The organism is Megasphaera sp. An286 (genome assembly GCF_002163455.1).
GTDB classification, from domain to species: Bacteria; Bacillota; Negativicutes; order Veillonellales; family Megasphaeraceae; genus Megasphaera; species Megasphaera stantonii.
Genome location: NZ_NFIY01000009.1, coordinates 1 through 57,671 on the forward strand (window position 1 = coordinate 1; position 57,671 = coordinate 57,671).

The following is a 57,671-nucleotide window of genomic DNA, read 5'->3' on the forward strand; positions in this document are numbered from 1 at the left end:
ATACTTTCGTAATAGCAGCCGTCAACGTCGTTTTGCCATGGTCAACGTGACCAATCGTGCCGATGTTAACATGGGGTTTGGTTCTTTCGTAATGTTCTTTTGCCATTTTACTGATTTCCTCCTTTAGGAAAAAATTTACCATCTATATTGTATTCTATCACACAATACTCATTTTTGCTCTGTTTTCAGGAAAAAATAGTATTGCATATAGAAATAACCTCGTAAAACGAGGTTATAAATGTGGTGGCGGCTCGGAGATTCGAACTCTGGACACTGCGGGTATGAACCGCATGCTCTAGCCAACTGAGCTAAGCCGCCATGTTTGGAGCTATTGACCGGGATTGAACCGGTGACCTTATCCTTACCAAGGATACGCTCTACCGACTGAGCTACAACAGCTTACACCGTTCAAAGCATATATACAGTTTTTCTTTACTGCCTTGCAGTAAAAATTTGGTAGCGGGGGCAGGACTTGAACCTACGACCTTCGGGTTATGAGCCCGACGAGCTACCAACTGCTCCACCCCGCGATGATATGGTGGTGGGGGAAGGATTCGAACCTTCGAAGGCAGTCGCCGGCAGATTTACAGTCTGCTCCCTTTAGCCACTCGGGAACCCCACCATACCTGGAGCCGACAATAGGACTTGAACCTACAACCTACTGATTACAAGTCAGTTGCTCTGCCAATTGAGCTATGTCGGCGTATCCTGTCTCACAGAACGTAATTAATTATACTTGATAATCTCGATTCTGTCAAGACATTTTTCAGAAGTTTTTTTACTCTCTTCAAAAGCATTTCTTTTAAAGAAGTCTTTAAAACTGCTGACTTAGATAGTATACTATACTCTATAGAAAAAAGCAAGAGATAAATTCAAATTTTTTGGAGGATACTTCTATATGATAGACAGCACAGATATGAAACGGTTTGCCGCTGCCCTCGGCCTGGACTGCGCCGGCGTCGCCCCAGCCGATTTGCCCCGGCCGCCCTATGCCGAAGAACCGCCGTGCCCGCTGGCCGCCGGCGTAGGAGACGAACGATACGAGCCGCGCCGCATTCTCCCGTCGTGCCGTTCCGTCATCGTCGTCTTAGTTCCGTATTACACGGCCCAGACAGAACAGGCCAATCTATCCCTCTATTGCCGGAGCGCAGACTATCACGCCGTCGTCCGCGCGTATTTAGAGCAAATCGCCGCGTATCTGCAGCGGCAATATCCCGGCAGCGAGCAGCGCTGTGTCGTCGATACGTCCCCGCTGTCGGACCGCTGGCTGGCCTATCAGGCCGGCCTGGGCTTTTTCGGAGACAATCGCTGCCTCATCAACGATACGTACGGCTCCTACGTCTTTATCGGCAGCGTCCTCACGTCCCTGCCCTTCACGCCGGACCAGCCCCTGCAACAGGAATGCTCCCACTGCGGCGCCTGTCAGTCAGCCTGTCCGGGACAATGTTTTTCCGGCGGCGCTTACGATTACAGCTGCTGCAAATCGTATATTACGCAAAAAAAAGGCAGCCTTACGCTGCCAGAAATACAATGTATGGAAAAAACGCCGCTCATCTTCGGCTGCGACGTATGTCAGGAATCGTGTCCGCACAACAGCGTCGTCAAGGCGACGCCTCTTCCGGAATTTTACCAAGACCGCCTGCCGCGGCTTTCCCCTTCAGACATCGAATCGCTGTCGAATAAACAGTTTCAGCAGGCTTTCGGCGACCGGGCTTTTGCCTGGCGCGGCAAAAAAGTGCTGCTCCGCAATCTGGAATACGCGGCTAAGCAGGACGCCGCATCAACTAAAAATCGAAACGACGGCAAAGACGACGTATAACAAGACGAAGGCAGCCAAGACGGCCACGGCGGCCAGGGGCAGCAGCAGGACGGCAATACTTCGTCCCGTTCCCATGGCGTACGTTTCTTTGACGGCCCATACGTCCAATACCAAAGCCCAGACGCCTGCCGCCAGCGACACGGCCTGCACCAGCAGTTCCGGCGCGACGAATACGAAGCTGCCGGCTAAGGTCGCCAGGTTGAGGGGGATTTCCGTGAAGCAGAAGGCCGCCGCCAGGCTTTTCATAGACCCGTTTCGCCCGAGAAGGCGGGCGGCTCCATGATACAGCAAGATGCGCGCGGCAAAACAGAAGGCCGCTCCGCCGTACATAGCTATGGCCGTCCATACTGCCGTATCCTGCCACTGCACCCATACGGACACGACAGAAAGCATCACCGAAAGGGACCAGATGACGATTCCTTCGCGAAGGCGCTGCTCCGGCACGATGACAGCCAGCGTTTCTTTAGGCGATACGACGATACCGTAGGCCAGTGCTAAGGCTTCTTCAATGTAATATCTCATTGCTGCCGTCCTCCTTTCCATATCATGAGGGGGAAGGGAATCCTCTGCCCGGCTTCATACAGCCCTTCAGCCAGAGAAGGCGCCGCTATCCGGCCGGACAGCAGCTGATCCCAGGAGAAGGCGTCGTCGTACGTCACCGTCGCCACCTTGTCCGGATCGGCGTGAATCAGCGTCCCAGCATAGCCCAAGGCATCGTAGTAATTCCCCAGCTCGTCGACGAGGCCCGCCTCCTTCGCCTGCACGCCTGTAAACACCCGGCCGTCGGCCAGGGAGCGGACCTTCTCGCCGTCCATATGGCGCTGCTCGGCCACGACGGCGACAAACTGCTCGTACATATCGTCGACCATATTCTGGGTCAGCCGCCGTTCCTCTTCGGTCATCGGGCGGAAGGGCGAGAAAATATCCTTATGGGGCCCCGATTTGATTTTTTCTTCTCGTACGCCCAGCTTTTCGCTCAGGCCCTGCACATCATAATACGACATATACACGCCAATGCTTCCCGTAATCGTCGAAGGATTGGCGTATATTTTATCTCCATAGGCCGCCAGCCAGTACGCCCCCGACGCAGCCGTATCGCCCATGGATACGACGACGGGCTTACCCGAATCCTTCAGCTTCTGCAGCTCTGCCGCCGCTTCCTGCGTCGCCGCCGCGCTGCCGCCGGGGCTGTTGACGCGCAGCAGCACAGCTTGTACGCTGTCGTCCTGCCTGGCCTTGCGGAACTGGCGCATCAGCGCGCCTGACGTCGTCGAAGACGGGCTTCCCCACGCCATGTCGGCGTCATCGCCGCCGACAATCGGGCCATTGACGCGGATAACCGCTACGCGCGGCTCCTGATACAGCATCCGCACGCTGTCCGAGCGGGACAGGGATCCGGCTGCGGCAACGGCAATAAACAGCACTGCCGCAACGACGCCGGCAATGCGGATCTTTTTCTGCTTTTCCATAGGGCCTCCTCTATACAAAAATAAGGGACGCAAGAGCGGCGGCTCTCTATCCCTTACGCATTACAAACGGTCTTCATGGGTCGTATCCAAATTCAAGAATAAGGTATACTCGCCCTTGAAGTACAGCTTTACAGAACCGACGGGGCCGTTGCGGTGCTTGGCCAGTATGATTTCCGTAATATGCTGGTTTTCCGTTTCCTTATCATAATAATCTTCGCGATATAAGAACGACACGATATCGGCGTCCTGTTCCAGCGCGCCCGATTCGCGCAGGTCGCTCAGCATAGGCCGCTTATCCTGCCGGCTTTCTACGCTTCGGCTGAGCTGCGACAGGGCGATGAGGGGCACTTTAAGCTCCCGGGCCAGGGCCTTCAGCGAACGGGAAATTTCGGAGATTTCCTGCTGTCGGCTTTCGGAGTTGCGCCCCTGCATGAGCTGCAGGTAGTCGACGATGATCAGGTCCAGGCCGTGTTCCGCCTTGAGACGGCGAGCCTTGGAGCGCATCTCCGTCACGGAAATGCCCGGCGTGTCGTCGATATAAATGGGCGCCTGATACAATTTATCGCAGGCGTCGGTCAGCTTCGTCCACTCGTCGTCGCTGTTGAGCTGGCCTGTGCGCAGCTTCTGCGAATCGATGTGGGCGATCTGGCACAGCAGACGCTGTACGAGCTGTTCCTGAGACATTTCCAGGGAAAAGAAGGCCACGGTCTTATGCTGCTTTACGCCTACGTTCTGCGCGATATTCAAAGTAAAGGCCGTCTTCCCCATGCTCGGACGAGCCGCGACGAGGATTAAGTCCGACGGCTGCAGCCCCGACGTTAGGCGGTCTAAATCGCGAAATCCCGTAGGCAGGCCCGTAATACCCGCCTTATTTTCGTACAGCTTGGTGATCTTGTCCAGCGTTTCTTCGACGACGACGCCGACAGGCGCGAAGTCTCCCCGCCGCTTGCTCTCGGAAATCTGTAAGATACGCCGTTCGGCGTCGTCCAGCAAATCCTCCGGCTCTTTCTCGCCGTCGTAAGCCTCCGAGGTCAATTCGGTGCACGTCGTAATGATATTGCGGGCCAAGGCCTTTTCCGCCACGATATTGGCGTGATATTCGATATTCGCGGCCGTCGCGACCAAATTCGGCAGGCTGAGGATGTACTCCAGGCCGCCGACGTCGTCGAGCTTCTTCATGCGCCGCAGCTCTTCCGGCAGGGTGATGACGTCGACTTCCTTGTTGTCATGGTGCAGGTGCTCCATGGCTTCGAAAATCGTCCGATGCACTTCCCTGTAAAAATCGCCGGGCCGCAGCTTTTCCATGGCGGCTACGACGGCGTTATGCTCCAGCATCATCGCGCCGAGCACGGCCTGCTCCGCTTCTACGTTCTGCGGCGGAATCCGCTGCTCCATAGTATATGCACACTCCTACTTTACAAACATAACATCCAATACGTCCTGAATCGTTTCAGCGCAGCGTATATCCAAATCCAGATGGTGTTCCGGAATATCCTGCCCATTGTCCTTAGGAATGACGATGGCCTTCATGCCGGCCTGGCAGGCGCCGTAGGCCTTTTCAAATACGCCGCCGACGGGCTTTACCTGTCCCCGCACGGAAATTTCGCCCGTAACGGCCACATCCTGTCGGATCGGCGTCTGCGTAATAGCCGAGATGAGGGCCGTCGTAATCGCGCAGCCTGCCGACGGGCCGTCGATGTTCCCGCCGCCGACAAAATTGATATTGACGTCGTAATCGGACAGTTCCTTGCCCGTCACGCTGCGCACTACGGCGGCGGCGTTGAACATGGAGTCCTTGGCCATTGAGCCGGCCGTATCGTTGAAGCGGTAATAGCCCTTGCCGGCTTCGCGGGCGGGAAAGGCGACGGCTTCGATTTCAATCGCCGAGCCTAAATATCCCGAAACTCCGAGGCCGAATATTTTCCCCACAGCCGGCACGTCGCTCGCCTTTTCCATGGCGTACGGCGTGAGGCGGCTGATCTGGGACACGCGGTGAATGTGATCCTTCGTGATGACGACGCCGTCCTTGCGGCCGGCCCGATATACGGCCAAGCCGTAAGCGTCGGCCAGAATATTGACGGCTTTGCGCCCTTCGATCGTAAAGGTGCTGATAAGGGCCGCCGCGCCGTCTTCCAAGACTGCGCCCAGCTCCTTTGCCGCGTTTTCTACGATAGTCTGTATATCCGACGGCACGAGGGGCTCGAAAAAGATTTCGGCGCAGCGCGAGCGAATCGCCGGATTGATTTCCCAGGGGCTCCGCGTCGTCGCCCCGATGAGGATAAAATCGGCCGGCGCGCCTTCGGCAAACAGTTTCTTAATATACTTAGGCACGTTCGGGTCTTCTTCGTCGTAATAGGCCGACTCGAACTTCACCCGTTTATCTTCCAATACCTTCAGCAGCTTGTTCAGCAGCATAGGGTCCATTTCGCCGATTTCGTCGATGAACAGGATGCCGCCGTGGGCCTCCGTCACCAGTCCCGGCTTGGGTTCGGGAATCCCCGTGTCGGCCAAATCGCGGCGCGCGCCCTGATAAATGGGATCGTGGACCGAGCCGATGAGGGGATTGGTCATATCGCGCGAATCCCAGCGCAGCGTCGTCCCGTCCGTTTCGACAAAGGGCGCGTCCGGTCCGAAGGGCGTAAAAGGAAGGCCTTTCGCCTCCTGCAGGACGATGCGGGCCGCCGTCGTCTTGCCTACGCCGGGCGGTCCGTACAGCAAAAGATGCTGCGGGTACACGGAAGCCAGCTTGCTCTGCATCGCTTCCACGGCCCGTTCCTGGCCGACGACGGCGCTGAGCTTTTTCGGACGGACTTGCTCCATAATCGATTCGGACAGCTGTATCGTATCGAGCTTCTGCAGTTCAGCCAGCTTGCGCTTCGTCTGCGGCGTCTCTACATCGTGCAGTTCTTCCTTGATAATCTGCATCTTGATTTCCTGCACGTATTCCTGCTGCTTTTCTTCCATCCGCTGGGAAATCTTCTTTTCCAGCCGCTCTTCCACAGCCTGGCGGGCCAGCATTTCAGCCAGTACGATTTCCAGCTCGTTCAATACGTCGATGACCTCGTCGTCCTTCGGGATGCGGTCGTACGACGCGTTTTCATATACGAGGCGCTGCAGGCCGACCAGCCGCTGCCGTGGGTCTTCCGAATGAACATAGGACAGGGCGGCGTATTTACTGGCCCTGAGCACCATCTTTTCCGCCCCTATAAGACCAGTAAAAGCGCCGTAAAGCACGTTAACCTGACGGCGGAGCTCTTCCTCCGCCGTCGGTTCCAGATACTTATGGCGCTGTAACAGTTTATCAAGCAATTCTTTCATAGTATCCCCTTACAGTTTGCCGCAGCTTATCCTTCTACGACATGAACCTTGATGACGCTCGTAATGGTCGGATGCACGCGGATGACGACGTCGTACGTTCCCAGCGATTTAATGGGTTCCTTGATTTCGACTTTCTTCTTGTCGATGTCGATGTCGTACTGGGCCTTCGCCGCTTCGCTGATATTTTTGCCCGTAATCGCTCCGAATACCTTTCCGCCTTCGCCGACCTTTACGGGAATCGTCAGCTCTACCTTCTTCAGCTGGCTGGCCAGGACGACGGCTTCGTCGGACGCTACCTGGGCCTTATGCTTAGCCGCAGCCTGCTTCTGCTTCGCGTCGTTGATGTTTTCCGACGTGCCCGGAGCAGCTAATTTGCGGGGCAGCAGGAAATTGCGGCCGTAGCCTTCCGATACTTCTATGATTTCACCTTTTTTACCCAATTTTTTTACGTCTTGCAATAATATTACTTTCATTCTTTTTCAGTCTCCTTATTTTTATTGATTACGTCCCGCAGGGCCGTCATGACGTCCTGCTGCGCTTCTTCTACAGTACGCTCTTTGAGCTGCGCGCCGGCGACGGTGCGATGGCCGCCGCCGCCTAAGGCTTCCATGACGAGCTGTACGTTAATATCTCCCTTGGAGCGGGCGCTGACGCCGATATTGCCGTCAGGAAGCTCGCAGAACGTAAAGCTGGCGTTTACGTTGTCTATATTGATAAGCATATCGGCGATTTGCGCCGCTACAATGGTCGTGTTCTTTGTCCCCTTCGGGCAGGAAGCCATGGCCACGCCGTCTACGATGCGCGCCTCCGATAAGATGGCCGCCTTTTCCCGGACTGTCGTAAAGTCGGAGCTGAACAACTCCCGCACAATTTCCGGGTCGGCGCCGCTGCGGCGCAGGTAGGCTGCGGCGTCAAAGGTACGGACGCCGGTCTGGACGGCGAAGTTTTTCGTATCGACGATAATGCCGGCATACAGGGCCGTCGCTTCGATTTTTTCCAGCTCTACGTCTTCCTGATAATACTGGAGCAGTTCCGTGACGAGCTCGCTCGTCGAAGAGCTGGACGGCTCCGTATACGTCAGGAGGGGCTTCTTGATAAAGTCGGAGCTGCGGCGGTGATGGTCGATGACGACGCGCCGTTCCGTCTGTTCGATCAAGGCCGGCGCGACGGTCATGTCCGTCCGATGGGTATCGACGATAAACAGCAGCGTCTGGCTGTTGCACAGCTCTTCCGCCGTTTCCGCCGAAATGAGCAAGTCCTTAAAGGCCGGCACGTTGAGTATCTGCGTTTCCAGGCGTCGGATGGCGTCGGTCTGCTTGCTGATGACGATGTGGACGGGCTTGCCGATGATGCGGGCCATGTGAGCCACGCCGACGGCAGCTCCGATGCTGTCGTAATCTTCCCGTTCATGCCCCATGACCAGGACGAGATCGCTCGTGTCGATGAGTTCGCGTATCGCCTGGGCGACGACGCGGGCCCGGACGCGGGTATTCTTTTCGACAGACCGGGTCTTGCCGCCGTAAAAATGAGGCGAGCCGTCTTCTTCATATACGACGACCTGGTCGCCGCCCCGTCCCAAGGCCAGATCCAGCCCGGCCTGGGCCTTGTCGGCCAGCTCGTTGAAGTTGACCATGCCCTGGGTCACGACATCCTTCGGGCAAGCCGCCACGCCCATGCTGAGCGTAACGGGAATGCGGTTGACCGTATGGATCATGCGGATTTTTTCGAGAAAGGAAAAATTATCCTTCTTCAGTTCGTCGAGGGCCTCGCGGCTCAGGCAGGCGAAGTACTTTTCGTTGCCGTACGAACGGACGAAAGCTCCCAGCGACGTCAATTCGTCGATCAGGCAGTTGTTGACATTCGTCCACAGCGTCGTCTGCTGGACCGACGTCATGCCCTTGGCGACTTCTTCCATGTTGTCAATTTCAATATCGCACAGTACCGGCACGGAGGCAATACAGTTCATCTTCTGCGTTTCCGTGTCCGTAATATCTTCAAAATACAAGATGAGGTAGTTGTCGTCTTCCGCCGCTTCCGTCTGCAAATACTTGTAGACGACGCGGTAATACCGCTTATCGATATGTTCGAAAAAGTATCCGAATTTCCCCCAAAATTTATCGATATTTAAATTGGGCATAATATGATCCAGCTTCTGGTCGTTGTCGATATCGCCGATCCAGTCGCGGAACACGCTGTTAGCCCAGCACAGGCTGGACTGCATATCGACGATGGCTATGCCGATGGGCAGGTTCTGCACGGCGTAGGTCGACGCCTGGTCGACGCTTTGGGAAACGGCGTCGAAAAACTGACTGATTTCCCGATTGCGCTCGTTCGTATTTTTCCGCGTCAGCACGTAGGCCCCGATGATCAGTATCAGCGCCAGCAGCGCTATGACCCAATTATATACGGCGATAATAATCAGCAGCAAGACCGTAATGAGGAAAAAGGGCTCCTCGTTTCGTCTTGACAGCATTTCCTTCAGCATATGACTTCCCCCTGGGCATCACATCGTATTGCGTTTCTTGCGATAATTCAAAAGCATGTCCATCAATCCGGCGGCAAAGGCCGCATAGGAAAACACGGGCATGACAAAAAACAAAATGATAATGAGCACCTGCAACCCCGTGCTGATATGAAACCGGCGGTCGAGGAAATAAAACAGGAAGGCCAGGCCCTGAATGCATATAAAGAAAAAGGCGACTTGATTCAAGTTGACGCCGATGATGCTGAGCCACTCGATATCCCGCGTCGTCCCCCAATATTTCATGACCAATGCCAATACATATAAGTATATCACACCACGCGAAATTTCCCAATAACGAATCGGCAAAAAGGGCTTGATGGAAAAGCCTAAGCGAACGAGCACCAGCTGGGAAATTTTGACGTTAATATAGGCGATAACCGCCATGGCCAGGCATAAAAACATGGGAAGCATAGACGGCAGAAGACGCCGCACTTCTTCCAGCTGCGTCCGCGCCTCGGCCAGCTGGATATCGGACATACCGCTGGTTTTATACTGGGCGATCGTATCGGCGACGACCGTATCGAAGGCGCTGTAAATCGCCGCCAGCAAATTGATGTCGAGAACAATATACATAAGTGCGAGAAGAACGCCTGTGGCGGCAATGAGGGCCGCCGCTACGCAGGCCAGCATCTTGGCCGGCGCCCATTCATAGCGGAATCCGGCGCCGATAGCCAGGCCGACAGAGGCAAAGGTAATGAGCTGGGCAACTGCCGTCAGGGGATCGATGAAAATTCCCATGAGGATACCTACGACGACACCGAGCAGCAGCGCCTGGCGCATGCCGTATTTCATATAGATAATCGTCATGGGAATAGGCATGATAAAGTACCCCACAAAGGAAAAGAAGGGCATAAAGGTGCTGAGAAGGGCCAGGATAAGCATGACGGCGGCAAAACAGCCGGCAGTCGTGAGAGGCGTAATGCGCTTTTGTTCCACTGAATCATCTCCTTTCAAGAAAGGCATCTCTACCTGCATAGTAAACAGCGGAGGCGCGCTGGCCTCCGCTGTCTCCGCAGTATTGCATTATACTTCCATAATAATCGGCAAAATCATAGGCCGGCGTTTCGTCTTTTCATACAAGTACCGGCTCAGCGTATCGCGAACCTGCGACTTAATGACCGCCCATTCGCGGATGTTGCCGGCTTCGCACCGTTCGAGGACGGCGGCGACGCGGTCGTGAGCTTCGCTGATCAGCTCTTCCGAATCGCGGACGTAGACAAAGCCTCTCGATACGATATCCGGTCCGGCCAAGGCGTGGCTCGTCCCCTTCGCCAAGGTCATGACGACGATGACGACGCCTTCCATAGCTAATTGCTGGCGGTCGCGGATGACGATGTTGCCGACATCGCCGACGCCGAGGCCGTCGACAAATACGCGGCCGGCGTTGACCCGGCCGGCTTTACTGCCGGAACGGTTGGAAAATTCGAAAATCTGCCCGTTGTCGCCAATGAGGACATGATCTTTTTCGACGCCCATCTGCACCGCCAAATCGCCGTGCTGCTTCAGCATGCGGTATTCGCCGTGAACGGGAATAAAATACTTCGGCCGGATCAAATCCAGCATGAGCTTCAATTCTTCCTGGCTGGCATGGCCCGACACGTGAATCTTCTTATCCCGGCCGGCAACGACGTTGGCGCCCAGCTTCATGAGGTTGTCAATGGTCCGGCTTACTCCCATTTCGTTGCCCGGAATCGGCGTCGCCGAAATGATGACCGTATCGCCCGGCATGATGCTGACGCTGCGGTGATTGTTGGAGGCCATGCGGGATAAGCCGGCCATGGGCTCGCCCTGGCTGCCCGTCGTCAGGATCAGGACCTGGTCGTCGGGATAACGTCCCAATTCGTCGGGCTCGATGAGCACGCCGTCGGGCACGTTCAGATACCCCAATTCAATGGCAATCTGCACGTTGTTGACCATGCTGCGGCCCAATACGGTCACCTTGCGCTTAAACTGCACGGCCGTATTGATCGCCTGCTGAATACGGGAAATATTCGAAGCGAAGGTCGCCAAAATAATGCGTCCCGTCGCAGCCCGGAAGGCCTTGCGGAAGGCGTGGCCTACGGTCGTTTCCGATTCGGTGTAGCCCGGCCGTTCTGCGTTCGTGCTGTCCGACATGAGCAGCAGTACGCCGCGGCGGCCCAGGTCGGCAAACTTGTGGATGTCCATAGGCTGGCCATCCACCGGAGTCAGGTCGATCTTAAAGTCGCCCGTATGGACGATCGTGCCTACAGGCGTCTTAAAATACAGGGCGCTGGCATCGGGAATAGAGTGATTGGTTCGGATAAAGCCCACTTTCATGCAGCCGATCTGTACTTCGTCGCCGTGCTGCACCTCGTTCAATTTGTAATTCGTAATGTGATTTTCCTTCAATTTGCCTTCAATGAGGCCGCATACTAATTTCGTCGCGTAAACGGGAACATTTACTTCATTGAGCAAATATGCCAAACTGCCGATATGGTCTTCGTGACCATGCGTAATGACGACGGCCCTCACCTTGTCCCTGTTTTCAATCAAATAGCTCATGTCAGGGATGACGAGGTCAATGCCAAACATATCGTCGTCAGGGAAAGACAGTCCGGCGTCAATCACGATGATGTCGTTTCCGTATTGGATTACGGTCATATTCTTGCCGATTTCGCCCAAGCCGCCCAATGGAATGACCATCAGCTTTTCTTTCTTAGCCAATTTTTTTACCTCCTGTACTATGAAATTTTATCCGTTCTAACTGTGTATATTGGATTGCCCGTCGGCCTGTGCCGACCTATTCTCCCGTGCAGGCAATCGATGCCAACTGTCTTATCAAAGATGCTTGCGTTCAGATATAACGAACAATAATGGACTTACCCTTCTATCATATTTTCCGTTATTTCTCTTCCTATGTCAATAATATGACTGTAAAATTCTACAATTTAAGGAAAAATTTAGAGTGCCGCAGCCGCCGGTTCATATATCTGCCCCTTTGCTGCCGTGCATCTGCGCAGTTTTCATAAAAAACAGCAGGACCGCAGCGACGATACCGCATACGGTCCTGGTGCCAAAACATATGTAGATGTCTTCTTGCCGCCCTTAGGCCGCTTCTGCTGCAGCGCCGTCTTTATCGGCTTCCGCCGCGTCGTCGGAACCCGGAATCGTTCCCGGAACGGCCGCTTCTTTGACTTCTTTCGGAGCCGTCAAATCGGCGTCTTTCGGAAGGGGCGCGCAGTCGATGGTCATGGAAATTTCGCTGTACTTGATAAACTGTTCCATGACGGCTTTGTTCGCGTCGGACGCGTCGCTTTCAGCCAATACTTCCTGCGCAACGGCGCGCATCTGCGGCGTCAAAGGCATCGTCACCTTGGAAATCCGCTTGGTCTTCGGATCGACGGTTACATTGACAGTTACGTCGCCCGTTTTCTGCAGGGCCTGGAGAACCTTTGCAAAGCCTTCGGCCTGTTCTTTCTTATAGCCGTCGGCAGCCCATTTTTCCTTATCGCCTTCGCGGTACAGCCGGCTTGCGTCATATACGACATCGTACGAATTCTTGCCGGCTGCCGTTACGGATTTCACGCCGGCCAGGACGTTGTGGTCGCCATGGAAGCGCTTGGAAATGGGATCGGCGCTCTTTAATTTGCGGGTTGCCTTTTTCCACGCGTTGTCGTCCTTCGAATCTTCATAGTAGATGTGCAGTACGTCGCCGTCCTGTTCCACATAACTGTGGACGGTCTTCGTGTTGTTCAGGACCTTCGCTACAGCTTCGCTCTTCATCTGGAAGGGTTCAGCCTGCATATCGATGGTGTTGGTCAGGGACACATTGCCCAAAAAAGGCATTTCCATATTGACCTGCAGGACGTATTCGCCTGTCGGTTCAGCCATCATATTGCGGGCCGCTTCTTCGTATACCTGCGACGGAGACGCCGCGAATGCCGCGCCGCTGGCCATAGCCAGGGCCGCGACCGTACAAAGAGCCTTTTTTACACGCATTCTTAAATTCATATTTCATTCCTCCTTGCGCAATAATAACTATTCCCGGAAAAGCCGAGGGACTGCCGGGGAATAACCTGAACACAGAAGCTACATGCCCGCCTTGCGGTACAGGCTGTAGAAATGATGGATAGGCCCGTGGCCTTTTCCAATCGGTTCGGCGTGGCTGATACCGTCGAAGACGTACTGCTTGGCTGCGGCGACAGCGTCGGCAAGATGCATGCCGTTCGCCAGATTGGAAGCGATAGCGCTAGACAAGGAGCAGCCCGTGCCGTGGGTGCTCGTGCTTTCGACGCGGCGGCCTTTGAAATAATGGAAGCCTTCGCCGTCGTATAAGATGTCCGTCGCATCTTCTACGCGGTGGCCGCCTTTGACCAGCACGGCCTTCGCGCCTAAGGCTGCAATGTCTTTGGCCGCCTGCTCCATAGACGAAAAATCAGCAATATGACGTCCCGTCAGCACTTCCGCTTCGGGAATATTCGGCGTCAGTACGTCTGCCAGGGGAATCAACTCCTCCTTCAGCGTCTGTTCTGCTTCTTCGGCCAGTAGCCGATGGCCGCTCGTCGCCACCATGACCGGGTCGACAACGACGAAGGGAGGCTTGTACTGGCGCAGCTTGCCGGCGATAATGCGTATCGTCTCGGGAACGCTGACCATACCGATTTTCACGGCGTCTACCTCTATATCTTCAAATACGGCGTCGATCTGCGATGCGATCATCTCCGGCGTCACGTCCATATATCCCCGCACGCCCTGCGTGTTCTGCGATACGACAGCCGTTATGACGTTCATGGCATAACAACCATGGGCGCAAAAGGTCTTGCAGTCCGCCGCCGCTCCGGCCCCGCCGGACGGGTCCGTCCCGGCAATCGATACTACGTGTTTCATAGGCTATACCTCCTAATTACTATCTATTATTTCTTTATCAGCTTTGCTGCCTTCGGGCTCATATACAGGAGCAGCGACGCCGTGCCCCCGTTGCTGTCAAAGGGATCATAATCAAACAAGGCCATGCTGCCCGTTTTGAACTGTATATCCAGACCGGTCCATGCCTTAGTCCATTGCTCTAAATAGGGCGAATGGCCGACAATGCACACGACATCCCCGTCGCTCCCGCACAGAATATCCTTATAGACGGCGTCCAGATCACCGGCTGCAATGGCCGGATGGGTATGAAAGGCAGTATAGGGAATGCGCGTATCAAAAAACGCCGCCGTTTGACACGTGCGGATATACGGGCTGGCCCACAGGACGGTAGTCCCTTCGGGCCACCACAGCCGGGCGGCGTCGAGCATTGCCGCAGCCTGCTTCTTGCCCTTTTCAATCAGTTCCCGCTTTTTATCGTCCATTCCGTCATGGTACGGCTCGGCTTTGCCATGACGCATCAAACAAACATACATGATTCGTCAATTCTCCTTTGCTCCCGCGTATTTCACTGTACATTGTTTTACGCGGCTTCTTTGAGCTCCTGCGGCTCGCCTAATTTTTATTTATTATACCATAATTCAGCACGCATATATATTGCCCTGACAAAATTGTTAAAAAGCTGTAAAAATTGGCGCCGCCTACATTTCGGCAGCGCCAATAGATGAGCTAGTTCTGTTGTTCTTTCAGCTTTTGTTTCTCTTTATACCGTTTCGTCCATTTCCAGCGATTGTGAAGCCAGAACCATTCGTCGGGATACTTGCGGATATGTGCTTCCAGACGATCGTTCAGCTGCTGCGTAACGTCATATACGATCCGCTTCTTTTCTTCCTTCGACAACGGCGTGTCGGACGTATAAGGCCGAATCGGCGGCAGCGCTTCTACGACGTAATGATAAGGTCTGTCTTCGTGAATGAAAATAGACAATATCGGATAGTTTTGTATGCCGGCCAGCTTCGCCGGGCCGTCGGCCGTCAGTGTATCCCGGCCGAACAGCTTGACCATGATGCCGGCATATCCCGGGTCCTGGTCCATGAGCAGGCCGATATAATGGCCCTTGGCCAAAAAACGTACCATGTCGCGGATGCCCGTCTTATACGTAACGTGCTGCTTCATCATCGCCCGGTATTCGTTGATAAACGTATCCGAGCCCTTATTGTCCTGCTGCTGCGCCACCGATATGAGAGGATAGCCGCTCATCGCCAAATACGCGCCGAGAAGCTCCCAGTTCCCTGCATGGGAAGCCATAAAAATCGCGCCCTCACCGCTCGCCTTGAGCTCGTCGAGATATTCTTTGCCATGAAACACGATTTTTTTATCGAGAATCTCTTTGTCATACACAGGATAGGACAGCACCTCGATGATCATACGGCCGAAGCGCGTCGTACTGGCTTTGGCGATCGCCATCGCTTCGCCGGCATCTGCCGTAAGGCCGCATTCAAGGATTTGATCCCGCGCCAAGATTTTGCGCTTCTTCGGCACAAAGGTCCAGAAAAAGGCGCCGAAAAACGCCCCCAAACCGCGGCGCATGAAAAAAGGAATATGGCAAATCAGAAAGCTGAGACATTTCATGAATGTATACATAGGCAGCCTCTTACATTCCCGCCTTTTTTTCTAATTCGGCAATTTTCTTTTCCAGAGCCTTGATCGTCTTGGCCATTTCAGGCAGACGTTTGATGTAAGCCTGCGTACGGCTCCATTCGATGTGCGGACGGACGGGGAATCCGGCGTAAACCTTATTGCCTTCCATATTTCCTGTAATCCCTGATTTTCCGGCAAATACAGCATTGTCGCCAATCGTAACGTGCCCCGTGCAGCCCGTTTGCCCGGCAAAAATAACGTGGTGGCCGACCTTCGTGCTGCCGGCAATCCCCGTCTGAGCGATAATAAAGCAATCTTCGCCGATTTCTACGTTATGGCCCAGGTGGACGAGGTTGTCGATTTTAGTTCCCGCCGCTACCTTTGTCGAACCAAGCGTCGCGTTGTCAATACACGTGCAGGCGCCGATTTCGACGTCGTCTCCGATTTCGACGTTGCCGATTTGGGGAATGCGCGTATGCTTGCCGTCTTTCGTAGCAAAGCCGAATCCTTCGCCGCCGATGACGGCGTGGGCCCGGATAACGTCGCGTTCTCCCAGAACGCAGTTTTCATGGATAACGGCGCCGGGGAAAATCGTCGTACCGTTACCAATGGAAACGTTGTCGCCAATGAACACGTAGGGATAGATGATGCAGTCTTCGCCGATCTTGACGTTCTTTCCGATAACGGCGTACGCCATAATGGCGGCATTTGCCCCTACAGACGCGCTTTCATCGACAATCGCCGTAGGATGGACGCCCGATTGTACAGACTGGCGAGGATGAAACAGCACAAGGAGCTTGGAAAAAGCCAAGCGAGGATTTTCTACGATCACCAGGGTATTGTCGCCGGCAGGCACTTCTTTTTCAACCATAACGGCGCCGGCGTGGACCTGAGGAAGATATTCCGTATAGGGGTCGACGGCGAAGGTAATATCCTGCTTCCCCGCTTCCGCCAACCCTTTAATATCCGAAATCACGGCGCTGCCGTCGCCAATCACAGTTCCGCCCAAAAATTCTGCTAATTCTTGCACTGTTTTTTCCACAATGTACACTCCTTTTTACTGCAGCTTTGCAATTAACTCATCGGTCACGTCGATGCCGCCGTTAGGCACGGCTTCTTTTACCATGACGATGCCCACTTCTTTTTCTTTAGCTATTTCGCCCAAGTTCGTCTGAATATCCGACATAAACTGCCGCTGCATGCTGGCGGCAAAAATATTCAATTCCTGCTGCGACTGCTGCTGTTTCTTTTGGAAGTCTTCAGCCGACATCGTGCTCTGCGCCTTCTGCAATTCCTCCGTTACGGACTTTTGCTTTTCTTCCGTTTTTTCTTTATATTTCTGTACGAGCGGCGCTTCCTTCCGCACCCGTTCCAAGTCGACGACGCCGACCCGGTCTTCGCCGCCGCATCCGGCAAGCATGCCGACGCACAGGGTTAACAGCGCGGCAGCCGTCAGCCGCTTCCACATTGTTTTCATCGTACAAATCCTCCTACTATCAGCCTAATCTGGCAATAATATCGTCGGTAACATCCCGCGCCGTTCCCACGCCGGCATATTCGCAGAAAATCATCTCTATGCCCTGCTCGTGCGCGACGTCGGCGGCTCTTGTCCTGATATCTGCCAGGATGGCCTCTTTGACATCTTTCATTTTCTTTTCTTTAGCCTGCAGTTTCTCTTTCCACTGCCGGTTCCACTCTTCCGGCTCCGGCCGGTCCTGCAGCGCGCTCAGCTGTGACTGGAAGGCGCTGCGGCTGTCGTCGCGGCGTTTTTCCAAATCGCCTTTTACGGTCTTGGCGTATTCTTCCAACTCTTTCTGCGCCTTTTCCCGATACGGAGCCATTTCCTTATCGATTTCCGCCGCCGTTTCGCCGCTGATTACTACGCTAGGTTCCGCCGATTTCAGCAGCTGCGCCAGCTCCGCTTCAGCGGCCTGCCGTTCTTCCTGGCTCAAGACCAGATTTTGCAACTTCAGCTGCAAATTGACGATTTTTAGCGAATCGGCATTCGAAATCATAGGCTGTGATTTCCTCTTTTCCTGCAGTATCCGGTCGTACTGCTGCTTCAGTCCGTTATTTAACTCCTGTTCCTTCAGCAGCACCTTGGCCTGCAGCTCCTGATTCAGCGCCGCCGTCCCGGCAGCATCCACAGCAGCAAACTGCTGCGACGCAATGCCTTCTGCCGCGGCCTTATGGGAGTAGTTCCACTGCTCAAACTGATATTGGGCAACCATGGCGTTGTATTCCAGCTCCAGCCGATGATATTCGCTGTATCTGGGATGACTCATAACCACGTGCTCCAGGTCGACATAGGCATACGACGGCCCTATCTCCGATACCTGATTTCGTTGTTCCATCGCACGCCAGCCTACGACTATGCAGGCGGCTATGACGACGGCGCCGATAACTGCCGCATATATCCGCTTCATGAGATCTCCTTATTTGGACTGAGAATCGTTCAGCTGCTTCGCTACTTGATCGGTAATGTCCGTACCGCCGTACAGGACGACGCGCTTATCTACGACGAGGCTGAGGCCCTTCGTGCTGGCAACGGAGCCGATAGCCGTATCGACTTTATCCTTCATGCCCTTGAAGATTTCTTCCTGCTTCTGGTTCATTTCTTCCTGCATTTTCTGGAACAGCGCCTGTTTTTGTTCGTCCGTCATGTTCGCAGACTGTTCGTCAAACTGTTTCTGCATGTCTTCGCCGGCCTGCTGAAGCTGTTTCTGTGCCTCTACGGCGTCCTGATTATCCGGCGTGATGACCTTGCTCATATCGACGACGCCGATATTGCTCGACGGCGCAGCGTTGACGGGATTGCCCATCTGCATGACGGCTAAGCCGGCAATACTGAGAACGAAGACGACGGCAATTACGCCGGAAAAAATTTTAATATTTCGTTTTTTACCCATTTCTGACATCATAACGGCATGTACTCCTTTATGTTTACAAATATCCGATGACCCTGAGCCAATTGTCATGGTCGGATATGATATATTCTAACCCGATGTATTCGTGGACGCGGTAGGTCAGGCCGATTTCGTCCTCATGATTTGTCAAATCCCTGTCGAAGCGAAGCATCCATTTTTTGCCCAGGTACTGGCGCACCCATACGTGGCTGCTGTCGTCGTCCGTCTCGTACTGATAACCTAGACGGGTATATTTCCCCCAGCGGTAAAAGTAGCCGGGAATGATATTCCAATCGACGGAGCTGGGCATGAATTCCACCTGCGTATACACCTCGTGATGGCCGCCGATTTTGCGGCCTAAATGGGCTTTTAAAACCGTGTCGTCGCCGCTGTTGTCATCGCGGCCGACGTCGACGTAGGCCCCGGCCTGAATATCGTAAAAATCAGTTCGGGAACGCAGCTGGATCTTTATATTTTCGCCGACTTCCACGACAGGGTCAACTTTCAGCTTGTACTTGCGGATAACCCATTGGCTGTCTACGCTCCGGCGCAGGTCAGCCTGTATATCTCGTTCATGGCGGTGAACAAACGCCACGGGCAGGCCTTCCAGCCCAGCGTAGCGTTCTTCTATGTTCTTGCGGGCGCTGAGGAAAATCACTCTCGGCAGATGTTCCGCCTCAATCGCTACGTCCACATTGCGCACTACAGGCAGCTTCGGCAGCAAGTAAATTTCTACCTCTGCCCTGCGCCCCGGCGTAATGGCGATATGGGGATAAAATTCCGGCAGCTGGCTTTCCAGTTCGCTTTCCATCACCGCTTTTATCGTACCGTCCGCCCAGTCCAGGGCGTCGACAGGCAGGCCGACGAGGAGATTTTCTACGATAGACGAAGCATTGCGCAAATCGCCGTCGGCCAGGCGTCGGCCCATATCGGGAAGGGCGCCGTAATCCACATGCATGGCGACGGATTGAATCGTCTCTCCCCACGGACGGATCTGCACGGCCAACGTCGTGTCCTCGCCCGGCTGAATCTGAATCGATTCCACAGTGTAGCCAATTAGGACCCGATTGACGATATCGTTAATAATCCGGTTATATTCCTCGCCGTTTGCCAGCACCTCGCCGCTGTCATGGGTCAGCAGCACGTGGTTTCCCACGGTTTGAATGCTGGCCGCTATGCGCTTTTGCACCAAGGGCGGCATCTTCTCCTGCACGGAAGAGACGCTGACGCTGACATGAGCGATGGGAGCCGCCCATGCGCTGCCAACGCTGCAGCAGGCGCATACGACTGCTCCCAAGCCCGCTCGAAGTATAGTCGATTTCATTGGTCCGACAGCATTAGAACTTGCCGCCGAAGCTGAAGTGGAACTTGCCGCCTTCATCACCTACACCGTAGTCAAGGCGAATAGGCCCGATAGGTGTCGTAACGCGGAATCCCAGACCGCCAGCTACGTGCAGCTCGTCGTTATCATGGTACCAAGGCACTTTATCCGTGCCGCCCCAGGCGTTACCGGCATCGACGAAGAATACGCCCTGTACTTTTTTAGCGATGGGATAGCGGTATTCGATGGTACCCAAGTACATCTTGTCGCCGCGGAATTCGTCGTCTTCAAAACCGCGAAGGTTATCGGCGCCGCCCAGCGTGAACAGGTCGTTGTACGGCATGTCGCCGTCGGCAATGCCGCCCATGAGGCGAACGGCGATGACGTGGGCATGGCCGACCTTGTAATACAGACGATTTTCGACGATGAACTTAAAGTAGTCGAAATCGCCGCCTAAGCCGTTGCCGGCCCAGACACCCGTAAAGGACAAGCGTTTGCCCCGCGTCGGGTCGAAGACGTTGTCGCGGTTGTCGAATACATGGGACCAGCGCAGGCTGTTCGTGCGTCCGAAGTTATCGTCTAAATATCCGTTGGTTTTGAAGTTTAGATCATCTCCATTGACGATCCCATAGTCTTGGCGATAGTCATACCCGCTGTTATAATCTTTATATTTTGTTTCCTTGGTTTCCAACGTAACGAAATCGCTGACGTATTCGCTGCGGACGCGGCCATAGGTGATATTGAAGCCCCGGGTCTGGCGGTCGTAATCGGCCACGGAATCGCCGTCTTCATCATAGTCTTCATAATCATTTTCGCGGTCAAATAAGCTGAAGCCGATGGAATCGCCATGATCGTTAAGCCACGGATGGGTATAGGAGAAAATATAGTTTTTATTGGAATGGGTTTCGCCGCCGAATTCCCACTGGATGCTGACCTTATCGCCCGTACCGCGCAGGTTCGTTTCGCTCAGGCCGAGAATCCCGACCAGGCCGTCCGAATCGGAATAGCCGGCACCAATCGTAACGGTCCCTGTTTTTTGTTCTACGACGTCGATTTCAACAATGACGTCCTGAGCATTTTTCTGGCCCGGCAGGAGGCGAACGTTTACGTCTTCAAAGTATCCCGTGTTGTAGACGCGCTGAATGCTTCGGCTGGCGACTTCACGATTAAATACGTCGCCTTTCTTAAAACGCAGTTCGCGAAGGATTACCTTGTCTCGCGTCTTCGTATTGCCGCGCAGCGCAATGTCTTCTACATGGACTTCAGATATGCCGATATGGAGAATTCCTTCTTCGTCGAGGCTGACTTCCGACACGCGGTTCAGCATGTAGCCGGCATTATTGTACGTCGTATTGATGGCGGCAATGTCGCGGCTGACAATCGACGTATTGAGCACCGAGCCCGGCGTAATCGTAATGAGCTTTTTGATATCGCCGTCCGAAAGGGACTTATTCCCTGTAATCTCTATGCCGTTGACGACAGGGTTCATCTGAACGGTGTAGTTCAGCTGAACCCCTTCGGGTACGTTGGTAAAGGACGGTTTAACCGTAGAAAAGATGCCCGTCGAGCCGATGACGTTCAAGTCATGGCGGATATAGGCCATATTGACGGCGTCGCCGACGCGCATAGCCAATCGCGGAAGGATGTTTTCCTCGATTTTTTCATCCGGTACCGGGCTGACCGTAACAGACGTAGCCGTCTTGTTGAGGTACGGCGCGACGTCGCTGTCCGATACAAGGCTGCCGTAGGGCAGGTTGACCCCGCCTTCCGGCGGAATGACAGCCATAGGATAGTTGGGAACGCTGGAATCTACGACGAAGTCGCCGATTCTAGCCGGGAACTGTACCGGCGTGCCCGGCAGTTTGGGAGCAGGCGCAGCCGGAGCTGCTGCAGGCTGCGATGCAGCGTCAGATGCTGCAGCCGGAGCCGTTTCAGCAGAAGCCGCTGTTTCCGCGGCCTGAGGCGCAGCTTCATATCCAGTACCTGGAACAGCAACAGGAGCAGCGCTTTCCTGGGAAGAAGCTTCGGCGGCCTTATGAATTTCTTCCGGCGTCTTGCCTTCAGCAATTGCTGCCAGCTCTTCCTCCGTTTCATACCCAGTCAGCCCCGATTGGGCCGCCGCCATCGTATCCTGCGTCGCCTTATCGGCCCGCGCCGTTATCGTCGCATTGACGGCCATCTTTTCAGTGCCCGACATTCCTGCGGCCGAAACGACATCGGCGGCAACGACGTCCTTACCTACTGGTTCATATCCCGTCGCACCGGCAGCCGGAGCCGGCTGCGCCGCCGTTTCGTCGCTTGCCCATACCGGGCAGGTCATCATTGCGCTGGTCATCATCAAGACAAGAAGCTTCTTCTTCCGCGTATTCATACAAAACCTCCATTTATTTATTCTTTACGTCCGTACCGCGCAGGCTATGGCGCGCATCTCGTACGGCCTGCTGTATCTGCGCGTCTGTCAGCACCTCTTTCGGCGCCGGCGCGCTGCGTTGAATCGGCGCGGCAGCTTCTGATGCCGAAGCAGGCGCCGCTGCGTCATCGCGTTGTTCCTGCGAGGCTGTCGGCCTCGCCGCGGCAGCAGACTCTGCATGAACCTGCTGCCCTGCATATGGTTCAGGCTGCGCCGACGCCTTGGCCGGTGCAGCCGGCAATTTCTCAGGAGACTGCTGTACTGCCGGTGCGGCATCCCGTACCGGCAGCGCCGTCGCGGGACTTTCCCTGGTCGCGGCATACCACAATCCGGCGGCCATGACGGCAATCCCCATGGCCGCTGCGACGCGAAGTTTAGCGCGCACCTTCAGGCCATGGCGTTTCCGCAGATTTTTCATCTCGGCTTCTGCCAGCATGAGATTCAGTTCTCCCTGGATTTCAGACTGGCGGTCAAAGGACTGCTCCGCTTTTTCCAGCCACATCTTGGCCGACCGGACATGTTCAGCTATATTATTGCCTGATTTTCCCATATACTGCTGACTCCTTTCTGAACATACCTATAGTATCCTGACATACTGCCTCGTTTGTAACAGAAAAAAATCAGCGAAATTCCTATATTACATGAAAAATACTCCATAAACCTTTAGTTTTCTGCGAAAAACACCTCGGTTACTTTTTTTTGCAGTCGTGAATAAACTGACTGAGCATGCCTCGGACGCGGCGAATCCCTCGTTTCTGCAAGCGGTAGACATAGGGCAGGCTCACGTCCATGTCGCGGGCCAGATATTTCTGCTGCTTATCCTGCAAATACACGCCCTCAAGGACAGTCTGCTCCTTCTGCGGCAGACGCTGCAGCGTCTTGGCTACGTGTTCAAACAGCAATCGTCGCCCCGTCTGCTCTGCAATATCTACGTCTTCGTCAGGAAGCATTTCCCGCAGCGTCAATCCGTTTTCATCAGGCTCGTCGATGGACAAGGACGCCATGCTGCCTTCCTTATTCAGGTAGTCAACGATTTCTCCCCGAATGCGGTGTACGGCAAACAAAGGAAAAGCCACATTGCGCCGGTAGTCAAAGTGCTCGACGGCTTCTATGAGGCCGACCGTCCCTTCCTGTACGGCGTCGGGCAGCAAATCCGCCCGGATGTGCCAGCGCATCGCCTCTTTGAATACGAGAGGCTGATATTGCTCGATGAGCTTTCTGCGGCTGGCCATATCGCCGTCGTCCTTGTACGCCTTCCATAAGGCCCGCTCTTCCTCCGGCGTCAAGAGGGAAATGCGCTTTAATTCTTCTAAATATCGTTCCAGCACGCTGTCCCCTCCTGTTCCTAATAGAATGAATAGCGGTACATGCCGCCGACAAAACTGTCGTCGTCGGACGTCCAGGCGTTGACGCTGAACCGGCTGCCCAAATCATACTGGGCGCCGAAACGGTTGTCGTCGTGATTTAACCCGAAAGCCGCCGTAAGCATGAAGTTATCAAACAGATATTTGCCCATTTCGATGTTGTAATAGTTGTTGCTTACATCGCTGTGCTTGTCGCTGAAATCCAAAGACCCGTTGGTAACGGTCAGCATGTCCAGATACAGCGCCTTTTCCAGCTCCTGCGTAATACCCAGGCTGTTCAGGGTCATGCGGATACCCGAACCGACGAGGGTACTCATGTCCTCGCTGTTCAGGGAGCTCTGCTGCTTACTGCTGCTGTTGCGCAGCGTAATCAAGGAAATGATCTGCTGCTTCGTAAGCGGCGGGTCCGACCGCAGCACCAGGTCCATATTTTCTACAGGACCTCGGAGCGTCAGCAAGACGCCGTACTGGCCGACGCGCGTGTTCCCTTCGATGTCGACAGACGGCAGGAACGAGCCGAACTGATTGAAGTCAGCCCGGGCTTTGGACAGGCGGAACGTCGTATTTAAATAATAGACCGTCCCGCGCGACGCTTCGAACCGGCCCGACGGCACAGGCCACGTCGTCGACCCTCTGAAACGAGCAGAGCCATGTACCATTAAATCATATAATGCCGGATTATACAACCTCACTTTTTCCCCTAAGTTTACAGAAACGTCCAATTCCAGCTCTGGAGCGCTGGAACTATCGGAAAAGCTCAGGGGTATATCCAGCGTCGTGTTCGCTATATCGATAGAACCGCTCAGCTTAGGACCTCGCTGACCTTCGCCTAAGGTAAAGGTTCCGTTCAGCGGCCCCTTAAAATAATCGCAGTCCAAGGCCAGTTGATTCAAAAACAGATTGCCTTCATACTTTGTCAACTGCCAGCCGTCCCAGGCGGCCTGCCCTTGGACGAAAACACTGCCCGGATCTTTGGCTCCTTTTTTGTCCATCGTCGCCGAGGCGGTTACAGAGACGTTCTGGCCGCCAAATACGATATTGCCCGTAATGTGTTCCAGCGGATAGGCGACATCGCTGAACTGGATGGAACCGTCCTGCACGCTCACGCTGCCGTGTATCTGAGGCTCTGCCAGCGTGCCTCCCAGCTGCAGAGACCCTTCGACGCCGCCCTGCGCCGATTCGACGGCAGGCGTTAGGACTGCTAAAATATCCAGCCCCGTGTTGTCGAGCTTGAGCGTCACGTCCATCGGCTCGGCGCCCCGCCCGCCGTGAAGCGCGCTGACAGGTATGTCGCCGTAGGCCGCGACTTTATAGGGATCGCGGGCTAAATAGGCCTGATCGATATGTATATTTCCATCGCGGATGTTCAATAAGGCAAAGCCGTTGGTGAAGGATACGCCGTTAATAGCGCCGCCGTTCAGCTGCGCCGACACGTCGGCTTCCAAATCGTCGCCCGTGCCGCCCAGGGCCGCGGCAAAATCAATGGGCGTATCGACGGCTACGTCAGTCTGTCCCAAAATATCCAGCAAGATGCGGGACGGGAAATTGCGGGCCGCCACCTGCATATCGACGGGGCCGTGGAAGGCATAGGTCCCCTTCGCAGCCAACAGGCTGTCGCCAGTCTTCAGGGCCAGCTTATTAACCTGTACCGTTCCCTTTTCCAGGCGAATATCTATATCCGCCGGCTCGACAGCTTGTCCGGCCAGCGATGCGTCCGTAATCTGCCCTGTAATAGACGCTTTCGGATCAGACGACGTGCCTTCCAAATCAATTTGGCCGTTTATATGGCCTTCTACCTTCTGTACAGGCACGGCGGCCAGCTTCAGGATGCTGGCGATGTCGCCGTTGCGAACGCCGGCCTGTCCGCGCATCCAGCCGTCTTCCGTGCGGTACAGCAGGTTCGCATCGTACGAGCCGCCGCTTTGGTCAAAGTGCAGGTCCGTCAGGCGCACCAGCTTGTCATAATACGCAAAATCACCGCGTACGTTCGTCAGCTCCATGCCGTTGATCGTAATCGTATCGGCCCGCAGAGAGCCCCCGGCCGTCGGGTTGTCCGGCGTGCCGCCAATATGGGCGCTGACGTTGAACACGCCGCTCCGCGGCAGGCGGCTGCGCGGCATCATGCGGGAAATATCCAGTTCCTTTCCTTCAATATCCAGGTTCAAGGACTGGCCGACAGAGCCCTGTACGGATACAGACGCGTTGTACGACGAAATATCGCCGTTCGAAATATAAAGGACGCCCTGATCCAGGCGATAGTCGGCGCTGATATTTTTATATAAGTACCCAGCGTAAGAACCGCTGGTCAAGTGGAAGGTTCCCTCTGCGACCGGGTCGTCTATGGTTCCGCGAATCGACACGGTATTATCCGCCCAGCCCGTCATGGGCAAATCGCCCTGCCCAATCGCCGGCAGGAGTTTTTCCAGGCGCATGTGCTCCGTAGTCATCGTCCCGCTGACGGCTCGCGTATCTAAATCTACCGTTCCCGACAGTGTATGAACGCCGTCTTTATATCGCCAGTATGCAGCGGGGATTTCAATTTGACGGCCGACACCGCGAAGGGTTCCGTCGATAGAATCAAAGGCCAAGTGCTGAATCGAGCCGTTCCGCCCGCTGACAGACAGTTCCCACTGCAGGTCGGGGCCGTATACATGGCCTGCCGCCGACACAGAGCCGCTCATAGGCACGGAAGCGGCAGAACCCAGCACGTCGAGGGACACGTTTTCTGCCGTAAAGGCAATGTTCGGCGCGCCCGTATACATATCATAGGTGCCGCCGCCCCGAATCGTGCCGCCGCCGACAGCCATGTCCAAATTCGACAGGGTAATAACTCCGTCGGTGTAGGAAAAATCGGCAGAACTGCGATCTGATTCTATGCCGTCGTATGAAAGGCCGTAGGCTTCCGCCCGGCCCAAAGCCTGTACCGTACCGCTCTGGAGATTGCCGGCCGCCTGGACTTCTGCCGAAACAGCCCCCAATACGGAAACGGGGACCGCAGGAATCTGCGACAAGTCGACAGACGCAGCCTTCGCCTCGGCGGTGAAATCGCCCGTATCGGCATGATAAGCGCCGCGGCCCGTAATCTCGCCTCCGGCGGCATGGGCTTTTAGATTTTCGATCTGCGCCACGTGGTCTGCGTAGGAAATATCCGCCACGCCGTCGTCGAGAAGCCAGCCGTCGTAAGCGACGTTCGAAGCGGTGAGCTTGCCCTTGCCGCTTACGTCGTCGGCCGTCCCCCACAGGGTTCCCTTAAATCCGACTGTACCGGAAACGGGAGCCGGTATAAATTCAGAAAAAGCGTCCAGCGCCGCACCCGGCACGTCGACGTCTATATTGAATACAGGAGACGCGCCGTTGGTCTTCACAATGCCGTCGGCCTGAAATTCCTGGCCGTTGATCGTCCCCGATACACCTTTCAGCAGTACATCGTCCGTCCCCAGGGAAACATGGCCCGTAAGCCCGTCTACGCTGAGGCCGTACGCTGCGGCTGCGCCGTCTGCAATGTCGGCCTGCCCCGATACGAAGAGGCCGTCTTTGCCGTCGGCTACCCGCGCTTTTACATTCTCGGCAGCGCCGCCGAGAATCGTCACGTCTACGTCCTTTGGAATAAAGGGAGCGGCATACGACGCGTCGATGCGTTCGGCCTGTATCGTCATATCATATTGCCGCGCCGACGTATACGTTCCCGAAAGAATCAGGTCGTAGCCGTCCAGCGAGGCATCGGCTGTCAAGGCGATGGCCTTGGGGTATTCGGCAAAGGACACGGAGCCATCTACGTCTTCCAAAGCCACCGTCCTGCCGCTTCCATCAGGCAGCAGCACGCGCACGACGCCGTCGCTCAGGCGCACGACGCCGTAAAAATCTGCGCCCCTTTCCGTATCACTCGGTTTAATAAGGGCAGCAACATTCCACGAGCCGTCTTCATTTTCCCAGAGATGCACTACGGGCTTGTCGACGGCTACTGTATCCAGCGACGCCAATACGTTCCCATCCCATAGAGAAGGCAGTATTTTGACGGGATTGACATACACGTCGATATCTTCGCTTTCCAGCACGATCCGCCCCTTCGCGTCGCGGATAACCGGACGGGATATGGTCACCTTCCCCGTCAGGGAAATATCCATCGACGCGAAGGATAAGGTTCCGTTTAGCTTGCTATTTGCTGTTGTCGTTACGATTTCGCTCAGCTGCTGCGTTAAAGCCGGTTTTTCCATCCAAAAAGCCGCCGTGGCCGACAGAAAAAAGGCCGACGCAGCGCAGCCGGCTATCCATTTTTTCTTCACGCCGAGTCTCCCGCATGTACATATAAAAAACAAAAGTGTATGAATCTCTTTTTATTCTACCTAGGCCGGTACATAAAATCAAGAAATATATGGCGTCCTTCAAAAATTGTTTAAAACTTGTGACACGCCGTCTGTATTGCAAAGAAGGTCATAAGCCGCCGTCCCGATGGACAGCGCTTATGACCTTGCAATACGCCTGTATATAATTTATTCCGTCATGGACGGGATGACGACGCCGGACCGAACGTCTACGCCCATCGCCTGTTCCAGCTGGGCAATGCCGACGTTATAGTCGTACAGCGCCTGAATGTAGTTCGTCTGCGCCTGATTCAGGTTTAACTGCGCGTCGAGAACGTCCAGGTTGATGCCGACGCCGGCCTGATAGCGGACGCGGGCAATCTTGAAGCTTTCTTCGGCTTCAGCGACGGCAGACTGGCTGGCTTCTACGCGCTGCGCGGCGCTGCGGATGTTCAGGTAAGCCTGCTTAACGGCCAGCTGAACGGCTTCGCGGGTCTGCTGTTCCGTTTCACGGGCAGCCAGCAGGGCCTGCTTGGCTTGTTTAACGCGGGCGTTCGTCGCGCCGCCGTCAAAGAAGCTGAACGTAATGCCGCCCGTTACGCGCCATGCACTGTTGCCCGAGCCGGGGAAATCTTCGTCGCTCCAGTCGTTGCCGGCTCCGATAGATACGCTTGGCATATTGCCGGCGTTGGCGATGCCGATATTTTCTTCAGCCTGACGGACGCTCAGCGCAGCCTGCAGGACTTCCGGCCGGTATTTCATAGCGTAGTCCAAGGCTTCCTGAAGGGAAATATCGTACGATTCGAAGGGGAGATGATGGTCTACGAGCTCCAGCTTCGTCTGCAGCGGCAAGCCGAGGATGTTGTTCAGGTTCGCTTCGGCAACGGCCACGTTGTTGTCTGCCGTGACGGCGTTCGTCTTGGCGTCGGCCAGGGAGACGTTCGACGTGAGGACGTCGAGCTTGGCGACGGTGCCGACATTGTACTGGGCCGTGACGTTATCGACGTGGCCCTGCATATTCGTGACCGCTTCATGGTATACGTCGCGCAGCTCTTCATATGCCAGCAGGCCGAAATAGCCCTGAACGGCTGAAAGCTTTGTCGCCTGTTCTACCCGCAGGATTTCTTCCTGGGCGCTGGTCTTGCCCAGCTTAGCCACGGCAATCTGTCCTTCTACGCGGCCGCCCGTATAGAGGGGAATATTGACGCTCAGGCCGTGACCGAAGGAGTTGGTAATGCTGTCCCGGTTATTCATGCCGGAGCTGCCGCTGTTTTCACGGCGCGACGCGTCGAAGGTGTAGCTGAACTGAGGCATTTTGCCGGCCCGCGCTTCATCGATGTAGTATTCGGCGCTCTTCAGGTCATAATGGGCGACCTTGATATCGCGGTTATAATCCAAGGCCATCTGCACAGTCTTGGGCAGCGTCAGCTCGACGGCCTGATCCGGAGCTACCCGGCCGATGACGATAACCGGGTCCTGCTCTTTTTTAGCGGCGCGCTTCTGCGCTTTCTTTTCCGATTCCGCTGCGATCTGGCGGGCTAATTCTTCCCGCAGAGCCGGCGTCACGTCGACAGGACGCACTTTCGCGACGCTTACCGGCGCTTTCGGCGCCGCTTCAGCCGATGCCTGGGCAGTGTCTTCCGCAAAGGCCGACGCGCCTCCCAAAGTCGTTACCATCATGGCGATGATTATCTTTCTGTACAAATTCTTATTCATCTTGGGTACCCCCGTCAATTATTTTCTATCCTTTATCATAAAACTGGAAATATGCTAAAAAGCATAGTTGATGCCGTAATAATTGCCGCCGTCGCTCCTGTCCATGGGACGGGTAAACTGGCCGAATAAATAAATATCCGGCAAGATGCGGTACTGGGCCTTCACGCGGTACCGCCAGTCGTTGGGGTCGTACCCCTCCAGGCTCAGGCGGAACGGCCCGTCGGCGAATAAATCGACGCCGACGCCCAAATCGCCGTTGATCAGGCCGAAGCGGCTGTCAAACCAGGAACTGCGGCGTCCAAACTGCAAGTTGAGATTCGTACCGTTGCCAATACTTTCAGCTCCGACCAAAGCGAAGGAATTGTTCCGGTACACCCTAAAATTTGCATGGGCCCCGCTTTCACTTTGCGTATCATTATACAGGAAGCCCGCTTCTCCTTCAAACTTCACGTCGCCGCTGCCGCCGAGGATATTGTTGACCTTCGTCGTGATCTCAGCCGTATTGTGCAGCGTCGTCTGAATGTCTGCCTGGCTCTGCGGATTGGTCGTCATCGTTTCCATAGAGCGGGCAATTGTATCGAAGCGTTCCGTAATATTTTTCATATTGGCGGCCATTTCCCGGACGTTGGCCGACGTGGCCCCGTCGCCGTCCAGCTGCTGCAGCGACGCGTTCATCTGCGCCGTCATCGCCGCCATATTGGCCGTAATCTGCTGAATATTCGCGGCGTTGGCCTCCATCATGGCGCTGGTCTGTCCCGTAATGGCTTCTACATTTTGAATAGAGCCGCGCATCGCCGCCTGGGTCTTGGCGTCGCCGAGGATAGCGTTGATATTTTTTATCATATCATTGGCACCGTTGATCAGCGTGCTGGCGCTGTTCATCATGTCGTCCATGGTTTTGCCCTGATTGCTGTTCAAGGTATCGCCGTCGGCCAGGATATTGTTTTTATCATTGCCCGGCGTAATCGCTACGATTTTTTCGCCCAGCAGGCCGTCCGTCGTAATCGCCACCCGCGAATCCTTGGGAATTTCCGTCCCTTCGTCAATCCGCAGCACGATATCCACGCCGTTCCGAAGGGGCGTGACCTTTTCTACCTTGCCGACATGGACGCCTACGTAGCGTACGGAATTCCCCTGCTGCAAGCCGTTGGCGTCATGAAATACGGTGTGAACCTCGAAGCCGGGATTGCCGAATATCTCGGCGTGGGCCAAGGTGATGATGACATATGTAAATACCAGGACGCCGACAATGGTTACGAGGCCGACCTTGGCTTCCGCACTCCATCTCATAGCATCGTCTCCCTTTCCTCGGGCAGCTCGCCGCCGTAAATAAACTGCAGTACTTCCCGATCTTCTGTATGTTTAAATTCTTCCTTCGGCGCGATCAGCCTGAACCTGCCGCCCTGCAGGAAGGCTATCCTGTCTGCGGCATAAAAGGCCGACCGCATATCGTGGGTAACGAGAATCGACGTGGCTTTCAAATGCCGCTGCATGCCGACAATAAGGCGGTTAATATCCATGCTCCGCAGCGGGTCGAGCCCGGCCGTCGGTTCGTCGTATAAAATAGTCTTCGGGTCCAGGGCGATTGCCCGGGCCAGGCTGACGCGCTTTTTCATGCCGCCGGACAAATCGTTGGGCATCATGTCCTCAATGCCCTCCAATCCGACGAGGCTGAGCTTTTCCCTGACGATTGCCTGTATTTCCTCCTCGCTGCAGCGCGTACGCTGCCGCGGGCCGAAAGCCACGTTCTCCCCTACGGTCATAGAGTCGAACAACGCCGAGTATTGAAACACCATGCCCATATTCCGGCGCATTTCATTGAGCTGCTCTTCGTCGTACGGCGTAATGTCCGCGCCGTCCACAAAAATGCGGCCCCTTGTCGGCTTCTGCAGGCCGATGATCAGCCGCAGGATCGTACTTTTCCCCGAACCGCTGGCCCCTAAAATGGCCAGCGTCTCCCCGTCGCAGATGTCGAGGTCGACGCCGTCCAGGACAACCTGGCTTCCATAGGCTACGGTTACATCGCGCAAACTAATCATAGGCTCTCCTAATACAAAATGACAGACAATAGGTAATTGCATATAAAGATAAAAATAATGGACGTGACGACAGACTTAGTCGTCGCCTGGCCTACGCCCTCTGCGCCGCTCTTGGCGTGCATGCCTTCATAGCAGGCAATCAGGGCGATAATGCCGCCGAAAAACATGGCCTTGATCAGGCCGTATACGATGTCTCCTACCTCGGTAAACAGCTCGACGGAATTCATATACGTAAAATGAGTCAGGCCGGCGCCAAAGGTCGCTACGGCGTAGCCTCCGGCCGTACCGATGACATACCCGTAAAACGACAGGATCGGCACCATGATGACGCAGGCGACGAAACGGGGTACGACGAGGTAGGCAATCGGATTGACGGCCATGCAGCGCAGGGCGTCGATTTGCTCCGTAACCTTCATCGTGCCCAATTCGGCCGTCATGGCCGCACCTACGCGACCGGCGACGACGACGCCGGTCAGAATCGGCCCCAGCTCGCGGCCCATGGCGATAGACATGACGCCGCCCAAGGTAGACTGGGCGCCGTACCGCAGCAGGATATCCACGATCTGCAGGGTCATAACCATGCCGGCAAAGAGAAGGGTCAGGCTGACGATGGGCAGGGAATTGACCCCCAGATGAGCCATCTGCGCGACCGTCAGGCCGCGCTGAATTTTGGGAAGCTGTCTCAGGGTTTGGATGAATAAAATAGCTAGAACGCCGACCTGTTCAAAGATATGAAGGGTAAAGCGCCCTACTCTCTCCAATGCCTCCTGCACCGACAACCACTCCTCTCCGGCTTTGATTTCTCCGTCTATTTTACTATACCATCAATAATGGGCCGCTGTAAAACGAGAAACGAGAATTGTTAAAAAATTGTTAGAAAACTGAAAAAACCTTTTGAGTTTTCTTATAAATAAGATAATAGCATTTTATCCTGCAAATGGCAAGAAAAAAGATGGCTCCGTCCCGTCCCGCCAAAAACAGATGTGGTATAATACATACAGACAAGTATAGTTATATTTCTATTAAAAGGAGCGATACGCATGAACGAAACGATACAAACCTTAATTTCCCGCCGCAGCATCCGCAAATACAAAGCGGAACAAATTCCCGAAAGCGACTTGCAGCAAATCCTGGAAGCAGGCATGTACGCCGCCAGCGGCATGGGCATCCAGCCCGTCACGATGGTCGTCGTGCAGGACAAGGAGACGATTGCTAAATTAACCGCCATGAACGCTAAGATTATGGGAACGGACAGCGATCCCATGTACGGCGCGCCAACCATTGTCGTCGTGTTGGCCGACATGGAAAAATCGGCCAACGCCTGGTCCGACGGCTGCCTGGTCATGGGCAACCTCATGAACGCCGCCGCTTCCTTAGGCATTGGCTCGTGCTGGATCAACCGGGCCAAGGAAGAATTTGAATCGGCCGAAGGCAAAGCGCTGCTCCGCCAGTGGAACCTGCCGGAACACCTCGTAGGCGTCGGCCACTGCATCCTCGGCTACGCCGACGGCCCCGTGCCGGCAGCAAAACCGCGCAAGGCCGACTTCGTAACTTACGTCCGCTAATTTCATACCGTCAAAAAAACTGCAGCAATGCCCTGCCGGCACTGCTGCAGTTTTTATATTTCATCATATAGGAAGCGCGCCAAATACGACATATCGTAAATAGCCTGGGCTTCATGGACTATCCCGTCGGCCATGAGACAGCACACGTAGGGCCGGCCCTGTTTCCAGACGATGCCGCAGTCGTGATATATGCCGTCCAGCTCGCCCGTCTTATGTTCTACCGCCACGGTATTGGGAATTTGCGCCGGCAAAATGCAGTTATCCTCCTGCTGGGCCAGGATAGCCCGCATCGCCTCGTCGCGCCGCCCGTCGACGCAGGTCCCGGAGGCCAGGCGCAGAAACAAGCGCCCCATATCGCCGGGAGACGTCACGTTTTCTTTCCCCTGGCGGGCCGCCTCGAAATCCATCATCTTGCGCCGCAGCAGTGTATGCTCCATGCCCTGCCGCCGAATTTCCTCGTTAATGGCGTCGAAGCCCAGCACATCGATGAGCATATTCGTACACGTGTTGTCGCTTTCGACGATCATGTGAAACACCAGCGTACGAAGAGATACTTCCGTCCCCTCCGGCAGGCCGTAAAACGAACCGCCTTCGACGCCGCCGTAAACGGGATAAGTTGTATCAAAGGACAACTGTCCCTCTTTTTCCTGACGGAAGACGCAGGCCATGATGGGTACCTTGATCAAGCTGGCCGACGGCATGACCCGGTCGCGATAGAAAAAGTCGTCGCCGCCATCCAGAGGGCGGCAGTACACGGACACGGCGGCCTTGTCCTGCCAATGCGTTTCTATATAGTTCTCCAGCCGTTCTTTGCATAAGGCCACATCTACTCCTCCTTCGCCGTCTTTATCGTTTTTTCTCCGCTAGGCGCAAGGCCGCGGCATTCCGGGCAATACCCGTACCATTCCAAATTGTGCCCGACAATATCGAACTGGGTCTTCTCGGCTAATTCCGCTTCAAATCCCGCCAGGGGACAGTGGTCGATTTCCACGATGCGGCGGCATTTCAGGCAAATCAAGCGGTGCCGATGGCCCATTGCCCGCAGGGAAAAGCCGTATTTCCGAGAATCAGGCAGATAATGCTTTTCCGTCAGCTCCTTGGCCGTAAACATTTCCAGTATGCGGTACACCGTGGAAAAGTTGATGCCCTGTCCTTGGCCGATGAGCTCCTGATAAATATCTTCCGCCGTCAATACGCCGCCGTGCCGGTACAGCGCATCCAGGACCAGCTTGCGGGTCCTGGTGCTCTTTAATCCGCAGCGGTGGAGGCATTCTTCACGGGCCTCGTTATGTATTATGTCGTCCATAGCTGTACCTCCTTACGGCCGCCGGGCCTGCGCCGTTTCTTTATATGCAATGACGGCCAGCAGCATGAGAACGGAAACAATCGCCGTCACGCCGCCTGGCGCGGCGTCGATTCCGTAGGCGATGCCCAGGCCCAGAATAATATCTAAAAAGCTGAACAGGACGGACCATACCATAGTCCGGCGAAATCCCTTCCGCAGCTGCAGCGCCGTAGCTACCGGCAATGCAATGAGCGAACTGATGACCAGGATGCCGACGATGCGGATGGACACGGAAATCGTCGCCGCGACGAGGACGGCAAAGACGTAGTTGATCAGACGGCTTTTTACGCCGGCGATTTTCGCCCCGTCTTCGTCAAAGGTCAGCATGACCAGCTGGGGGTACAGCTTGATAATCGTCAAAATCGACACGATGCTGAGCAGCAGGACTGACCATACGTCTTCCCGCGTCACCGTCAGGATGCTGCCGAATAAAAAGGATTCCACGTTGGTATGCACCATGCCGGAGCTGATAATCGTAATGGCAATGCCGACGGATAAGGACAGGATAATCACCAGTATCAGCTCGGCGTACTGACGGAACCGCTGGCGCAGCACTTCGATGAGAATGCCGAAGACCGACGTAAGGCCGAAGGCGCTGAGGATGGGATTGGCGTCCAGCAAAAGGCCGATGGCTACACCGGCCAGGGACGCATGGGATAAGGCGTCGCCGATCATGGAATAGCGGCGCAGCACGAGGAATATGCCGATGAGAGGGCATACGATGGAAATCAGCACGGCCACGATAAAGGCGTTCTGCATAAAAGCGTACTCAAACATTGCCGTCCCTCCCCATGTTGTCCGATACGTATTCGCGGATATAGTCTTCCGGCGAGCAGAAATGGCCGCCGCCGTTGACGACGTGAAACATCTTCGTCGAATTCTTAGCGGCGAACTTCAGGTTATGCTCTACCGTCAGGACCGTTACGCCCCGGTCCTGATTCAAATGGCGGATAAAGGGATACAGCTCCATCTGGCTCTTGACGTCGATGCCCGTCGACGGCTCGTCAAAAATGAGCAGATCAGGCTCGCCCATGAGGGCCCGGGCAATGAGCACCTTCTGGCATTGGCCGCCTGACAAGTTGCCTATGAGCTGGTCCTTTAACTCATATACGTTCATTTGCTCCAGCGAGCGTCGGATAATATCCTTATCCTTATATCCCAATATTCTGCGCTGGCAGTTCAGCACCTCGTAGACTGTAATGGGAAACTGGCTGTTCAGCGTTTCAAACCGCTGGGGCACGTAGGCGCAGCGGCGGAAGGTATTGGAAATCGTGCCGCGGCTCGGCGACAGCAGCCCCAATATCAACTTGATGAGGGTGCTCTTGCCGCTGCCGTTTTCCCCGACGACGGAAATATAATCGCCGTCCTGCACGGTCATCGTAACGTCCTGCAGTAAATAGGGCCCGTGCTCATAGGCAAAGGACACCTTTTCTAATGAAATCATAGCAGCTCCTTCTTATCATATAAAATACCTGCTCTATTATATAGTCGTGAAAAGGAAAATGCAAGGCATTTGCATTTATTGACAAGGGACGACGGTTAGTGCTATGATACAGTTTATACTATACGTATATATTCCTATTTCAGAGGAGGATATGTTATGAAATCATGGCTTACAGCCTGTATCACAATGATAGCAGCGGCCGTGCTCCTTGCGGGCTGCGGCGCCCAATCCGACGGCTCCGTCCAGTCCGACGGCAAACTGAAGGTCGTCGCCTCTTTCAACGCGATGAAAGAATTTACCCAGGCCGTCGGCAAGGATAAGGTCGACGTCGTCACCTTGATTCCCGACGGCACGGAGCCCCACGATTTTCAGCCGACGACGAAAAATCTAAAGGAATTGAGCCATGCCCGTTTATTCGTGTACAACGGCCTGGGCATGGAGCCTTGGGCGGATAAAACGCTGGAAGTCGTAGACAATAAAAACCTCGTCGCCGTCGACGCTTCGAAAGGCGTCCAGGTAATCGCCAATACAGACAAACACGATATACACGAACACGGCCGCGACGACCCCCACTGCTGGCTCAGCCTGCAGGCTGCTCAGACGGAAGTGCAGAACATCGCCGCCGCCCTGGCTGAAGCCGACCCGGCCAACGCCGAATTTTACCGTGAAAACGCCGTCGCTTACAACGAACAGCTCCAGCAGGTGCTGGCGGAATATCAGGAAAAATTCCAATCCGTCCCGAACCGGCAGTTCGTCACAGGCCACGCCGCCTTCGCCTACTTGTGCCGCGATTTCGGCCTGACGCAGCGCAGCGTCGAGTCGGTCTTTGCCAGCGGCGAGCCGAGCCCTCAGCAGCTGGCCAGCCTGGCCGATTTCTGCAAGCAGCATAAGGTGAAGACGATTTTCTCCGAAACCATGGTCAGCCCCAAGATTTCGGAAACCCTGGCCAAGGAAGTAGGCGCGTCGGTTAAAACGATCCACACCATCGAAAGCGCCGAAGGAAAGGCAACCTATATAGACCGCATGCGCGACAATATCGAACAGATTTACCAAAGTTTGAAATAGAAGACGCGCCGGCAGACAGAAAAACGACTGTCCGCCGGCGCGTTTTATTATTTGGCGCTAGGCTTCATCCATCGGCGCCGCTGCGCTTCAATGAGGGCCCAAACGGCGTCGACATCGTCGATAGCGGCGTATTCATATTCCCGTTCCTGTATGAGTTCATTAAAAAAAGCAAAATGAAAATCATGCCAATCCACAGGCCTCTTATCGAAAAGAATCGTCCCCGACCCGTCGCCATTCTCCCTCTGCTCCAAATACCGCAGGGTGTGATAAAACCGGCAGACCAGGCGGCTGCGGTACACCGTAAGAATCCGCTCGCTCGTCAGCACGTAGGCAATCTGCCGCCGCTGCCAGCGGCGATGGACAAAGCGGCCGACGCTGCAATACGCTCCTGCTGCTATAAAAGGCAGGCCGAATAAGGGCGCGACGAGACCCCACAGGCCCGGAACAGACAAGGCTGCGCCTTCCCAACCTAGGGCAAACAGAAAAAGCAATAGCCCTATAGGAACCTTCAGTATATCCGATGGTTTAACCAGGTTGCGCCACGAGCAGCCCGGCTTGCCCTGCCACAAAATCCGTTCCCCTTCGTACAGCGAAATCGCCGTTCCTTTCTCCATCGCCGTCACCTCTTTATCTTCGCTGCGCCCGGCAGCTTTATCCTGCCGGAACCAGCATACAATCAGCTGCACAAAATCCCTGTAAAGGAATTTACTTTACAGGGATTTTTCATATGCAGGTTATTTAATTATACCATAGGACCTGCCGCAGGGAAACTCGCGAAGCCTATCGTCAATGCTGAGCCGGTACGGCCTTCGTCTTGCCGTCCTGTACGGCAGCCGGTTCGACGCCTTCCATCTGGATGGCGTTGCTGCGCGTCACGGCGCTGATGCCGACGAAGAGAACGCCGCAGACAATCCATTCGGCATAAATGACATGCGGCAGAACGCGGACGGCCGGTACGAACATCCAGGCTACGAGAACGACGACCGAAGCCAGAATCGTATAGAAGGCGGCTGCGCGGGAGCAGTATTTCGGCGCATACATCGTCATGAGAACGATGACGCTGAACGCCGTCATGAGGCTGAGGCCGGCCATGAGCGTGGAGATGATGCCGCTGATGGTCAAGGCAAAGCTCAGCGTAAGCAGGCCGAGGAGGAATACGGAAATACGGGTGACGTTGAGGTACTTGCTGTCGGACATATTCGGGTCGACGAAGCGTTTGTGAATGTCATGGGAATACAGCGTCGCCGAGCTGAGCAGGAGATTGCAGGCGCAGCTGACGTCGGCTGCCCAAAGAGCCGCCAAGGTAATGCCGGCCAGCCACGGGTCGAGGGACATGATGACCTGGGGCAATGCAGCCGTAGCCGAAATGTTGGGATATAATTCCGAAGCGATGACGCCGAGGAGGGCGCTGACGAAACCGATCGGCAACATGAGCAGGCCGCCGATGATGAAGCCTTTGCGGGCCGTGTGCACGTCTTTTGCACCAAGGGAAATCTGGATGATGCTCTGAAGGGACAGGTTGACCGTAATGAGGACGATAATCCACGTAACGATGGTCATGGGTCCTACGCCGTCGATGAAATCGAGGCCGTGAGGCATGGGCAGGTTCATCTGGATTTGATCCATGCCGCCGGCCATGCGCACTGCCAGTACGACGGCCATGAGGATGCCGGCGTATTTCAGGGACACGTTCATGAGGTTCGTAATGCTGGCCGACCACATGCCGCCGATCAGGGTTACACCGATGAAGACGACAGCGCTCATGAGCATCCCTGTCGTCGGCGTGAAGATTTCCGGCATAAGGGCGGCGAGAATCATGCCGCCGGCAACGTACTGCATGCTCATGACGACGAGCTGTACGATGATCTGGCAAATGATGCCGATAATCATGCTCTTCTTATCGTAATACCGTTCCAGCATTTCGGGAATCGTCGTGATGTTGAGGCTGCGGTATTTTTTAGCGACGGTCATGCCCATGACGATCGCGCCGATGCCCCAGGCCGTCGTGTACCAGCCGGCGGAAAGACCGGCTTTATAGGCCTGTTCGGCAACGCCGATAGTCGACGCGCCGCCGACGGCCAGGCCGACGATAGAAACCATGATAAGCGGCGTCGTGAGCTGACGGCCGGCCAGGATATAGTTTTCCGCCTTCCCGGCAGCGCGGTGCTTCGTGTACCAGCTGATTAAGAAAATCGTACAAATGTACAAACCTACGACAATAACTGAACTGTTCATTTGGGTTGCCTCCTAATGGATGATATGAAGAAATATAATAGCTAGATTCCCGTTTGATATAAAAAAATCGCCCCTCCATGAGGGACGATGAACTCGCGGTACCACCCTGCTTACCTGCATTCCAGAATACAAAAAGGGTGATACCCAAGGGACGAACATCTCCGCGGTACCACCCTAATAATCTCGAATCAGATCAACTCATAGCAATGTAACGGTCGCCATACCGGATCGGCCTACTGATTTCTGTTCAGCCTCACAGTTCAGGAAAGAACTTCACGCTGCATCACCTGCCGGTTTACACCGCCCACCGGCTCTCTGCGAGGGTATTTGCAGCCCTACTTTTTTCCGTCTATACCTTTATCGGGAACTTATATTGTGTCGTGATTTCATTATACGAAAAATAAGAGAATTGTCAATATGCTTTTCTGTAATTTTTCTTATCTCTCAAACGTTAAAGGTTTTACTTTGCATGAGCAGAAGACCGGGCGGAAAATACGCGCCGCCGGCCATACCAATAAATGGCCGCTGCCGCCGGCAGCGACGCCAGGAGGACAGGATAAAAGAAGGAAATCGGCAGCGCACCGAACAGCAGGCCGCCGAACAAGGGCCCTAAGGCCATGCCTAAATCGATGCCGATATAATAGGTGCTGTTCGCCAAACCCCGCTTCCCTCCGACGGCCACGACGATAGCCAAGGCCTGGCACACGGAACACATTACGCCGTAGCTGCCGGCCATGAGCACCGCCGCCGCGATCATTTCCCAAAAGCTGTCCATGACAGCCAGCAGGAGGATGCTGCCCGCCGTGCAGAGGCAGGCCATAATGAAGAAAAACTGAAAGGATAAGCGGTCGAACAGGTCGCGCATCGCCGTCCGCAGCAGCAATAGGGCTACGGCATAGGCCGGAAAAAACATGCCGGCCGAAAAGGGCAGCCCCTTCGCCTGCACGTACTGTACCAGAAAGGACTGGGTAGCGCAGTACGGAATGGTAAATACCATGATGAGGAACGATACGGGCAGGACGCCTGTATCGACAAACTGATCGGGCAGGAAGCCCTTGCCGGCCGACGGCAACGGTTCGTTTTTATACGATACGAACTGGATAAGGACGATGATCGCTGCGGCAAAGGCCGTGGCGACGCAGAACGCCGCCCGGTAACCGAGATGATGATAGCAGTAAATCCCAATGGCCGGCGCCAGGGCCATGGCCAGGGCGTTCATCGTGCCGTACACGCCCATGCCGGCGCCCATATGCTCTTTCGGCAGCAGCAGGGAAAACCATGTCGACAGGCTGATAGAGCACAGGGCAAAGCCAAAGCCGTTGATAACGCGGGCCGCCATGACGACCTGCGGGCTCCAGGCGAAGACGTATCCGAGACAGGACGCAATCAGGCACACTGCGCCGATACAGGATAATACGTATTTTCTCACCCTGTCGGAAAAAGCCCCCACAAAGGGCCGGCAGCACAGGGAGCAAAGATTCATCAGGCCGCCGATAAGGCCCATCAGAGCCGCGCTCGCCCCCAACGAGCCGGAAAATCCGGTAATGATCGGCGTAACTGCCATGGGGCTGGAAAAATAAAAGAATCCTGCCGCCAACAAAAGAACTTGGTCTCTCCGCTTTCCATCACGCATATGATCTTTCACTCTTTTCTCCGTCCGCATGCTGCTGTCCATAGCAAGACAGGCCGTTTTTCTGCCTTTATCATATTCCTAACCCGCCGGCTGTCAAGGAATCTCCTCCCGGACGAAGGAACGCAGCAGGATGACCACTTCCGTCTCCTTGGACGACGTATAATGGCTGCGGAATAATTTCCCCAGCAGCGGAATATCTCCCAATATCGGCACCTTGCGCAGGCTCTCCACGTCTTCCTTGCGGATGAGTCCGCCCAATACCAGCGTCCTTCCGGGCAGCATGCGAACGACCGTCTTGGCCTGACGCGTGGCGATGCGGTAGGCCTTCATTTCATTGACAAATACAGGCGTGCTGACTTCGGCCTCGATAGCCGCCGTCACCGTCCCGTCGTCGTGAATGCGCGGCACATAGCGGAGCTTCACGCCGACGTCCTTGTACTCCGTCGTGGCCGTCTTTTCGCCACTGCTCATGTATTCCGTCACGACGGGAATTTTATCGCCGATGAGGACACTCGCCTCCTTACCGTTCAGGGCAGCCATGCGAGGCCTGGCCAGTACAGAAGCCTGGCCCTTTTCTTCCAGCGCCTGTATCTGGGCAGCGAAAGAAAATCCCTCATGTCCAGCGCCGCCGCTCACGCTGGACCAATTCCATTCGACGCCGGCTTGGCGCAGGGCGCTCCGATCAATAGAGGCAATCTCTACCTCGACGTCGACCTGCCGCGGCTTCGTATCCAGCGCCGCGACGAGGTCCTGCACGGCGCGATGCTCCCGCGGCGTTGCTCCGACGACGAGCGTATTTGTATCGTCGTAGCAGCGGACGTCTCCGTCGGGCACCATAGCCCGGACGGCCTCCTGCACGTCTGTCGGGACGGCGTAGCGGAGCTTCCACGTCCGCAAGGATTTCGCCCCATCCCTTTTCTTCCCGGCCGTCATGGTCCGTACAGGCCCCTCTTTTTCGTAATACAGGTTTTGACTGGCAGCAATAGCGTCCAGCGCGTCTTCGACGGTAACGCCGTTTATGTGCATGGTCATCGTCCCCTGCACCGTATCGTCGACGATGAGGTTTATATTGCCGCTGCGGGCCAGCCCTTCCAGCACGGAGCGGACAGGGGCCTCGCGGACGTGAACGGACAAGGAGCTGCCGGCCCAAACCGGCCCGTACCATGCGAAAGCCATCATAATGAGGATACATCTGCAAACTTTCATAGTCATCTCCTTTACATGCTTACGGCCGCGCAGATTCCGTCTTTTTCCAGCTGCGCGCCGTCTTGATATACGCTGACGACGGTATATCCATCGAAGCTGTCCCCTGCGGCGCAGACCAGCGTTTCCCCGCGATGGCGGAATAAAGCCAGATAGGCTCCGTTATGCTCCATCGTGCCGCAAAGGACGGGAAGCTCCGCAGCCGGAGCCGCCGCAACGGGCCGCGCCTTCTCTGCAGAATCGGCAGCGCTCTTCGGCGCGCTGCCGGCAAATATATCGGGCAGGGGCCTGCGCCGCAGAGACGGCGCAGTACCTTCGACCAGCCTGCCTTCAGGGCGCTCCTCTTCTGCATCCCTGTCAGAGGCAGAAAAAACGGGAGGCGAAGAACTGATATCGTTCTTCGTCTCCCGTATGATTTCCTGCCGCCCTGACGGAACGCCATCCCAGCCCCACCAGATACCTGCCAAACAAAGCAGGATGACTCCATACGGGAGCCATGTGTTTCTGTGATGAGCTGCTGCGTTCCTTACCAGATGCCGAAGGGCCGACAGATTACGCTTTATCATCGTATCCGTTCGGATGGCCGCTGTGCCATTTCCAGGCGTCGGCAATAATCGTTTCAATTTGGCTGTACTGGGGCTGCCAGCCCGTCAGTCGGCGGATTTTTTCCGACGACGCGACGAGGGCCGCCGGATCGCCGGCACGGCGCGGGCCTTCTTCGACGGCAAAATCTCGTCCTGTCACGGCCTTCGCCGCCCTTATCATATCGCGCACGCTGAACCCGTGCTGCGAGCCCAGGTTGAAGGCCTGAGACTGCCCGCCTTCCGCCAGGTACTGGAGGACGCGGCAATGGGCGTCGGCTAAATCGACGACGTGAATGTAGTCGCGGATACAGGTGCCGTCTTCTGTAGGATAGTCCGTACCGAAAATAGTGATATGATCCCGTATCCCCTGGGCCGTCTGCAAAATAAGCGGAATGAGGTGCGTTTCCGGCGTATGGTCCTCGCCGATGCTACCGTCGCGGGACGCGCCGGCAGCGTTGAAATACCGCAGCGCCGCATACCGCAAGCCGTAGGCCCGGCTGAACTGCGCCAGCATCTGCTCGATCATGAGCTTCGTCTGGCCGTATACGTTCGTCGGGCAATAGGGCATATCTTCCGTAATCGGCGTCTGCTCCGGCTCGCCGTACACAGCTGCCGTCGAGGAAAATACAACATATTTCACTCCGGCCCGGCGTACGGCTTCCAGCAGGCAGTACGAACCGACGACGTTATTGTCGTAGTAAATCGTCGGTTTTTCCATCGATTCGCCGACCTGGCTGTGGGCGGCGAAATGCATGACCGCGTCGATGCCTTCTTCTGTCAAAAGAGCGCTCACGGCGTCGACGTGATGAATATCTTCGACGACGAGGCGCACGCCGTCGGGCACGGCGCCGCGATGGCCCCGCGATAAATTATCGAGGACGACGACGCGGCAGCCCCGTTCGAGCAAGGCCCGCACGGTATGGCTGCCGATATACCCGGCGCCGCCTGTAACTAATACGTTCATAATTAACCTTCCTGCAGTTTCTTCAAACGGCCGCCGAGGAATTTCTTATACACTTCCACGCCGGGCTGATTGAAGGCGTCGACGTTGGCGAATTCGCCTTCGTACGCAATGGACAAGCAAAGCATAAACATGACTTCGCCCAAATGATAGGGCGTCAATTCGGGCAAAATGTAGTTGGCGTTGGGACGGCCGTCGCCGATCAGGGCTTCTGCATTCGAGCTGCGGGCCGCTTCCAGGATACTGCTCAGGGGCAAGCCGCTGAAGGCGGCCAGCTTCGGATATTCGTCGTACATGTGGGGAACGACGACGTCGTCCTTCCAGTTGGCGATGGAAACAAACTGGACGACCTTATCCTTCGGGCCTTCCTGGTGTTCCTGTGTCTGGGCGTGCATATCCGTCGTGCCGACGGCGACGATAGGCGTGCGACCGTAGTTGACGACGTGGCCCTGTTTGTCGAGGCGTTTGCCCAAAGATTCGGCCAGGAGCTGAATATACCATTCCGACAGGGATTTCAGGCTGTCCGCATAGGGCATGAGAACTTCCAGGTCGCGGCCGTATTTTGCGCCGGAAATATATTTCAGCACGCTGTTCAGCAAGGCCGGATTCTGCCAAATATCGGGATTCTGGCAGGCCTTGTCCATATCCCTTGCACCGGCTAAGAACTGACGGATATCAAAGCCGACCAGAGCGCCGACGAGGAGGCCCACTTCGGAGAACACGCTGAACCGGCCGCCGACTCCATCGGGAACGTAGAAAATAGGCCAGCCTGATTTTCTCGCCAATCCGTGCAGGAGCGTTTCTTTTTCGCCTTCATGGGGATCTGTCACGGCGACGGTTTCAAATTTGATGCCTGCGTCTTCCATCGCCTGGCGGACGACCATGTAATTGGACATCGGTTCGATAGTCGAGCCCGATTTGGAAATGACGACGCCCATGACGGTATACCCGGACTTCGCAGCGCTGTCCGCCTTGAGGAATTCGATGAGGCCGCTGACTTTATGGGAATCGACGTTGTTGCCGGCAAAGAAGGCCTTCGGATAGCCTTTGCGGGCTTCCGTGCTCTTGAGGTTCCAAAATTCGCCGCACTGCACGTCGAAGAGGACCTTGCCGCCTAAATAGGAGCCGCCGATACCGAAGAATACGACTGCGTCGACGCGGTTGCGCACCTGACGGGCCAATTCTTCCATTGCCATGATCCGTTCCGGATTGTTGATATTGCCTTCCACGATATAGGGAAGCTGCGGGAACAGTACGGCTTCCGGCTCGCCGTCTTTAGATAAATGACCTGCCATGATGCCGGTCTTGCGCATTTCCATAACCGCTTCATGGGCTTTCGTATAGGCCGGCTCCATGGCCTTGACGTCTTCTTCCGTCACCTTGCCCGGGCCGTATAAATTTTCTACGTCAAATACAAAACCAGATTTTAAAGTAATCTTTGCCATACGTACTCACTGCCTTTCGAAAATATTGCTTCATAAAAAGTATTATACCATATATATAAGTAATCGTCATCATGACTAAAACGGTACTTACAGAAAACTTACAAAATATATGCATACTATTACGATAAAGCAAAGGCAAACAAACAGCGCCCCACAGGGACCCCTTTCCCCGTGAGGCGCGTAACTTCCTAATGCAGTTGTATCATACCCCTATGATAAAAGCCCTATCTTATATTTAGTGTCCCGCCGTTACCTTCTGGTCTACGAGAGCCGCCTTTTCTGCTTCCTTTTCAGCTGCTAAATGCGCGTAGTACCGTTTCGTTTCGGCTACGACGACGCCGCTGAGGCCGATGAGGGCGATCAGGTTCGGCACAGCCATCAGACCGTTGACGATATCAGCTAAAATCCAGATAACTTCCAATTTGATGAAGGCACCGCAGGCTACGAGGGCGATGAAGATGATGCGGTACGGCATGATCCCCTTGACGCCGACTAAGTATTCCACGCACCGTTCGCCGTAATAATTCCAGCCCAGGATCGTCGTAAAGGCAAAGAGCGTCAAGCCGATGCAGAGGATGAAGCTGCCCCAGGTCGGATAAGCCTGCAGGAAGGCGGCGTTCGTCAGAGCCGTGCCGTTCAGGTCGCTCGTCCACAAGCCGCTGACGACGAGGACTAAGCCCGTCATCGTGCAGATGATAATCGTATCGATAAAGGTACCCGTCATGGATACGAAGCCCTGTTCAGCAGGCCATTTCGTCTTAGCCGCCGCCGCTACGATAGGCGCGCTGCCGAGGCCCGATTCGTTAGAGAAGACGCCGCGGGCAATCCCGTTGCGCATTGCCATCATGACCGTCGCGCCGAGGAAGCCGCCGGAAGCAGCCGTCGGCGTAAAGGCGCAGACGAGAATCTGTTCGATAGCCGCCGGAATCTGTTCGTAGAACATGATGAGGAAGCCAGCCGCCGAAACGACGTAGATGACGGCCATAGCCGGAACGATTTTCGACGCCGCCCGGGCGATGGACTGGAGGCCGCCGATGGTGACAGCCGCGACGACGATGGTCAGGACAATCGCCGTATATTCTACAGGAACGTCGGCCGTAAGGCGCGTAATTTCTACAATCGAATTGACCTGGGCGAAAGTGCCGATGCCAAAGAAGGCGACGAGAACGCCGAAGAAGGCGAAAATGCAGGCCAGCGGCTTGAATTTAGGTCCCAAGCCCTTTTCGATATAGTACATCGGGCCGCCGGAAATTTCGCCGTTTTTATCGACGGTGCGGTATTTGACGGCCAGCAGGCATTCGGCGTATTTCGTCGCCATGCCGACGAGCGCTGCCATCCACATCCAGAAAACGGCGCCCGGGCCGCCGGCATGGACGGCCGTAGCGACGCCGACGATGTTGCCGGTGCCGACAGTCGCCGCCAAGGCCGTGCACAGCGCCTTAAAGCTGTCGATATCGCCTTCGCCCTGATTCTTTGCCGTAAAGATCAGCTTCAGCGCATGAGGAAGGCGGAAAATCTGCAGCAGGCGCAGGCGGATCGTCAGCATGATGCCCGTGCCGATCAGCAGCACCAATAAAGGCGGTCCCCACACAAAGCTGTCAATTTGGTTCAAAATGTCTACCATAATACCATACTCCTTTACACTGTTATTTTAGGAATAAATACAAAAAACCTGTCGTCAGCATACCTCTGAAGACAGGTCAAAAACAGCATAAAGAAATAATGAAATAATTGCGCTATTCTCTGTCCTTTTGCCTGAGAGATTAGATATCGTCAAGATACCCTGCACCTTCGGCGCCCATACGGGACTCTCCAGAGTCGTGTCCATTCACGGTCCTGCCTCCCGGCACCTGAGAGTTTAACTCCTTCGGTAGGTCTGCGACCTTCTCCCGTAAACTTCATCCACTCACTATGTGACTTGCTTGTCATTATACGGCATACAAATGTATTTTGCAAGTACTAATTTGATAAAATAGGAAAATACACCTGTCTGCCGCCAATGTATCAAATTTAATATTTTAAATATACGCCACGCAATATTTAAAAGTATAATTATGTGTTTCCAAGTTATCAAAAAAAGCCAAGAATCTGCAATAGAATTCTTGACTTTTTATGTTTTTTTATAAACAGCTCTTTACGTCGTCAATAGCCGCCATGGCCGTCTGCTGCCACCGCAGCGGCGTCACGGCAATGCGGCCGCTCCGTATGCAGGCCACGTCGCTGTTTTCCGGCGCGCCTTCCATGTCGATATCGCCTACGATATGATAGCACAGGCTGCCGTCCAAATCGCGCTTTTCTGCTACGACGTTGTGATAAATCTGTACGGTCTGCGGCACGACGCAGACGTTATCGAGGCTGATATCGCCAGCCGGCGGTACGTTGACGTTCAATATGCCGGGGAAACGGCCCCTTACGACGACCTTTTCCACTAATTCATGGACGAGACGGGCCGTCTGGGCGCACCGTTCTTCCTCCAGGGGATACATCGATACGGCCAGAGCTGGAACCTGGTAGTACGGCCCTTCCATAGCTGCCGACACCGTCCCGGAATACAAGACGTCGCTGCCCAGATTATAGCCGTTGTTGATGCCCGATATGATGAGCTGCGGCTTGTCCTCAGCCAAGAAGTATTCCATAGCCATTTTTACGCAGTCTACAGGCGTACCGGACACGGCGATTTCGCGAATCCCCGCTTCATCGGTCTCTTCCCGGCAGTACAAGGCCTTATTGATCGTCATGGAATGGGACGCGGCGCTGCGCTGGCCGTTAGGCGCAACGACAGTCAGCCTGTACCCGCAGGCCGCCAGCTCACGCTTCAGGATCTGCAGTCCCGGCGCGCGGAGGCCGTCGTCATTGGTCAACAGAATATGCATCTATTTTTTATTCTCCTTTCGCAGCAGCACGGCGCTGTCATAGGATACAGCCCTCGTATGTTCCGTATGGCTCCATTTCATCTTATGGCGGTCCTTAAAGCCGAGAAAATTGACGGGAATCCAGCTGTACATAAACAGGGGATATACGACGAGATAGGCCCATGATTTTAAGGGCACCTTAATCTGCAGCAGCACGATAACCGGAATAAGGTACTGGACGACGCCGATGACCGTCCACATCTGTACCGGCACGATTTGGTACAAGATGTTGGTGTACAAGGGAATGTACGAATTGATATACGCCATCAGGGCGTATATCGTCGACATCATCATGAAAAAGGGCTGGGACAAGGTAATGATGCCGTCGAGCATGCGGATATTCCCCGTCTTGATGCCGCGGACAAACAGCTTGGGAATAAAGCGCTCGCCGCAGTCGCACTGCCCCTGAGCCCACCGCTTGCGCTGCCGGCACGACTGCATGAACCCCAGAGCCTTTTCATCGTAAATGATCGCGTCGTGGGCCCAGCAGGTCCGCACGCCTTCCAGCAGCACCTTCATGGAAAATTCCATGTCTTCCGTCAGGCAGTCGCATCCCCAGCCGTATTTCCGCACGATATCCGTTGCGATGCACATGCCCGTGCCGCCGAGAGCCGTAGACAAACCAATATTATATTTCGCCAGGTGCCACATGTGGTTGATGAGCCAGAAGGCGATGGCAAAGGTCCCGGCCACCCAGGTATCGGTCGGATTTTTAGCGTCCATATACCCTTGTATGACCTGCTCACCCTTGCACAAGTGGTTGTTCATTTCCCGCAAAAATTCCGGGTGGACGAGGTTGTCGGCATCGAAGACGACGAAGGCGTCGTACTGCTTTTCCTGAGCCAGCATCTGCGCAAACATCCAGTCCAAAGCGTAGCCCTTGCCGACTTCGTCCTTGTTCGTCCGCACCTTGACGATCGCGCCGTGTTCCCGGCAGATCTTTTCCGTATTGTCCGTACAGTTATCGGCCACGACGTATACGTCGTACATGTCCTTCGGATAATTCAGGTCTTTCAGGTTATCGATCAGCTGCCCGACGACGCGTTCCTCATTATGCGCGCAAATTACGGCAGCAAAGGTATTCTTAGGTGCTGCCGTAACGTGCTCTCTTCGCTTCATCAGGCCGAAAACAGCCAAGGTAACATAATACAGCGTATAAAATACAATGATAACTTGTATGGGTATCATAATGATATCCAATATATGTTCCATACGCGATCTCCCTAATATATCAACGCGCAGAAGCGGCGTTCATGGCCGTATTGACTAATCCAAACACGATATACAACAAGAAGGGCATCGTAAAGACGAGGTGCCAGTCGACGAAAACCAGCACGACGGCTCCGAAAATCAGAGAAATCGCCAAAGCCGATTTATGGAGAACGTCCGGGCTGGCCCCTTTGAAATCGGGATTATGGACCTTGCTTACCAGATGATACCCCAGGGCGACGACAAAAATTCCGATCAGCCACGCCGGCAGATGGACGCCGGAAATGACGTACGTAGCGATAAGGCAGCCGCCGTTAGGAATCGGCATGCCCTGGAAATAGCCATGAATGACGCCGGTATTCAAGTTGAAGCGGGCCAGACGGATACCGCCCAAGGCCGCGTAAATAATCGCCGGCACGACGCCGATCCAGCCCAATTCCTGCAACGAATAGGTGTAAATCAAAAACGCCGATGCCGCGCCGAAGGAAACTACGTCGGACAAGGAATCCAATTCTTTGCCGAACTCGCCGGCAACGCCCAGGGCGCGGGCTGAACGGCCGTCGCAGGCATCGCAGGCCATGGCCAGCAGAATGCATATGCCGGCGGCGGTAAACATGCCGTGCAGCGTCATGATCATACTTAATACGCCGAATCCGAGATTTCCCGACGTAAAAAGACATGGAATTATATTTTTCATTTGACAATCCTCCCAATGATAGTTTCTCCGCCGCGCACGCGGTCGCCCTTTTGGACCAGAATTTCCACGTCGTCGCCGACGTATACTTCTGCGCAGGAGCCAAACTTGATCATTCCGTACAACTGACCGTGAGACAAGGTGTCGCCCAGCGTTACCCAGGATACGATTCGACGGGCCAGTATACCGGCGATAACCGTTACCAATATCCGCGTCCGATTGTTTTCAATCCCTACGGAATACCGTTCGTTTTCATACCCGACGCCGTCCTTATAGGCCGGCCGGAAGCCGCCGCACGTATACTGCTGAAAGTCGATCGTCCCGGCTAAGGGAGCCCGGTTGACGTGAACGTCGAAAACAGATAAGAAGATGACGATTTTTCTGCACTTCTTATCGAGGTATAAATCTTCGTACACTTCTTCGACGCTCATGACCTTGCCGTCGGCAGGCGACAACAGCGCCGTATCGTCTTCCGGAATCGTACGATGAGGATTCCTGAAAAAATAGGCGAAATACAAGGCGAGCAGCGCCGGAACCGCCGCCGCGTAGGCGTTGACGAAATACCCTGCCAACACGGCCAGCAGCGCCGGAACTGCGATGAATATATAGCCATCTTCAATTATAAGCGGTTTATTCAAGACATCACCTCAAATCACTTTGCCCCTTTGTCCCGTTTTACGGCGGCGACGAACTTAGGCAAAGCCATCATGCGTTTGATTCTGGTCGGCTCCTTCAGCAGCCGGTACAGCCATTCCAGGCGGTGTTCCTGCATCCATTTCGGGGCCCGGTCGAGGCGGCCTGACAGCACGTCCAGTGAACCGCCGACGCCCATGCAAACGCAGGGGCCCAGCTCATACAGGTGGTCGCGTATCCATTTTTCCTGCTTGGGGACGCCCAAGGCGACGAACAGGAGCTGCGTGCCGCCCGAACGGATTTCCTCAATGATCTGCTTTTCTTCCTCGTCGGTAAAAAATCCCGAATGGGTGCCTACGATATGCAGCTTGCCTACCTGTTTTTCCAAATTGGCCGCCGCGTCCCTGGCGACGCCTTCGGCTCCGCCGAAAAAGTACACCGGCGTCTGCCGCAGCGCCGCTTCGCCGACGAGACGGCAGGCCAAATCGATGCCGGCGACCCGCTCCTTAAACTGCTTCCCTATCTGCTCGGCAGCCCACAGCACGCCGGCCCCGTCGGGAACGACTAAGTCCGCGTGCCGCAGGATATCTGCCAGTTCTTCATCTGACTGCGCTCTCATGACCATCTCCGCATTGGCCGTCGCGATAGAAGCCGCCCTGCCTTCTTCAATGCATTTAAAGGCAAAGGCGCAGGCTTCTTCCTTCGTGACGTTTCCAATGGGGACGGACAGGATATGTATCGTGCTAGTCAACGTATATCCTCCACCTTGCCCTTAGTTTACGCTGTAGTTCGGCGCTTCCTTCGTAATATTGACGTCGTGGGGATGGCTTTCGCGGAGACCGGCGCTGGTAATCTGAATGAACTGCGTGTTTTCGATCATTTCCTTGATGTTGTGGCATCCGCAGTAGCCCATGGAGGCTCTCAAGCCGCCGACCATCTGGAAAATCGTATCGGCAACGGCGCCTTTATACGGCACGCGGCCTTCGATGCCTTCGGGAACGAGCTTCTTCGCATCTTCCTGGAAGTAGCGGTCCTTGCTGCCGTGTTCCATAGCAGCCAGCGAACCCATGCCGCGGTATTCCTTGTAGCTTCTGCCCTGGTAGATGACCGTTTCGCCCGGGCTTTCTTCCGTACCGGCCAGGAGATTGCCCAGCATGACGACGTTGCCGCCTGCCGCAATCGCTTTGGCCATGTCGCCGGAGTATTTGATGCCGCCGTCGGCGATGATGGGAATGCCGTAGCGCTGTGCAACTTTGGCGCATTCGTATACGGCGGAAATCTGGGGAACGCCGATGCCGGCGATGATGCGGGTCGTGCAGATGGAGCCGGGCCCGATGCCTACCTTAACGGCGTCTACGCCGCATTCGATGAGGGCTTCCGTAGCGGCGCCCGTAGCGACGTTGCCGGCAATGACCGGGAGATGGGGATAGGCTTTTTTAATTTCCTTCAAGGTCTTCAATACGCCTTCCGAATGGCCGTGAGCCGTATCGATGACGACGACGTCGACCTTCGCGGCTACGAGGGCATCCAGGCGGTCTATCATGTCGTGGGAAACGCCGACAGCTGCGGCGGCCAGCAGGCGGCCGTTGGAATCCTTCGCCGAATTCGGGTATTTCGTAGCTTTTTCAATATCTTTAATCGTGATCAGGCCCTGCAGATTGCCGTCCTTATCGACTAAAGGCAGCTTTTCAATGCGATGCTGGCGCAGGATGGCCTTCGCATCAGCCAAGGACGTGCCGACAGGAGCCGTGACCAGGTTTTCCTTCGTCATGATATCGCCGATGCGGCGGCTCATGTCTTCTTCAAAACGCATGTCGCGGTTGGTGATAATGCCGACTAATTTGCCGTCAACCGTAATAGGCACGCCGGAAATTTTGTACTTGCCCATCAATTCATTGGCGTCGGCCAGCAAATTATCGGGATGCAGGAAAATGGGGTCGATAATAATGCCGTGTTCGGAGCGCTTTACCTTGTCGACTTCGCGCGCCTGAGCGGCAATAGACATATTTTTATGGATAACGCCGATGCCGCCTTCACGGGCGATGGCAATCGCCATGGGGGCTTCCGTAACCGTATCCATGCCAGCGCTCATCATAGGGATATTCAGTTTGATATCTTTCGTCAGATTCGTCGATACGTCTACCTGGTACGGCAGCACGTCGGATTTCGCCGGTACCAGCAAAACATCATCAAAAGTTAAACCTTTCATACCAAATTTATCAGATCTCATCTTTGCACCTCTGTTTTGAAAAATATAAAAACCTAGGGAAATACCCCTAAATAGCTTATCCTTTATTATAGCCGATAAGATGTCATCTGTACATATTTTCATGACATTTTCTTAGTTATTTAGCAAACCTTGAAAACGCGTTCCGAACCGCCGCTCCAGAGCCGCGTAAATCGTCTCTTCGTCGACGGGGCCCTTCAAATAGTCTGCCGCCTTGTCCCTGGCGGCCGTCAGCAGCGAAATATCGCGGACGATATCGGCGGCCTTCAAATCGGGCAGCCCGTGCTGGGCATACCCGAACAGCCGTCCTGCGCCGCGCAGGAGCAAGTCCTTTTCCGCCAGCTCGAAGCCGTCGTGTATTTTCTCCATCCACTGCAGGCGCTGCCGCGTCTCTTCGCTTCCGCCCTTGGACAGCAGGATGCAGTACGCCTGCTGGCTGCCGCGGCCGACGCGGCCCCGCAGCTGATGGAGCTGGGCCAGGCCGAACCGCTCGGCCCCGTCGATCAGCATGACCGTCGCGTTGGGCACGTTGACGCCCACTTCGATGACGCTCGTCGCCACGAGCAGGGATATACGGCCATCCTGAAAGGCTTCCATGACGGCGGCCTTTTCCTTACCGGTCATGCGGCCGTGGACGAGGCCGCATGACCTGTTTTTAAAGACCGTCGCACGCAGCTCTTCATACAAAGCCGTCGCCGCCTGCAAATCTACCGTTTCCGACTCTTCTACAAGAGGGCACACTACGTAGCACTGCTGCCCCTGGGCCATGAGCTTTTCCATAAAAGCGTATACGCGGCGGCGCATGGCCTCGCCGACGGCGTAGGTTTTGACAACCTTGCGCCCTGGAGGCATTTCCCGTATGGACGATACGTCCAAGTCGCCGTATACAGACAGGGCCAGCGTCCGCGGAATCGGCGTCGCCGTCATAAACAGCGCGTGGGGAGCCCGGCCCTTCCCCTGCAGGGCGGCACGCTGACGCACGCCGAAGCGATGCTGCTCGTCCGTCACGACGAGGCCTAAGTCACAGAACGCGACGTCCTTCTGAATCAGCGCGTGCGTGCCGATAAGAATCTGGACGCTTCCCTGGCGCAGGTCTTCCAGCAGGGTCTCCCGCTCCTTGGCCGTCGTACGGCCGGTCAGCACGGCGACGCGCACGGGAAGGCCGCGAAACAGCTTGAGAAATTCCTCGTAATGCTGGATTGCCAAAATCTCCGTCGGAGCCATCAAAGCGCCCTGATATCCGTTTTCGACGATTTTCGTCAGGGCCATGGCCGCTACGACGGTTTTCCCCGAGCCCACGTCGCCCTGTACCAGCCGCTGCATAGGCACTTCGCTTTCCATATCGGCCTGTATATCTAAAAAAGCCTGCGTCTGCCCCCTGGTCAAGGAAAAGGGAAGCTGGGATATAAACTGCTTGAGCAGGCTGCCGTTCGGCCCGCATTTAATCCCCATTTGTTTTCCTTCCTGACGGCGGCGCAGCAAAAGGCCCATCTGCATGTCGAAGAGCTCCTCGAAGGCCAGCTGCTCCCGCGCCTTGCGGCGCACTTCCATAGACGGCGGAAAATGCATGGCCTCATACGCCTGCAGCTCCGGCATGAATCCGCCGCAGACGCTTCTGCCTCCGTCCCATCCCGGCAGCAGGGAGGGACAGCGCTCCGCCTCCGCCAAGGCTTCCCTCACGGCCTTGCGCACGTCGTTCTGCCGCAGGCCGTCCGTCAGGCCGTATACGGGAACGAAGCCCTGTTCCGGCGACAGGCCGCCCTGCTCCGTTTCAGGAGAATTCATCTGCCGCCTTCCGTAGGCCCATTCGATCTTGCCAAAGGCCGCTACGTCCATACCGACGTGAAATACTTTCTTTTTAAAGGGCTGGTTGAACCAGGTCAGCTCCACGGCGCCGCTGTCGTCGGCGATGAGCACCTTCAATATAGTCATGCCCCGCCGCGGTCGCAGCTCCTGTACGCTGCGGACCGTGCCGCAGACCAATACGGGCGTCGGCGACGGCGTCGGCGCGCTGCCAATAGGCCATATGCGGCTGCGGTCCTCGTACTCCCTCGGAAAATACTGCAGCAAATCGCTGATCGTCTGAATTCCCAGCCGGGCAAACAGCGCTTCTTTCCGCGCGCCGATGCCCTTCAGCCGGCGAAGTGTCCCATCCATAAAAAAACTCCTTGTCTTTTTCTCATATTTATTGTATCATATCTTGTAGACTTTTTATAAATAAAACTTGATTTACCTTATGTTTTATGATAGGATTTATATGTTGTACTGTGATGGTGCAGGGAGGTGTAACCAATGGCAAACTATTGCGAAATTTGCGGCAAAGGAATGATGACCGGCATGAACGTCAGCCATTCCCATTTGAAAACAAAAAGAACCTGGAAACCGAACATCCAGAGAGTACGCGCTATCGTAGACGGCGAAGTAAAACGTATCAACGTCTGCACTCGCTGCCTTCGTTCCGGCAAAGTACAGCGCAATGCTTAATTTCATATAAAAAAAGATGATTCCCTATCGAATCATCTTTTTTTATTGCCATTTTTCAGTTATACGCCGGCAATGCGCCCGGCCATGGCGGCTGCCCGCTCTTCCACGCCGGGACACTGCAGGATGCTGTTCGGGTCGTTGGCCGTTTCGATCATGGCGAAGCGGGGCGGCAGGGCGAAATTCTTATTGCAGTTCATCGCGTCGATGACCTGCTCGGCCACGATGTCGCCGCCGCTGTATCCGGAAACGACGAGGGCGTAGACCCTCTTTTGTGAAAAGGACGCGAAGTCCTTGCGGAACAAGGCCGTAAGGCGGTTGAAGAAGGCCGTAATATTGGCGCTCACGGCGTCGTTGTAATTGGGGCAAATCAAGACGACGGCGTCGCCGGCGCGAATGGCCGGATAGACCCGCTCGACGATGACGCCGCCGTAAAAGCATTCGCCCTTTTCACCGAAATGGCGGCACGCTTCGTAGCTGCAGCCCCGGCAGTCGACGACGGCTCCGTTGCGCAGGGAAATTTCTTCGACATCTACGTCCGCAGGCAGCTTCTTCCGTATCATTTCCCACAGCAGCAGCGTATTCGACGTCTTGCGGCTGCTGGCGTGGAGCACGACGACGCGGCGCGCCGGACGGCCTCCTTGGGAAAGTTCCGCGGCAAAGGCCGCCGTCTTACGTACCAGACAGGCCGCGCTTTCTTTATAGGCCTGCAAGTTCGTCTCTCCCAGCAGCATGGCCTGCGTATTAAAATTATACAGAGAGCCCGTCGCTTCGACGAGAGGCTTCCCCGGAAAGGCGCAGCCAGCCTGATTTGCCATGAAAATCAGCTCGCGGCCTATTTTTTTTGTGAATAATTCGCCCGGCCCGTCGACGAGGACCGCGCCGGCCCAGCCGTCCAGACAGTCTGCCTGAAGGGCTAAGGCCGAAATCAGCTGCGCGTATTCGCAGCTGAAGCCGCCGGCAGGCAGGGCTACGGCAAACAACACGGCCCGTCCCGCCGGCAGGGCGGCGGAGCTGCAGGCCTCGGCAAAGGCTGCGCTGTCGACGGCACGGTATTCCCATCCATGCAAAGCATAGGTCAGCACGCTTTCTAGCCGACTCGTATCGGCGCATTCGCGCCAGCCGATCTTCACGACTGTCAACATGCTCCATTCCCCCTTTACACCAGACGGCACAGGTTGAGATACGCCGTTTTCAGCCGCTCGTACAGGGCGTCGCAGACTGCAGCGTCTTCATATACGACGCCGTCCCGGGTCATCTGATTCCGGATGCCGAAAAACGCGCCGGCCCCTTCGTCTCCCAAGTACACGGAGCCGTAATGCCACTGTTCCCGCAGGGTCAGGAGAATCGATAAGGCCGCCGACGACAAGGCCGGAGCAATGTACGGCTTATATCCCAATTCGCGGACAGCCATGTTGGCCCCGATGACCAAGTCGGTCAGGGCGCGGGAGCGCCCGTCGTCGTAGTCTGTCAGGCTGTCGGCCAGCACCAAGTCCCCGCCGTGAGGCCCGAAGGCCCGCCCTTCGGTCAGGTAGGAGCGGAATTCTTCGCGGCGTTCCGCATAGTAGCAGGCCCGGGCGTTCATGACGCCTAAGCCGTAGCCCTGTACCTGCGCCGGCCTGAGCCCCGACGCCATCCAAAAGGCCTTGCACAACGGGTCTACCGGGTCGGACACGATGCAGGCCAGGCCGGCAAATTTCGCCGCCTTGGCCAGCCCGGCAAAATGGCGTACCAATTCTGTATTCGCCGCCAGCTGGGCCATGCGCACGTCGCCCTGGGCGCCGACAGGCGGCACGCCCTTGCTGGCGCAGAAGACGAATACGTCGCAGTCAAACAGCGCTTCTTCCCCGACGGCGTACACGGGAGGCAGCGACGGCATGCCGCTTCCCTCCCAATCGGCGAAGGGATATCGAATCTGATTGATTTCCATTTCCAGCCGCCTGATATTTTGTTCATTAATATCGCAGATGCCGATGGATTCGACGACGCCGGCTCCCAGAAGGCGCAGGCCGATGAGCATGGTCATGCCCACGTCTCCCAAGGCTAAAATATGAACTCTATACGTTTGTTTCCCTAAGGGGCTGCCCGTCAGCGGCAAGGGCGACGTCACCGCCGCCTCGCCGGGCAATTCATGAATATACCGCACCTTATCGTCCTTCCCTTCCAGCGGCGCTCCGCATCAGATCTTCTTCCATGGAGCCTTCCTTCCACTGCATGCGCAGGAGCCGCTCAATATCGTTTTCAATGAACCGGGTCGGGTCCATGTTTTCATCGAATTTTACGCCCACGTCGATGTCGGGAATCCGGGGATACGTAAAGACCTCGCCGAGGCGCTTCAGCGTCAGGCGGCGTTCGTACGTTTCCTGATAGACGTCCTGCAATA

52 protein-coding genes, 5 tRNA genes, 1 riboswitch and 1 other annotated feature (1 of these 59 running past the window's edge) are annotated in these 57,671 nt (G+C 55.3%); of the genes, 4 read left to right on the forward strand and 53 right to left on the reverse strand.

Translation table 11 applies throughout. From position 1 onward, the window contains the following. From B5F80_RS05495 to B5F80_RS05520, 6 genes are all read right to left on the reverse strand, one after another. Positions 1–106, reverse strand: a 106-nt coding sequence (locus tag B5F80_RS05495; protein ID WP_141630439.1) for a GTP-binding protein, incomplete at its 3' end; no start/stop codon positions are given. A 135-nt stretch (positions 107–241) separates the two neighbouring features. Further along, a tRNA-Met gene (locus B5F80_RS05500) sits at positions 242–318 on the reverse strand. A gap of 5 nt (positions 319–323) precedes the next feature. Further along, a tRNA-Thr gene (locus B5F80_RS05505) sits at positions 324–399 on the reverse strand. A gap of 55 nt (positions 400–454) precedes the next feature. Next, a tRNA-Met gene (locus B5F80_RS05510) sits at positions 455–530 on the reverse strand. A 6-nt stretch (positions 531–536) separates the two neighbouring features. Then, positions 537–622 (reverse strand) — tRNA-Tyr (locus tag B5F80_RS05515). A 5-nt stretch (positions 623–627) separates the two neighbouring features. Continuing rightward, positions 628–703: transfer RNA gene (locus B5F80_RS05520), tRNA-Thr, on the reverse strand. A 195-nt stretch (positions 704–898) separates the two neighbouring features. On the opposite strand from B5F80_RS05520, the gene queG reads away from it, so the two are divergent. Continuing rightward, the gene (gene queG / locus B5F80_RS05525) at positions 899–1,819 is read left to right on the forward strand and encodes a tRNA epoxyqueuosine(34) reductase QueG (protein WP_233127974.1); all 921 of its coding nucleotides are present in this window, start codon (positions 899–901) and stop codon (positions 1,817–1,819) included. Here queG and B5F80_RS05530 read toward each other — a convergent pair. The 25 genes from B5F80_RS05530 to B5F80_RS05650 all read right to left on the reverse strand — a co-directional run bounded on the left by B5F80_RS05530 (position 1,781) and on the right by B5F80_RS05650 (position 32,425). Further along, positions 1,781–2,341 (reverse strand): YIP1 family protein, encoded by a 561-nt coding sequence (locus tag B5F80_RS05530; protein ID WP_087477823.1) that lies wholly within the window; start codon positions 2,339–2,341, stop codon positions 1,781–1,783. The two genes, queG and B5F80_RS05530, sit on opposite strands and share 39 nt — an antisense overlap. Continuing rightward, entirely contained in the window at positions 2,338–3,288 is a 951-nt protein-coding gene (gene sppA, locus B5F80_RS05535) for a signal peptide peptidase SppA (RefSeq protein WP_087477824.1), read from the reverse strand. Before sppA ends, B5F80_RS05530 begins: the two co-directional genes overlap by 4 nt. 60 nt (positions 3,289–3,348) lie before the next feature. Next, positions 3,349–4,683 (reverse strand): replicative DNA helicase, encoded by a 1,335-nt coding sequence (gene dnaB, locus B5F80_RS05540; RefSeq protein WP_087477825.1) that lies wholly within the window; start codon positions 4,681–4,683, stop codon positions 3,349–3,351. Positions 4,684–4,698: 15 nt separating this feature from the next. Next, positions 4,699–6,606: a Lon family ATP-dependent protease gene (lonC, locus tag B5F80_RS05545; RefSeq protein WP_087477826.1), complete on the reverse strand. Its 1,908-nt coding sequence runs from the start codon at positions 6,604–6,606 to the stop codon at positions 4,699–4,701. A gap of 26 nt (positions 6,607–6,632) precedes the next feature. Further along, positions 6,633–7,079 (reverse strand): 50S ribosomal protein L9, encoded by a 447-nt coding sequence (gene rplI / locus B5F80_RS05550; RefSeq protein ID WP_087477827.1) that lies wholly within the window; start codon positions 7,077–7,079, stop codon positions 6,633–6,635. Beyond that, the gene (locus B5F80_RS05555; RefSeq protein WP_087477828.1) at positions 7,076–9,091 is read right to left on the reverse strand and encodes a DHH family phosphoesterase; all 2,016 of its coding nucleotides are present in this window, start codon (positions 9,089–9,091) and stop codon (positions 7,076–7,078) included. Before B5F80_RS05555 ends, rplI begins: the two co-directional genes overlap by 4 nt. An 18-nt stretch (positions 9,092–9,109) precedes the next feature. Further along, complete coding sequence (locus B5F80_RS05560; RefSeq protein WP_087477829.1) at positions 9,110–10,066, reverse strand: YybS family protein; 957 nt, start codon at positions 10,064–10,066, stop codon at positions 9,110–9,112. An 87-nt stretch (positions 10,067–10,153) separates the two neighbouring features. Further along, entirely contained in the window at positions 10,154–11,815 is a 1,662-nt protein-coding gene (locus B5F80_RS05565; protein WP_087477830.1) for a ribonuclease J, read from the reverse strand. 381 nt (positions 11,816–12,196) lie between these two features. Further along, complete coding sequence (locus B5F80_RS05570; RefSeq protein ID WP_087477831.1) at positions 12,197–13,102, reverse strand: hypothetical protein; 906 nt, start codon at positions 13,100–13,102, stop codon at positions 12,197–12,199. 78 nt (positions 13,103–13,180) lie between these two features. Beyond that, positions 13,181–13,978 (reverse strand): bifunctional hydroxymethylpyrimidine kinase/phosphomethylpyrimidine kinase, encoded by a 798-nt coding sequence (thiD, locus tag B5F80_RS05575; protein ID WP_087477832.1) that lies wholly within the window; start codon positions 13,976–13,978, stop codon positions 13,181–13,183. 26 nt (positions 13,979–14,004) lie between these two features. After that, positions 14,005–14,490, reverse strand: coding sequence for a histidine phosphatase family protein (locus tag B5F80_RS05580; RefSeq protein WP_239386311.1), 486 nt, complete (start codon positions 14,488–14,490; stop codon positions 14,005–14,007). 193 nt (positions 14,491–14,683) lie between these two features. Next, positions 14,684–15,598, reverse strand: coding sequence for a lysophospholipid acyltransferase family protein (locus B5F80_RS05585; protein WP_087477834.1), 915 nt, complete (start codon positions 15,596–15,598; stop codon positions 14,684–14,686). Positions 15,599–15,608: 10 nt separating this feature from the next. Next, positions 15,609–16,637: a UDP-3-O-(3-hydroxymyristoyl)glucosamine N-acyltransferase gene (gene lpxD / locus B5F80_RS05590; RefSeq protein ID WP_087477835.1), complete on the reverse strand. Its 1,029-nt coding sequence runs from the start codon at positions 16,635–16,637 to the stop codon at positions 15,609–15,611. A gap of 15 nt (positions 16,638–16,652) precedes the next feature. Then, positions 16,653–17,072 (reverse strand): OmpH family outer membrane protein, encoded by a 420-nt coding sequence (locus tag B5F80_RS05595; protein WP_087477836.1) that lies wholly within the window; start codon positions 17,070–17,072, stop codon positions 16,653–16,655. A 19-nt stretch (positions 17,073–17,091) separates the two neighbouring features. Continuing rightward, on the reverse strand, positions 17,092–18,021 hold the full coding sequence (locus B5F80_RS05600; RefSeq protein WP_087477837.1) for a hypothetical protein: 930 nt from the start codon (positions 18,019–18,021) through the stop codon (positions 17,092–17,094). 9 nt (positions 18,022–18,030) lie between these two features. Next, complete coding sequence (locus B5F80_RS05605) at positions 18,031–18,516, reverse strand: OmpH family outer membrane protein (protein WP_087477838.1); 486 nt, start codon at positions 18,514–18,516, stop codon at positions 18,031–18,033. Positions 18,517–18,538: 22 nt separating this feature from the next. Continuing rightward, a complete protein-coding gene (locus B5F80_RS05610; protein WP_239386312.1) occupies positions 18,539–19,825 on the reverse strand; it encodes a hypothetical protein in 1,287 nt (428 codons plus the stop codon). Between the two features lie 13 nt (positions 19,826–19,838). Further along, positions 19,839–22,193 (reverse strand): BamA/TamA family outer membrane protein, encoded by a 2,355-nt coding sequence (locus B5F80_RS05615; protein ID WP_087477840.1) that lies wholly within the window; start codon positions 22,191–22,193, stop codon positions 19,839–19,841. 13 nt (positions 22,194–22,206) lie between these two features. After that, a complete protein-coding gene (locus B5F80_RS05620) occupies positions 22,207–22,782 on the reverse strand; it encodes a hypothetical protein (RefSeq protein ID WP_087477841.1) in 576 nt (191 codons plus the stop codon). Between the two features lie 139 nt (positions 22,783–22,921). Then, positions 22,922–23,560 carry a sigma-70 family RNA polymerase sigma factor gene (locus B5F80_RS05625; protein ID WP_087477842.1) on the reverse strand — a complete coding sequence of 213 codons (639 nt, stop codon included), beginning with the start codon at positions 23,558–23,560 and terminating at the stop codon, positions 22,922–22,924. Between the two features lie 17 nt (positions 23,561–23,577). Then, on the reverse strand, positions 23,578–27,879 hold the full coding sequence (locus tag B5F80_RS05630; protein ID WP_087477843.1) for a translocation/assembly module TamB domain-containing protein: 4,302 nt from the start codon (positions 27,877–27,879) through the stop codon (positions 23,578–23,580). 207 nt (positions 27,880–28,086) lie between these two features. Next, entirely contained in the window at positions 28,087–29,613 is a 1,527-nt protein-coding gene (locus B5F80_RS05635; RefSeq protein WP_087477844.1) for a TolC family protein, read from the reverse strand. 54 nt (positions 29,614–29,667) lie between these two features. Beyond that, on the reverse strand, positions 29,668–30,903 hold the full coding sequence (locus B5F80_RS05640; RefSeq protein ID WP_087477845.1) for an MlaD family protein: 1,236 nt from the start codon (positions 30,901–30,903) through the stop codon (positions 29,668–29,670). Next, positions 30,900–31,652 carry an ABC transporter ATP-binding protein gene (locus tag B5F80_RS05645; RefSeq protein WP_087477846.1) on the reverse strand — a complete coding sequence of 251 codons (753 nt, stop codon included), beginning with the start codon at positions 31,650–31,652 and terminating at the stop codon, positions 30,900–30,902. The genes B5F80_RS05640 and B5F80_RS05645 overlap by 4 nt, the downstream gene beginning before the upstream one ends. 8 nt (positions 31,653–31,660) lie before the next feature. Beyond that, positions 31,661–32,425, reverse strand: a complete 765-nt coding sequence (locus B5F80_RS05650; RefSeq protein ID WP_087477847.1) for an ABC transporter permease — start codon at positions 32,423–32,425, stop codon at positions 31,661–31,663. Positions 32,426–32,692: 267 nt separating this feature from the next. On the opposite strand from B5F80_RS05650, the gene B5F80_RS05655 reads away from it, so the two are divergent. Next, entirely contained in the window at positions 32,693–33,217 is a 525-nt protein-coding gene (locus B5F80_RS05655; protein WP_087477848.1) for a nitroreductase family protein, read from the forward strand. Between the two features lie 53 nt (positions 33,218–33,270). Here B5F80_RS05655 and B5F80_RS05660 read toward each other — a convergent pair whose 3' ends face one another. From B5F80_RS05660 to B5F80_RS05675, 4 genes are read right to left on the reverse strand one after another with little or no spacing between them, the layout of a single operon-like run. Further along, entirely contained in the window at positions 33,271–34,041 is a 771-nt protein-coding gene (locus B5F80_RS05660; RefSeq protein ID WP_087477849.1) for a serine hydrolase, read from the reverse strand. 2 nt (positions 34,042–34,043) lie between these two features. Further along, on the reverse strand, positions 34,044–34,523 hold the full coding sequence (locus tag B5F80_RS05665) for a transcriptional repressor (RefSeq protein WP_087477850.1): 480 nt from the start codon (positions 34,521–34,523) through the stop codon (positions 34,044–34,046). Between the two features lie 12 nt (positions 34,524–34,535). Then, positions 34,536–35,339: a metal ABC transporter permease gene (locus tag B5F80_RS05670; RefSeq protein WP_087477851.1), complete on the reverse strand. Its 804-nt coding sequence runs from the start codon at positions 35,337–35,339 to the stop codon at positions 34,536–34,538. Further along, positions 35,332–36,006, reverse strand: a complete 675-nt coding sequence (locus B5F80_RS05675; RefSeq protein WP_087477852.1) for a metal ABC transporter ATP-binding protein — start codon at positions 36,004–36,006, stop codon at positions 35,332–35,334. Before B5F80_RS05675 ends, B5F80_RS05670 begins: the two co-directional genes overlap by 8 nt. Before the next feature lie 156 nt (positions 36,007–36,162). Here B5F80_RS05675 and B5F80_RS05680 point away from each other — a divergent pair, with 156 nt between their 5' ends. Then, on the forward strand, positions 36,163–37,071 hold the full coding sequence (locus B5F80_RS05680) for a metal ABC transporter substrate-binding protein (protein ID WP_087477853.1): 909 nt from the start codon (positions 36,163–36,165) through the stop codon (positions 37,069–37,071). A gap of 47 nt (positions 37,072–37,118) precedes the next feature. Here the strand turns inward: B5F80_RS05680 and B5F80_RS05685 are convergent, their stop codons facing one another. The 15 genes from B5F80_RS05685 to recG form a co-directional block, all read right to left on the reverse strand. Further along, complete coding sequence (locus B5F80_RS05685; protein WP_087477854.1) at positions 37,119–37,757, reverse strand: hypothetical protein; 639 nt, start codon at positions 37,755–37,757, stop codon at positions 37,119–37,121. Positions 37,758–37,857: 100 nt separating this feature from the next. Continuing rightward, complete coding sequence (locus tag B5F80_RS05690) at positions 37,858–39,306, reverse strand: sodium:solute symporter family protein (RefSeq protein WP_087477855.1); 1,449 nt, start codon at positions 39,304–39,306, stop codon at positions 37,858–37,860. Positions 39,307–39,450: 144 nt separating this feature from the next. After that, positions 39,451–39,667: a binding site (T-box leader), on the reverse strand. A 99-nt stretch (positions 39,668–39,766) separates the two neighbouring features. After that, positions 39,767–40,939, reverse strand: coding sequence for an MFS transporter (locus tag B5F80_RS05695; protein ID WP_158099958.1), 1,173 nt, complete (start codon positions 40,937–40,939; stop codon positions 39,767–39,769). Between the two features lie 93 nt (positions 40,940–41,032). After that, positions 41,033–42,145, reverse strand: coding sequence for a secretin N-terminal domain-containing protein (locus B5F80_RS05700; protein ID WP_239386313.1), 1,113 nt, complete (start codon positions 42,143–42,145; stop codon positions 41,033–41,035). An 11-nt stretch (positions 42,146–42,156) separates the two neighbouring features. Then, positions 42,157–42,609 carry a hypothetical protein gene (locus B5F80_RS05705; protein ID WP_087477858.1) on the reverse strand — a complete coding sequence of 151 codons (453 nt, stop codon included), beginning with the start codon at positions 42,607–42,609 and terminating at the stop codon, positions 42,157–42,159. Between the two features lie 85 nt (positions 42,610–42,694). After that, entirely contained in the window at positions 42,695–43,690 is a 996-nt protein-coding gene (galE, locus tag B5F80_RS05710) for a UDP-glucose 4-epimerase GalE (RefSeq protein ID WP_087477859.1), read from the reverse strand. Positions 43,691–43,692: 2 nt separating this feature from the next. Next, positions 43,693–45,132 (reverse strand): hypothetical protein, encoded by a 1,440-nt coding sequence (locus tag B5F80_RS05715; protein WP_087477860.1) that lies wholly within the window; start codon positions 45,130–45,132, stop codon positions 43,693–43,695. Positions 45,133–45,367: 235 nt separating this feature from the next. After that, entirely contained in the window at positions 45,368–46,756 is a 1,389-nt protein-coding gene (locus B5F80_RS05720) for a sodium:alanine symporter family protein (protein ID WP_087477861.1), read from the reverse strand. Between the two features lie 109 nt (positions 46,757–46,865). Continuing rightward, positions 46,866–46,958: riboswitch (glycine riboswitch) on the reverse strand. A gap of 294 nt (positions 46,959–47,252) precedes the next feature. Further along, the gene (gene surE / locus B5F80_RS05725) at positions 47,253–48,005 is read right to left on the reverse strand and encodes a 5'/3'-nucleotidase SurE (protein ID WP_087477862.1); all 753 of its coding nucleotides are present in this window, start codon (positions 48,003–48,005) and stop codon (positions 47,253–47,255) included. Then, the gene (locus B5F80_RS05730; protein WP_087477863.1) at positions 48,006–49,256 is read right to left on the reverse strand and encodes a glycosyltransferase family 2 protein; all 1,251 of its coding nucleotides are present in this window, start codon (positions 49,254–49,256) and stop codon (positions 48,006–48,008) included. 19 nt (positions 49,257–49,275) lie between these two features. Then, positions 49,276–49,950 (reverse strand): phosphatidylcholine/phosphatidylserine synthase, encoded by a 675-nt coding sequence (locus B5F80_RS05735; protein ID WP_087477864.1) that lies wholly within the window; start codon positions 49,948–49,950, stop codon positions 49,276–49,278. Then, a complete protein-coding gene (locus B5F80_RS05740) occupies positions 49,947–50,585 on the reverse strand; it encodes a phosphatidylserine decarboxylase (RefSeq protein ID WP_087477865.1) in 639 nt (212 codons plus the stop codon). Before B5F80_RS05740 ends, B5F80_RS05735 begins: the two co-directional genes overlap by 4 nt. Positions 50,586–50,599: 14 nt before the next feature. Continuing rightward, positions 50,600–51,331 (reverse strand): WecB/TagA/CpsF family glycosyltransferase, encoded by a 732-nt coding sequence (locus tag B5F80_RS05745; protein ID WP_204246351.1) that lies wholly within the window; start codon positions 51,329–51,331, stop codon positions 50,600–50,602. A 21-nt stretch (positions 51,332–51,352) separates the two neighbouring features. After that, complete coding sequence (guaB, locus tag B5F80_RS05750) at positions 51,353–52,810, reverse strand: IMP dehydrogenase (protein WP_087477866.1); 1,458 nt, start codon at positions 52,808–52,810, stop codon at positions 51,353–51,355. Between the two features lie 111 nt (positions 52,811–52,921). Beyond that, positions 52,922–54,964 carry an ATP-dependent DNA helicase RecG gene (gene recG / locus B5F80_RS05755; protein ID WP_087477867.1) on the reverse strand — a complete coding sequence of 681 codons (2,043 nt, stop codon included), beginning with the start codon at positions 54,962–54,964 and terminating at the stop codon, positions 52,922–52,924. Between the two features lie 135 nt (positions 54,965–55,099). Between recG and rpmB the strand changes: the two genes are divergently transcribed. Next, a complete protein-coding gene (rpmB, locus tag B5F80_RS05760; RefSeq protein WP_087477868.1) occupies positions 55,100–55,291 on the forward strand; it encodes a 50S ribosomal protein L28 in 192 nt (63 codons plus the stop codon). A gap of 59 nt (positions 55,292–55,350) precedes the next feature. On the opposite strand, the gene B5F80_RS05765 is transcribed toward rpmB, so the two are convergent. The 3 genes in view from B5F80_RS05765 to B5F80_RS05775 are tightly spaced (at most 14 nt apart) and all read right to left on the reverse strand, a layout consistent with a single transcriptional unit that may run on beyond the window. Then, the gene (locus B5F80_RS05765) at positions 55,351–56,433 is read right to left on the reverse strand and encodes an NAD(P)H-dependent oxidoreductase (RefSeq protein ID WP_087477869.1); all 1,083 of its coding nucleotides are present in this window, start codon (positions 56,431–56,433) and stop codon (positions 55,351–55,353) included. Between the two features lie 14 nt (positions 56,434–56,447). Continuing rightward, positions 56,448–57,434, reverse strand: coding sequence for a lactate dehydrogenase (locus B5F80_RS05770; RefSeq protein WP_087477870.1), 987 nt, complete (start codon positions 57,432–57,434; stop codon positions 56,448–56,450). Between the two features lies 1 nt (position 57,435). After that, positions 57,436–57,671 carry the end of a phosphohydrolase gene (locus B5F80_RS05775; RefSeq protein WP_087477871.1) on the reverse strand. Its footprint extends 4,642 nt past the window's final position, so only the last 236 of its 4,878 coding nucleotides appear in the window; its start codon lies off the right edge, out of view; it ends in the stop codon at positions 57,436–57,438.

What these genes read in the sequence shown, in the direction of transcription:
- B5F80_RS05670 (WP_087477851.1), bottom strand. Translation starts at nt 35,339, where the DNA reads ATGTTTGAGTACGCTTTTATGCAGAACGCCTTTATCGTGGCCGTGCTG.
- rplI (WP_087477827.1), bottom strand. Translation starts at nt 7,079, where the DNA reads ATGAAAGTAATATTATTGCAAGACGTAAAAAAATTGGGTAAAAAAGGT.
- B5F80_RS05655 (WP_087477848.1), top strand. Translation starts at nt 32,693, where the DNA reads ATGAACGAAACGATACAAACCTTAATTTCCCGCCGCAGCATCCGCAAA.
- B5F80_RS05665 (WP_087477850.1), bottom strand. Translation starts at nt 34,523, where the DNA reads ATGGACGACATAATACATAACGAGGCCCGTGAAGAATGCCTCCACCGC.
- B5F80_RS05570 (WP_087477831.1), bottom strand. Translation starts at nt 13,102, where the DNA reads ATGAATTTAAGAATGCGTGTAAAAAAGGCTCTTTGTACGGTCGCGGCC.
- thiD (WP_087477832.1), bottom strand. Translation starts at nt 13,978, where the DNA reads ATGAAACACGTAGTATCGATTGCCGGGACGGACCCGTCCGGCGGGGCC.
- B5F80_RS05615 (WP_087477840.1), bottom strand. Translation starts at nt 22,193, where the DNA reads ATGAATACGCGGAAGAAGAAGCTTCTTGTCTTGATGATGACCAGCGCA.
- B5F80_RS05680 (WP_087477853.1), top strand. Translation starts at nt 36,163, where the DNA reads ATGAAATCATGGCTTACAGCCTGTATCACAATGATAGCAGCGGCCGTG.
- B5F80_RS05765 (WP_087477869.1), bottom strand. Translation starts at nt 56,433, where the DNA reads ATGTTGACAGTCGTGAAGATCGGCTGGCGCGAATGCGCCGATACGAGT.
- B5F80_RS05715 (WP_087477860.1), bottom strand. Translation starts at nt 45,132, where the DNA reads ATGGCAAAGATTACTTTAAAATCTGGTTTTGTATTTGACGTAGAAAAT.
- rpmB (WP_087477868.1), top strand. Translation starts at nt 55,100, where the DNA reads ATGGCAAACTATTGCGAAATTTGCGGCAAAGGAATGATGACCGGCATG.
- B5F80_RS05555 (WP_087477828.1), bottom strand. Translation starts at nt 9,091, where the DNA reads ATGCTGAAGGAAATGCTGTCAAGACGAAACGAGGAGCCCTTTTTCCTC.
- B5F80_RS05595 (WP_087477836.1), bottom strand. Translation starts at nt 17,072, where the DNA reads ATGAAAACAATGTGGAAGCGGCTGACGGCTGCCGCGCTGTTAACCCTG.
- guaB (WP_087477866.1), bottom strand. Translation starts at nt 52,810, where the DNA reads ATGAGATCTGATAAATTTGGTATGAAAGGTTTAACTTTTGATGATGTT.
- B5F80_RS05620 (WP_087477841.1), bottom strand. Translation starts at nt 22,782, where the DNA reads ATGGGAAAATCAGGCAATAATATAGCTGAACATGTCCGGTCGGCCAAG.
- B5F80_RS05735 (WP_087477864.1), bottom strand. Translation starts at nt 49,950, where the DNA reads ATGAAAAATATAATTCCATGTCTTTTTACGTCGGGAAATCTCGGATTC.
- B5F80_RS05730 (WP_087477863.1), bottom strand. Translation starts at nt 49,256, where the DNA reads ATGGAACATATATTGGATATCATTATGATACCCATACAAGTTATCATT.
- dnaB (WP_087477825.1), bottom strand. Translation starts at nt 4,683, where the DNA reads ATGGAGCAGCGGATTCCGCCGCAGAACGTAGAAGCGGAGCAGGCCGTG.
- B5F80_RS05720 (WP_087477861.1), bottom strand. Translation starts at nt 46,756, where the DNA reads ATGGTAGACATTTTGAACCAAATTGACAGCTTTGTGTGGGGACCGCCT.
- B5F80_RS05675 (WP_087477852.1), bottom strand. Translation starts at nt 36,006, where the DNA reads ATGATTTCATTAGAAAAGGTGTCCTTTGCCTATGAGCACGGGCCCTAT.
- B5F80_RS05690 (WP_087477855.1), bottom strand. Translation starts at nt 39,306, where the DNA reads ATGAACAGTTCAGTTATTGTCGTAGGTTTGTACATTTGTACGATTTTC.
- B5F80_RS05530 (WP_087477823.1), bottom strand. Translation starts at nt 2,341, where the DNA reads ATGAGATATTACATTGAAGAAGCCTTAGCACTGGCCTACGGTATCGTC.
- B5F80_RS05645 (WP_087477846.1), bottom strand. Translation starts at nt 31,652, where the DNA reads ATGATTAGTTTGCGCGATGTAACCGTAGCCTATGGAAGCCAGGTTGTC.
- sppA (WP_087477824.1), bottom strand. Translation starts at nt 3,288, where the DNA reads ATGGAAAAGCAGAAAAAGATCCGCATTGCCGGCGTCGTTGCGGCAGTG.
- surE (WP_087477862.1), bottom strand. Translation starts at nt 48,005, where the DNA reads ATGCATATTCTGTTGACCAATGACGACGGCCTCCGCGCGCCGGGACTG.
- B5F80_RS05600 (WP_087477837.1), bottom strand. Translation starts at nt 18,021, where the DNA reads ATGAAGCGGATATATGCGGCAGTTATCGGCGCCGTCGTCATAGCCGCC.
- B5F80_RS05695 (WP_158099958.1), bottom strand. Translation starts at nt 40,939, where the DNA reads ATGCGTGATGGAAAGCGGAGAGACCAAGTTCTTTTGTTGGCGGCAGGA.
- queG (WP_233127974.1), top strand. Translation starts at nt 899, where the DNA reads ATGATAGACAGCACAGATATGAAACGGTTTGCCGCTGCCCTCGGCCTG.
- B5F80_RS05635 (WP_087477844.1), bottom strand. Translation starts at nt 29,613, where the DNA reads ATGAATAAGAATTTGTACAGAAAGATAATCATCGCCATGATGGTAACG.
- B5F80_RS05580 (WP_239386311.1), bottom strand. Translation starts at nt 14,490, where the DNA reads ATGTATGTTTGTTTGATGCGTCATGGCAAAGCCGAGCCGTACCATGAC.
- recG (WP_087477867.1), bottom strand. Translation starts at nt 54,964, where the DNA reads ATGGATGGGACACTTCGCCGGCTGAAGGGCATCGGCGCGCGGAAAGAA.
- galE (WP_087477859.1), bottom strand. Translation starts at nt 43,690, where the DNA reads ATGAACGTATTAGTTACAGGCGGCGCCGGGTATATCGGCAGCCATACC.
- B5F80_RS05605 (WP_087477838.1), bottom strand. Translation starts at nt 18,516, where the DNA reads ATGATGTCAGAAATGGGTAAAAAACGAAATATTAAAATTTTTTCCGGC.
- B5F80_RS05700 (WP_239386313.1), bottom strand. Translation starts at nt 42,145, where the DNA reads ATGAAAGTTTGCAGATGTATCCTCATTATGATGGCTTTCGCATGGTAC.
- B5F80_RS05640 (WP_087477845.1), bottom strand. Translation starts at nt 30,903, where the DNA reads ATGAGATGGAGTGCGGAAGCCAAGGTCGGCCTCGTAACCATTGTCGGC.
- B5F80_RS05585 (WP_087477834.1), bottom strand. Translation starts at nt 15,598, where the DNA reads ATGTATACATTCATGAAATGTCTCAGCTTTCTGATTTGCCATATTCCT.
- B5F80_RS05610 (WP_239386312.1), bottom strand. Translation starts at nt 19,825, where the DNA reads ATGAAATCGACTATACTTCGAGCGGGCTTGGGAGCAGTCGTATGCGCC.
- lonC (WP_087477826.1), bottom strand. Translation starts at nt 6,606, where the DNA reads ATGAAAGAATTGCTTGATAAACTGTTACAGCGCCATAAGTATCTGGAA.